General features: G+C 42.7%; 51 protein-coding genes and 1 pseudogene (1 of these 52 cut by a window edge). 30 read left to right on the top strand and 22 right to left on the bottom strand.

Features of this window, described 5'->3' with window-relative positions; translation table 11 throughout:
* The 8 genes from PPIS_RS20230 to PPIS_RS20195 form a co-directional block, all read right to left on the bottom strand.
* On the bottom strand, positions 1 to 738 hold the 5' end (the start) of the coding sequence (locus PPIS_RS20230; RefSeq protein ID WP_010375642.1) for a family 20 glycosylhydrolase. It extends 1,623 nt beyond the left edge of the window; only the first 738 of its 2,361 coding nucleotides appear in the window; its start codon is at positions 736 to 738; the stop codon falls past the left edge of the window.
* A gap of 13 nt (positions 739 to 751) precedes the next feature.
* Complete coding sequence (locus PPIS_RS20225) at positions 752 to 1,705, bottom strand: sugar kinase (RefSeq protein WP_010375640.1); 954 nt, start codon at positions 1,703 to 1,705, stop codon at positions 752 to 754.
* On the bottom strand, positions 1,702 to 3,132 hold the full coding sequence (locus PPIS_RS20220) for a sodium:solute symporter family protein (RefSeq protein ID WP_010375636.1): 1,431 nt from the start codon (positions 3,130 to 3,132) through the stop codon (positions 1,702 to 1,704). The genes PPIS_RS20225 and PPIS_RS20220 overlap by 4 nt, the downstream gene beginning before the upstream one ends.
* A gap of 37 nt (positions 3,133 to 3,169) precedes the next feature.
* Entirely contained in the window at positions 3,170 to 3,556 is a 387-nt protein-coding gene (locus PPIS_RS20215) for a RidA family protein (protein WP_010375634.1), read from the bottom strand.
* Positions 3,557 to 3,584: 28 nt separating this feature from the next.
* Complete coding sequence (locus tag PPIS_RS20210; protein ID WP_010375632.1) at positions 3,585 to 5,051, bottom strand: N-acyl-D-amino-acid deacylase family protein; 1,467 nt, start codon at positions 5,049 to 5,051, stop codon at positions 3,585 to 3,587.
* The gene (locus tag PPIS_RS20205) at positions 5,051 to 5,923 is read right to left on the bottom strand and encodes a MurR/RpiR family transcriptional regulator (RefSeq protein ID WP_010375630.1); all 873 of its coding nucleotides are present in this window, start codon (positions 5,921 to 5,923) and stop codon (positions 5,051 to 5,053) included. Before PPIS_RS20205 ends, PPIS_RS20210 begins: the two co-directional genes overlap by 1 nt.
* A 13-nt stretch (positions 5,924 to 5,936) precedes the next feature.
* Positions 5,937 to 7,163: an amino acid deaminase gene (locus PPIS_RS20200; RefSeq protein ID WP_010375628.1), complete on the bottom strand. Its 1,227-nt coding sequence runs from the start codon at positions 7,161 to 7,163 to the stop codon at positions 5,937 to 5,939.
* Positions 7,164 to 7,269: 106 nt separating this feature from the next.
* Positions 7,270 to 10,488 (bottom strand): TonB-dependent receptor, encoded by a 3,219-nt coding sequence (locus tag PPIS_RS20195; RefSeq protein WP_010375627.1) that lies wholly within the window; start codon positions 10,486 to 10,488, stop codon positions 7,270 to 7,272.
* Positions 10,489 to 10,907: 419 nt separating this feature from the next.
* Between PPIS_RS20195 and PPIS_RS20190 the strand changes: the two genes are divergently transcribed.
* Positions 10,908 to 11,291, top strand: a complete 384-nt coding sequence (locus PPIS_RS20190) for a hypothetical protein (RefSeq protein WP_010375625.1) — start codon at positions 10,908 to 10,910, stop codon at positions 11,289 to 11,291.
* Positions 11,292 to 11,629: 338 nt separating this feature from the next.
* Here the strand turns inward: PPIS_RS20190 and arfB are convergent, their stop codons facing one another.
* The 7 genes from arfB to PPIS_RS20160 form a co-directional block, all read right to left on the bottom strand.
* Complete coding sequence (gene arfB, locus PPIS_RS20185) at positions 11,630 to 12,043, bottom strand: alternative ribosome rescue aminoacyl-tRNA hydrolase ArfB (protein WP_010375624.1); 414 nt, start codon at positions 12,041 to 12,043, stop codon at positions 11,630 to 11,632.
* 80 nt (positions 12,044 to 12,123) lie between these two features.
* On the bottom strand, positions 12,124 to 13,332 hold the full coding sequence (locus tag PPIS_RS20180; protein WP_010375623.1) for an ABC transporter permease: 1,209 nt from the start codon (positions 13,330 to 13,332) through the stop codon (positions 12,124 to 12,126).
* 10 nt (positions 13,333 to 13,342) lie between these two features.
* The gene (locus PPIS_RS25510; RefSeq protein ID WP_019647485.1) at positions 13,343 to 13,777 is read right to left on the bottom strand and encodes an ABC transporter permease; all 435 of its coding nucleotides are present in this window, start codon (positions 13,775 to 13,777) and stop codon (positions 13,343 to 13,345) included.
* A 48-nt stretch (positions 13,778 to 13,825) separates the two neighbouring features.
* Positions 13,826 to 14,674 (bottom strand): ABC transporter permease, encoded by an 849-nt coding sequence (locus PPIS_RS25505; RefSeq protein WP_019647486.1) that lies wholly within the window; start codon positions 14,672 to 14,674, stop codon positions 13,826 to 13,828.
* Positions 14,675 to 14,683: 9 nt separating this feature from the next.
* Positions 14,684 to 15,373, bottom strand: coding sequence for an ABC transporter ATP-binding protein (locus PPIS_RS20170; protein WP_010375622.1), 690 nt, complete (start codon positions 15,371 to 15,373; stop codon positions 14,684 to 14,686).
* Between the two features lie 12 nt (positions 15,374 to 15,385).
* Positions 15,386 to 16,591 carry an efflux RND transporter periplasmic adaptor subunit gene (locus tag PPIS_RS20165; protein ID WP_010375621.1) on the bottom strand — a complete coding sequence of 402 codons (1,206 nt, stop codon included), beginning with the start codon at positions 16,589 to 16,591 and terminating at the stop codon, positions 15,386 to 15,388.
* A 310-nt stretch (positions 16,592 to 16,901) separates the two neighbouring features.
* Complete coding sequence (locus tag PPIS_RS20160) at positions 16,902 to 17,705, bottom strand: chromosome segregation ATPase (RefSeq protein WP_010375620.1); 804 nt, start codon at positions 17,703 to 17,705, stop codon at positions 16,902 to 16,904.
* Between the two features lie 92 nt (positions 17,706 to 17,797).
* Here PPIS_RS20160 and PPIS_RS20155 point away from each other — a divergent pair, with 92 nt between their 5' ends.
* On the top strand, positions 17,798 to 18,697 hold the full coding sequence (locus tag PPIS_RS20155) for a response regulator (protein ID WP_019647487.1): 900 nt from the start codon (positions 17,798 to 17,800) through the stop codon (positions 18,695 to 18,697).
* On the opposite strand, the gene PPIS_RS20150 is transcribed toward PPIS_RS20155, so the two are convergent.
* Together PPIS_RS20150 and PPIS_RS20145 are read right to left on the bottom strand one after the other, a co-directional pair.
* A complete protein-coding gene (locus PPIS_RS20150; RefSeq protein WP_010375616.1) occupies positions 18,689 to 19,114 on the bottom strand; it encodes a hypothetical protein in 426 nt (141 codons plus the stop codon). The two genes, PPIS_RS20155 and PPIS_RS20150, sit on opposite strands and share 9 nt — an antisense overlap.
* 125 nt (positions 19,115 to 19,239) lie before the next feature.
* Entirely contained in the window at positions 19,240 to 19,545 is a 306-nt protein-coding gene (locus PPIS_RS20145) for a hypothetical protein (RefSeq protein WP_248694190.1), read from the bottom strand.
* 738 nt (positions 19,546 to 20,283) lie between these two features.
* Between PPIS_RS20145 and nhaR the strand changes: the two genes are divergently transcribed.
* Entirely contained in the window at positions 20,284 to 21,174 is an 891-nt protein-coding gene (gene nhaR, locus PPIS_RS20140) for a transcriptional activator NhaR (protein ID WP_010375614.1), read from the top strand.
* A gap of 13 nt (positions 21,175 to 21,187) precedes the next feature.
* On the opposite strand, the gene PPIS_RS20135 is transcribed toward nhaR, so the two are convergent.
* Positions 21,188 to 21,898, bottom strand: coding sequence for a LytR/AlgR family response regulator transcription factor (locus tag PPIS_RS20135; protein WP_010375612.1), 711 nt, complete (start codon positions 21,896 to 21,898; stop codon positions 21,188 to 21,190).
* A 280-nt stretch (positions 21,899 to 22,178) separates the two neighbouring features.
* Here PPIS_RS20135 and PPIS_RS20130 point away from each other — a divergent pair, with 280 nt between their 5' ends.
* From PPIS_RS20130 to PPIS_RS20115, 4 genes are all read left to right on the top strand, one after another.
* Positions 22,179 to 25,022: a TonB-dependent receptor plug domain-containing protein gene (locus tag PPIS_RS20130; protein ID WP_010375611.1), complete on the top strand. Its 2,844-nt coding sequence runs from the start codon at positions 22,179 to 22,181 to the stop codon at positions 25,020 to 25,022.
* A gap of 225 nt (positions 25,023 to 25,247) precedes the next feature.
* Positions 25,248 to 27,047, top strand: coding sequence for a 2OG-Fe(II) oxygenase family protein (locus tag PPIS_RS20125; protein WP_019647489.1), 1,800 nt, complete (start codon positions 25,248 to 25,250; stop codon positions 27,045 to 27,047).
* Between the two features lie 17 nt (positions 27,048 to 27,064).
* Entirely contained in the window at positions 27,065 to 28,225 is a 1,161-nt protein-coding gene (locus tag PPIS_RS20120; RefSeq protein ID WP_010375608.1) for an aspartyl/asparaginyl beta-hydroxylase domain-containing protein, read from the top strand.
* Positions 28,226 to 28,428: 203 nt separating this feature from the next.
* Complete coding sequence (locus PPIS_RS20115) at positions 28,429 to 28,704, top strand: Rdx family protein (RefSeq protein ID WP_010375604.1); 276 nt, start codon at positions 28,429 to 28,431, stop codon at positions 28,702 to 28,704.
* A gap of 59 nt (positions 28,705 to 28,763) precedes the next feature.
* Here the strand turns inward: PPIS_RS20115 and PPIS_RS20110 are convergent, their stop codons facing one another.
* A complete protein-coding gene (locus PPIS_RS20110; RefSeq protein WP_010375603.1) occupies positions 28,764 to 29,240 on the bottom strand; it encodes a GNAT family N-acetyltransferase in 477 nt (158 codons plus the stop codon).
* A gap of 166 nt (positions 29,241 to 29,406) precedes the next feature.
* Here PPIS_RS20110 and PPIS_RS20105 point away from each other — a divergent pair, with 166 nt between their 5' ends.
* From PPIS_RS20105 to PPIS_RS20090, 4 genes are all read left to right on the top strand, one after another.
* Positions 29,407 to 29,910: a chalcone isomerase family protein gene (locus PPIS_RS20105; protein ID WP_249031268.1), complete on the top strand. Its 504-nt coding sequence runs from the start codon at positions 29,407 to 29,409 to the stop codon at positions 29,908 to 29,910.
* A gap of 95 nt (positions 29,911 to 30,005) precedes the next feature.
* The gene (locus PPIS_RS20100; protein ID WP_010375600.1) at positions 30,006 to 30,536 is read left to right on the top strand and encodes a DUF3833 domain-containing protein; all 531 of its coding nucleotides are present in this window, start codon (positions 30,006 to 30,008) and stop codon (positions 30,534 to 30,536) included.
* Between the two features lie 231 nt (positions 30,537 to 30,767).
* Entirely contained in the window at positions 30,768 to 32,909 is a 2,142-nt protein-coding gene (locus PPIS_RS20095) for a prolyl oligopeptidase family serine peptidase (RefSeq protein ID WP_019647491.1), read from the top strand.
* A 32-nt stretch (positions 32,910 to 32,941) separates the two neighbouring features.
* Positions 32,942 to 33,211 carry a Rho-binding antiterminator gene (locus tag PPIS_RS20090; protein WP_248694192.1) on the top strand — a complete coding sequence of 90 codons (270 nt, stop codon included), beginning with the start codon at positions 32,942 to 32,944 and terminating at the stop codon, positions 33,209 to 33,211.
* Here the strand turns inward: PPIS_RS20090 and PPIS_RS20085 are convergent.
* On the bottom strand, positions 33,197 to 33,613 hold the full coding sequence (locus tag PPIS_RS20085) for a GNAT family N-acetyltransferase (RefSeq protein WP_010375597.1): 417 nt from the start codon (positions 33,611 to 33,613) through the stop codon (positions 33,197 to 33,199). The two genes, PPIS_RS20090 and PPIS_RS20085, sit on opposite strands and share 15 nt — an antisense overlap.
* A gap of 741 nt (positions 33,614 to 34,354) precedes the next feature.
* On the bottom strand, positions 34,355 to 36,085 hold the full coding sequence (locus PPIS_RS20080) for an ABC transporter ATP-binding protein (RefSeq protein WP_010375596.1): 1,731 nt from the start codon (positions 36,083 to 36,085) through the stop codon (positions 34,355 to 34,357).
* A gap of 125 nt (positions 36,086 to 36,210) precedes the next feature.
* Between PPIS_RS20080 and PPIS_RS20075 the strand changes: the two genes are divergently transcribed.
* From PPIS_RS20075 to PPIS_RS20065, 3 genes are all read left to right on the top strand, one after another.
* On the top strand, positions 36,211 to 37,101 hold the full coding sequence (locus PPIS_RS20075; protein WP_010375592.1) for a TetR/AcrR family transcriptional regulator: 891 nt from the start codon (positions 36,211 to 36,213) through the stop codon (positions 37,099 to 37,101).
* A 244-nt stretch (positions 37,102 to 37,345) separates the two neighbouring features.
* On the top strand, positions 37,346 to 40,090 hold the full coding sequence (locus tag PPIS_RS20070) for an ATP-binding protein (RefSeq protein WP_010375591.1): 2,745 nt from the start codon (positions 37,346 to 37,348) through the stop codon (positions 40,088 to 40,090).
* On the top strand, positions 40,087 to 40,443 hold the full coding sequence (locus PPIS_RS20065; protein WP_010375589.1) for an Hpt domain-containing protein: 357 nt from the start codon (positions 40,087 to 40,089) through the stop codon (positions 40,441 to 40,443). Before PPIS_RS20070 ends, PPIS_RS20065 begins: the two co-directional genes overlap by 4 nt.
* Here PPIS_RS20065 and PPIS_RS20060 read toward each other — a convergent pair.
* Positions 40,440 to 41,222 (bottom strand): MBL fold metallo-hydrolase, encoded by a 783-nt coding sequence (locus PPIS_RS20060; RefSeq protein WP_019647493.1) that lies wholly within the window; start codon positions 41,220 to 41,222, stop codon positions 40,440 to 40,442. The genes PPIS_RS20065 and PPIS_RS20060 overlap by 4 nt on opposite strands.
* A gap of 232 nt (positions 41,223 to 41,454) precedes the next feature.
* Between PPIS_RS20060 and PPIS_RS20055 the strand changes: the two genes are divergently transcribed.
* From PPIS_RS20055 to PPIS_RS19975, 16 genes and pseudogenes are all read left to right on the top strand, one after another.
* The gene (locus tag PPIS_RS20055) at positions 41,455 to 42,423 is read left to right on the top strand and encodes a DUF4097 family beta strand repeat-containing protein (RefSeq protein WP_010375587.1); all 969 of its coding nucleotides are present in this window, start codon (positions 41,455 to 41,457) and stop codon (positions 42,421 to 42,423) included.
* A gap of 1,041 nt (positions 42,424 to 43,464) precedes the next feature.
* The gene (locus PPIS_RS25500; protein WP_169922907.1) at positions 43,465 to 46,644 is read left to right on the top strand and encodes a contractile injection system protein, VgrG/Pvc8 family; all 3,180 of its coding nucleotides are present in this window, start codon (positions 43,465 to 43,467) and stop codon (positions 46,642 to 46,644) included.
* A 257-nt stretch (positions 46,645 to 46,901) separates the two neighbouring features.
* Positions 46,902 to 47,330, top strand: a complete 429-nt coding sequence (locus tag PPIS_RS20035; protein WP_010379489.1) for a hypothetical protein — start codon at positions 46,902 to 46,904, stop codon at positions 47,328 to 47,330.
* A gap of 178 nt (positions 47,331 to 47,508) precedes the next feature.
* Positions 47,509 to 48,831, top strand: coding sequence for a hypothetical protein (locus PPIS_RS25840; protein WP_010379487.1), 1,323 nt, complete (start codon positions 47,509 to 47,511; stop codon positions 48,829 to 48,831).
* A gap of 11 nt (positions 48,832 to 48,842) precedes the next feature.
* Positions 48,843 to 49,589: a PoNe immunity protein domain-containing protein gene (locus PPIS_RS20025; RefSeq protein ID WP_010379486.1), complete on the top strand. Its 747-nt coding sequence runs from the start codon at positions 48,843 to 48,845 to the stop codon at positions 49,587 to 49,589.
* A 12-nt stretch (positions 49,590 to 49,601) separates the two neighbouring features.
* Positions 49,602 to 50,393, top strand: coding sequence for a PoNe immunity protein domain-containing protein (locus PPIS_RS20020; RefSeq protein ID WP_096040904.1), 792 nt, complete (start codon positions 49,602 to 49,604; stop codon positions 50,391 to 50,393).
* A gap of 457 nt (positions 50,394 to 50,850) precedes the next feature.
* Positions 50,851 to 51,111, top strand: a pseudogene (locus PPIS_RS25755) (hypothetical protein); the annotation flags it as partial.
* Between the two features lie 464 nt (positions 51,112 to 51,575).
* Positions 51,576 to 52,184 carry a hypothetical protein gene (locus tag PPIS_RS20010; protein ID WP_010379497.1) on the top strand — a complete coding sequence of 203 codons (609 nt, stop codon included), beginning with the start codon at positions 51,576 to 51,578 and terminating at the stop codon, positions 52,182 to 52,184.
* Between the two features lie 16 nt (positions 52,185 to 52,200).
* On the top strand, positions 52,201 to 52,950 hold the full coding sequence (locus PPIS_RS20005) for a PoNe immunity protein domain-containing protein (RefSeq protein ID WP_010379495.1): 750 nt from the start codon (positions 52,201 to 52,203) through the stop codon (positions 52,948 to 52,950).
* Between the two features lie 9 nt (positions 52,951 to 52,959).
* The gene (locus tag PPIS_RS20000) at positions 52,960 to 53,751 is read left to right on the top strand and encodes a PoNe immunity protein domain-containing protein (protein WP_096040903.1); all 792 of its coding nucleotides are present in this window, start codon (positions 52,960 to 52,962) and stop codon (positions 53,749 to 53,751) included.
* A gap of 443 nt (positions 53,752 to 54,194) precedes the next feature.
* Positions 54,195 to 55,010 (top strand): hypothetical protein, encoded by an 816-nt coding sequence (locus PPIS_RS19995; protein ID WP_036958030.1) that lies wholly within the window; start codon positions 54,195 to 54,197, stop codon positions 55,008 to 55,010.
* 8 nt (positions 55,011 to 55,018) lie between these two features.
* Complete coding sequence (locus PPIS_RS19990; protein WP_010375993.1) at positions 55,019 to 55,774, top strand: Imm49 family immunity protein; 756 nt, start codon at positions 55,019 to 55,021, stop codon at positions 55,772 to 55,774.
* A gap of 11 nt (positions 55,775 to 55,785) precedes the next feature.
* On the top strand, positions 55,786 to 56,283 hold the full coding sequence (locus PPIS_RS19985; protein WP_010375994.1) for a hypothetical protein: 498 nt from the start codon (positions 55,786 to 55,788) through the stop codon (positions 56,281 to 56,283).
* A gap of 149 nt (positions 56,284 to 56,432) precedes the next feature.
* The gene (locus tag PPIS_RS25750) at positions 56,433 to 56,531 is read left to right on the top strand and encodes a GAD-like domain-containing protein (RefSeq protein WP_081693778.1); all 99 of its coding nucleotides are present in this window, start codon (positions 56,433 to 56,435) and stop codon (positions 56,529 to 56,531) included.
* Positions 56,532 to 56,663: 132 nt separating this feature from the next.
* Positions 56,664 to 56,999 carry a DUF1851 domain-containing protein gene (locus PPIS_RS25480; protein ID WP_019647467.1) on the top strand — a complete coding sequence of 112 codons (336 nt, stop codon included), beginning with the start codon at positions 56,664 to 56,666 and terminating at the stop codon, positions 56,997 to 56,999.
* A gap of 91 nt (positions 57,000 to 57,090) precedes the next feature.
* Positions 57,091 to 57,555, top strand: a complete 465-nt coding sequence (locus tag PPIS_RS19975) for an SMI1/KNR4 family protein (protein ID WP_010375996.1) — start codon at positions 57,091 to 57,093, stop codon at positions 57,553 to 57,555.
* Positions 57,556 to 57,671 lie beyond the last annotated feature (116 nt).

Here is a 57,671-nt window from a genome sequence, read left to right as displayed (position 1 = left end):
TTCAGGCACCACGCGGATCCCTAAAAGGCTTGCATACTCAATCACTTCTTTCACTTCTGATTGACGATAATACAATCCGTCTGAGGCCAGTTGAGTCAGCTTAGGAAACACCTTACTTTCCATTCGCCAGCCTTGGTCATCAGTTAAGTGCCAGTGCAAAACGTTTAGCTTTGCCGCAGCCATACCATCGAGTTGGCGCTTTATTGTCGCGATTGGCATAAAATGGCGAACACTATCAATAAGTAGCCCACGCCAAGGGAAACGGGGACTATCGCTGATAGCCGTGTAAGGGAATGTTAACTGACCCAAGACTTTGCTCTGAGCTAGTTGTAACAGGCTAGCAAGACCATGCTGCGCGCCGAAAACGGAGGTTGCGCTAAGCACTATTCCACCCTTTTCAATTTGAAGCTGGTAGTCTTCTGGCATATTCAGCTGAGGAAACTGTAACTCGGTTTCGATATTTTCCACGCGAATGGTTAAGTCCGCTTTGCCATCTTTTACTACCCGTAAAGGGATAGGTTTTCCAGTAATGCGCTCAATGTATTGCTGCGTTCTGGCGAGCAGAAAAGCCTGCCTTTGCGCACTAAAGCCGTGCATCGAAACCTTGATTTCGTTATCAAACACCAGCGAGCCTTCGGTCATACTTACTTGTTGTGGCATAGGCATAAGCGACAGAGGCGTTGCCTTTGCAGTTAAAATCGGCAACAACACGATGAATAAAAAAAGACTAAAGTACATTCTCATAATGACACTATTCCTGAGTAACAAGCTTTGGCAGAAAGTCGGCGGATATCAGCGCGCCGTGATGCTGGATCACCTCGGCGGCAACTTGGTGTGCAAAGCACGCAGCCGTTTGCAAATCGCAACCTTTCAGCCAATGTGCTAAAAACCCTGCCGCAAATGCATCTCCTGCACCACAGGTATCTAAGATAAGCTGCGGCGCTATGTTTTGCGCCGCGATATAAATGGGTGAATAATTATCAGGTGACACGAGCACGCATGGCTGAGCGCCTTGGCGAATAACTAAAAGTTGTGAGCGGTGCTTTTGATGCTCTGCGATTATTTCGTCCACATTTGCGGTGCCATACACTGCATATTCGTCCTCGTCGGTTAAAAATGCGATATTCGCCAGCGCCATTACAGCCTGATAACTCAATTCGGGATTATCACTTCGCCAAAGAGCTTGACGATAGTTGTTATCAAAAAAGATGAGTCCACCTCGCTTTTTAAACGCGGCTAACGCCTCAAATAAGTGCTTTCTCTGCGACGCACATAGGATAGCAAGGCTTATTCCAGAGAGATAGATCGCATCAATAAGCTTGTTGTGAAGTGCCTGAGTTAAGGTTTCATCACGCTTAAAATACTGCCTTACGGGGCTGTGTTCACGAGCAAAGGTAAAGCGTCGCTCTCCTTTCTCATCGAGCGTAATCCAGTACTCGCCAAGTGCGCTATGTGGTTCAAGCACAATATAGTCTTGCCTGACGTTCGAGTTTGACAACATATCAAGCAAGTTTGTACTGGCCTTGTCCGTACCAATGGCGCTGGCAAAACTAACTGCTATGTGGTTATCGTTACTTTGCTTGAGTAACTGAGCCAAGTACCAAGCCGTGTTAAAGGTATCACCGCCAAACGAGCTAGTCCCGTCTGCTCTATGCTCCACCATGCATTCACCAAAGCACACCAACTGTTTTATTGCGCCTTTCATGATGCCACTTCCGTTTTTTCGGACGATGCGGTTTCATTGCACTTTGTCACCACACTCGTCAATACGCCAAACACCAAAGCACTGAGCAGCGCAGGAATAATCGGGTTACCAAAATAAGCCAGCCAATCGTCGTGCATACCAACGAGTAGGGCAGCAAAGGAACCTGCCATCAAGGTGACTAAACTGCCTTGCCAAGTATAACCTTGCCAAAAGCGCCCCAATAACCCCATAACACAAAGCCCCGCTAATACAACGGAAATCATTTTGGTGATATAGCTGATAATATCGCTCGACAACACCGCCATAAATAATGCCAGCGATACGGTAGTCAACATGGCAATACGAGAGACCAAAAGCGGATTGTGTGGCGCAATATTTCCCTTACACCAAGTCAGATAAATATCAGCAACCAACACACTCACTCCAGCAATGGCGTCGGAGCTGGCACTAGAAAGCGTTGCGGAAATACCCGCCAATAAAATAAAGCCGCCAATCAACACTGGCATCGCCGTTAACGTCAAATAGGGAAAAGCAAATGAAGGGTTGTCTAAACTCGAGTTAACTGCATAAGCACCGATACCAATCACCGCAGGAATACATGAAAACCCTAAATAAAGTAATCCCGAGATAATAAACGAAGTACGAATACTGCTTATGCTTTTGGCGGAGTAGATCCGCTGCCTAAAGGATGGTGTTGCCAATACACCCACCAGCACCGCCAGCGCCATTGAAATAGCAGGCAACAAACCAATATTATGATATGAAAAGAGCCCTGCTCCCGCTGCAACCGAAGCACTGGTTAGCGTTTGCCAACCACCAATCACCTCGACTACAAAGTAGGTCATCAACAAAAAACCCGAAAACAAAATAACGGCCTGAATTGCATCCGTCCAGACTACCGCCGAATATCCGCCTAAGGTCACGTATACCGCAAGCCCCAATCCAATAATCAGTTTTGCACTGGTCTCATCTAGACCAGTGAGCCAAGCTAAATACATGCCCCCGCCAATCAAATGTGCGCCTAGCCAGCCGACACTTGCCGCGTAAATCAATATCGCTAAAAGCTTTTTAACGACTTGATGATTGCCAACATAGCTCGCTAACTCTTCACTCATCGTCGCAAAGCGCTCAGCTCTAACCGGCGCAAACAACCAAGCCAGCAATAAAATACCTAGCGCGCCGCCGATACCATAAAGCGTGCCCGCCCAACCGTGTTGATAGGCGAAGCCTACCGCTCCCATCGACGAGCCGGTGCCAACCACAGTGGCAACGGTGGTGCCTAACGTCAGCATCAGCGGTACTTTTCGCCCAGCTAATAAATAGTCGCAATTAGACCGCTGCCACCGAGATGCCAGCCAACTCACGATTATCATGGCAGACAAATACAACAGAAAAATAAGCAAATACATTTGCTGACTATCCGTCATGCTTCTCCTCCTATGAACATTGTTGTTCGTATAACGTCTATTCGCCTTTGTAACAGGTGACATCAACCTCAACTTTACAGTCCACGACTAAGTCGGCCACCATACAAATTCGCGCAGGAGGATGCGCTGAAAAATACTCTGCAAAAACCTTATTAAAGGACTGAAAATATCTTGCGTCAGTTAATACCACAGAGACATGCATAACATGCTCAAGGCCATAACCCGCCTCGGTCATAATCGCGATGCAATTTTCGATGGCCAGACGCGACTGCTCAACAATGCCGCCCTCAACCACTTCACCATCTCGCATTGGCGTTTGCCCCGAGACCTTTAACCAACCGCCAGCTTCAACTGCTCGCGCAAAGGGTAAGTGTTGTCCACCAGTGCCCGTGCCGCCCTCAGCACCTATTCTTCTTATTGTCATGTTAACCTCTTGATGATTTTGATTTTTATTAGTTTTGACGCGTTAGAAATCGTCCTGCTCGGCCGAAATCGACAATAGTGTCTGCATTCGCGCCCTCAACATAGCTGAGCTTGCCATTCACCCAAACCTTGACAATGCCTGAGGCAAGTTGTTTTGGATTACTGTAACTTGCTTGGTCTAACACCCGGCTGGGGTCGAATAACACCAGATCGGCAAAGTAACCAATTTGAATATTGCCACGTTGCCGAAGCTTAAAGCGCGCTGCTGGCAACGCTGTCATTTTGTAGATAGCCAATGCCAACGGCAGCGATTGTTGTTCTCTACAGTAATGTCCAAGCACCCGCGGAAATGTCCCCCACAGTCTCGGATGCGGATGCGGATCGCACGGCAAACCATCAGACCCTACCATGCTGTGTTCATAACTTAAAAACCGCTGCACATCATCTTCCAGCATACAGTGATACACAGCACCAGCTGGCTGCAAGCGCTTTGCCGCTTCGAGCTGAGGCACTTGCCATTGCGTAGCAATGTCTGCCAAGCTTTGTTGTGCAAGTTCTGGATGAGACTCCGACCAAGTAATAAAAATATCCGTCTCCTCCGTCACTTGATTAAGATCTAAGGTGCTTGAACTCGCGGCGTAAGGGTAGCAATCGCAGCTCACTGGATGTGTTTGCCTATGCTGTTCAAAATGCGCTAATACCTCAGGCGCTCTGCCCCAATTCTCTCTACCTGCGCATTTTATATGTGAAATAACCAGCGGCAGTTTGGCATGCTCTGCCGTTGCAAAGGCTTCGTCCATGGCTCGGATGACTCCTTGAAATTCCGTGCGCAAATGCGTGGTATAGATACCATCAAATGGTGTAACAACCTCGGCCAACGCATTCACTTCAGCTTGATTTGCCCCCTTAGCATTGTAATAAGCAAGACCAGTACTAAATCCTATCGCCCCCTGCGCCATCGCTTGATGCAGCAAGGTTTTCATCTGTTCAAGTTCTTGCGCATTGGCGGCTTGAGATAAATCCGTCATGACCTGCGCTCTGAGCGTTGTATGACCAACTAACATGGCTAAATTCACACTCGGAGCGGCGTTACTAAAGGCATGTTGATAATCCTGTAGTTCACGATAGGCGAATTCTGATTGCTCCCCGAGTAAGTTAATGGGGTCGAGCGGCGCTTGATTTGTACAATAAGGCACTGCGCTAATGCCACAATTACCGGCAATGACGGTGGTGACACCTTGGCTCACTTTGCTCAGCATATGTGGGCCTCGCAGCACTTCAAGATCATCATGGGTGTGTACGTCAATAAAACCCGGTGCGAGCACTAAGCCCGTGGCATCGATGCATTGCTGTGCTTGCAAGTGGTTGCAGTTGCCAAGCGCAACAATTTTGTCTTTGCTAATCGCAACATCCACCACTTGCGCTTCAGAGCCTGGTTCAAAATACACCGTCGCGCCTTGAATGAGGGTATCAACATAAAGAGATGAGCTCAGCATTAATCCCCCAGCGGAAAGCGTTTATCGGCAGGTGGCATATTGCTGTTTTTATCTCGGTGCTGATCTAACTGGGTTTTAAGCCGTCTGAGCTTTTCTCTTGAGCGCTTTTGATTACGCATGGCGACTTCGCTCGACAAGATATCCACTGCAGCCATCATGGCATAGCGCGCAGCACTGGGCTTAAAGATGTAATCACTTTCTTGAGTTTTGATGGGTAAGTGGTGATCGGCAATGTCCGCCAAGTCGCTCACTGGGCAAATAGCAATAACCTCTGCACCATACTCTTTGGCGATAAGCGCCGCCGCTTTCACATCAGGAGAAACACCACTAAGCGAGAGACAAATCACCACATCCCCTTTATTCACCGTTGCGGCAACCATGCGCATCATCATGGGATCGGAGTGAGCATTACTAAGTACGTCCAAGCGAAATAAGCGATTTTGACATTCTTGTGCCATCAGGCTGCTACCACCACCAACCCCAAAAATTAAGCAATGACGTGTGGCACAAATCACTTCACTCGCCTGTTCCACAGCCGCTTCATCGATTAATCCCGCATTGAGCGTGAGGATCTCCTGAATAGAGGTATAAACATGAGAAATCTTTTCTTTTTCAATTGGCTCAGGATTTGTAAAACGCTCACCAATTGCGGCTGATTGTGTTAGCTGAAACTTAAGGTCACGTACATTGGTGCAGCCTAAGCTACGCGCTAACCGCGTAATGCTGGCGTGAATGACCTGTGCTTTTTCAGCTAGCTCGCTAATAGATGCGCTTGCAGCAAAGTTAAGCTCGGCCAAAATAAGCCGAGCGACTTTTTCTTCCGCTGGGCTAAAATGCCCCAAACCTTCCTTAATTTTGCTAATAATGTCCACAGCTTCGCCTCAATTAAAAATAGGTAGAAATGGTTTGGGTGATCACCCAATCTTGCTCGACAACACCAATTTGTCGCCACTTATCAAAGGTCAGGCAAGGATGAGAAGTCGAAAAGCAGATCATATCGCCAACCTGTACCTCGCACCCAGATGCAATACTTACCATAGCATGTTGATCCATGATTGTTTCGACCTTTACCGCGCTGCCTAATGAGCACAGCTGCTTTGACAGCGGAGAGTAAATCAGCTCTGGTGTGGGCATGCCAGCATCAAATGCGACATCCCTTTTACCCATACCAACTATCGCGACGCCCGGCTCTGGAGTCGAAAGCACGTAAGCCCATATGCTTAAGCTCGACACTAAGTTTTCCCCCAAATCGCATGCGAGGTTGCTCCGTGATAACACCGCTTGCTGCGCATCCTGATAGATCCCGGTATCGTGAATAAGGTAGCAGCCGGGACGGATCACAAAACGAAATTGCTGAGCCTGTTTACTTTTGTTTAGTTCCTTTGTCACAACATCGTACCAAGCGGAACCCGCCCCCGTGATAATAGGTAAGGTCTTTGAAAATGCGTCTTTTTGTAGTAAGTCTGCCGCGGTTTTTATTACTGAGCTAACAAATGTGGCGATCCTTTGCTCGGCATTATCAGCGTGGATCACGCCCTCATAAAATCCAATGCCTGCTACCTCTAAGCTAGCATACTGTTGGCATACATTGACTAGCTGCACTAACGTTGCAAGATTGCGCCAACCAGCGCGACCGCCTTCAACCCCCACCTCGAGAAAAATGGAAATACGCAGCGAATGCCGGGTAAAAAATGTGCCTAAAGCATGCGCATTTGCAATAGAGTCAACAAAACAATAGAGCTCAACGTCAGTATCAGTAAGCATGCTAGCAACTTGCTTCAGATGATATTCGCCAACAAGTTGATTCGCTAAGATCACGCGTTTTGCGCCCGCGAAAATGGCTACGGATACTTGTGGCACGGTCGCTACCGTGACGGCCCATGCGCCATGTTCAAGCTGTAGTTTAAATAGCGCTGGTGACATCGTCGTCTTGCCGTGGGGTGCCAATAACACTTGGCTTTCCTTTGCAAAATTCGCCATCCAATTCGCGTTGTGGCTGATGGCGTCTTGCTTTATCACTGCAACTGGCAAACTTACCTGCTCTGCGAGAATATCCCAGCCGCCATCTTCTAGTTGTTGTGGGTCGCCAGTGCCTTTCGCTAATATTGCCATCGTATATTCAAATCCTTGAGTTTAAACATTAATTCCCCACGTCAAAATAGCACATTGACTCACTGCGATTGGTATCAGGCCAAGCTGCACTTGGCCCTTGCTGACATTAAAAAGTCGCACGGACGCTCAATGCAAAACGCCTATCCGTGGTAAAGTTGAGTGCCTGCGTTTTTGTCCCAGCTTGGTCCATCTGATACTTGGTTTTGGTTTCCGTATCCAATAAATTGCTGGCTTCAAAACCCACTTTCCAATGGTCGTTGATGGTGTAATACAAGCTTGCATCCATCATACCTGAAGCCTCTGCATAGGCAGGGACATACTCTTCAGATTCCCTAAGTGTGAGCAAATACTCAGAGCGCCAAGTGTATGCAAGGCGAAAAGAAATATCCTCGTACTCATACATACCAATGACATTAAAGTTTTGGTCAGAGTAACCTTGTAGCGGCAAACCTCCAAATACTCGGAAGGTATTACGATTATCGCTCAGCGGGTTACCATTTTCATCGAAACCAAGCGTGCCTTTAGAGACTTCATTTGGATCTTCAAGTCCATCTTGATCGATATAGGTAAAGTTAAGTTGCAAACCTAAACCGCTCCATGCACCCGGTAACATGTCGTAGAATTGTGAGTAGGAAAACTCCATTCCACGAATGGTGCCAGAGCCCGTGTTAGCGGGGCCGTAAGCAGAGACATCATAATCTTCGCCGCCATAAGACACATCAAGATCAAAGGCGCGGCTACGGATTATATTATCTAACTTTTTGTGGAATAGCCCTACCGTCACATAACCTGCGGACGCGAAATACCATTCGGTAGTTAAATCGGTATTGATTGCTTCTTCAGGCTCTAAATAAGGATTCCCTGAAAGCGCCGTTAGACTGATATCGTCTAGCCCAACAACGGGGTTAGTTGCCTCGTCGTAATCAGCGCCGGGAGTTTGTAGCACGCGAGTGTAATCCAAGTTAAGAATACTGATATTTCTGGCATCAACTAAGCTTGGGTAATACAACGCTTTTGATGCACCAAATCGCACCACTACGTCTTCTGATACACCAAAACTCAAATTTAAGCTCGGAAGCAAAGTGCTATAATCTGTGCCATCAACGGTACTGAGTTCGGACTCTCCCCCTGCAATGTCGTAATATCGCTTATATTCTGCCTGCTGCATCACATTATTGAGTGATGTCCCCTCTTCACCACGTTTGATGAGAGCGGGTTGCACCAAAGCGCCCGTAGACTCAAGTTGATAGTTTACGTAGCGCAGACCAACGTTGCCCACCACAGGAATGTCTTGAAACTCGAAGTCAAAATCACCGCGAATGTAAAATTCAGTACGCTTCTCGTTAGTCGAACTTATATTGTGCGCAGCGAATGGGCCTTCAACGCGATTGGGTTTGTCTTCATAAGGTACATAAGTGCCAGAGCATGTGCCGTTGTTTGCCGCACTGTTGGTAGCATTGTGCCAACCATCACGACAACCTTGGCGCAAAGACTCGGCGTAGTTTTTCACCAATTCCATACTTGGGAACAAAAAGTTATTGACTGGCCCCTGTAATACCTGACCATTGTAATAATCTGAAAAATCAACGCGCTCAAATAATTCTGGACGATTTACCGCCGCGGCGGCATTCCGGTCATCTTGGATCCATGGGGTGCCAATTGCAGACCAACCCTCGTAAGCCGTATCTCGTACGGTTAGGTCTTTATCTGACATATAAAAACCGGAACTAACACTCGTGAAATGACCGTCTAGCTCATACTTAAAATCCAGTTTAACGCTGTCTGATTCTGCGGTATTGCGCTCAACCTGCTCCATACCGCTGCCCAAAAACAGGTTAGGCACAGGTCCATTCCAATCTTCATTGGGTGACCAACCTGCCGTTAGAATATTGTCACTGAGAAACTCTACTGTCGGCCTTGAGCCACGCATATCGAGGAAATAAGGCGAGACAACGTGGACATGGTTTCCCCGTGTTTGACCCGACATACCGTAGTTTTGCACTTCTTTGTCGGAGTCGATCCGCTGGTAATCAAAATCGACCGTCAATCTATCTATTGGTTTTAACGTTAGTTTAAATGAAGTGTCCTTCACGGTATTTTCGTTGTAATTCCAGCGGCTACGATAAAAGAATGGCGTTTCTGGGCTCACGCCAAGTGCAATACCGGAAGTCACAAAACCATCATCTGTAGTGAGTGGATGGCCACTTTCCGTACTTTCAGTCCAATTTTGTGAAGACCCCATAAAACCTTTAAAGCCTTGAGCTGCTTGTCCTATTTGGCGCTCGTTCCACTCAAGAGACGCTTCTGAGCGAATGTGCTCTAATGTCGCAACTATAGTCTCATCGGCATTTGCCCACTGCAGTGAAGAGGTTAAGCCGGTACGTTCACGGTCATTAGTTGCTGTGCTCATATGGATAGCAACAGGCACATGCCATACACTGCCAGCTGGTTGCCCTGGTAAAGCGGGGCCATCTACAGGCGACGACGGATCAACGCCTGTTATGCCACCCCATTGATCCAAGGTAGGAATAAAGGAATCGCCTCGAGAGTGGAAATTACCAAGGCCAACACCATCTCCTCGAGTCTGATATTCTGATGAAGAAGCCGCAATTAAAAATCCGAACTTACCTGCACTGGTTTGCCAACTGTCGGAAAACAGCGCTGAAAACGAAGGCGTCACTTCTTCTCTAAAGTCGCCATAATTGGCCTTTGCATTGAACGAGATAAGCCGCTCATCAGAGTCAAATGGTTTGCGGGTGATGAGGTTTACCGTGCCGGATATACCGCCTGAAATAAGATCCGCAGTTTGGTTTTTAACCACTTCCACTGCGCCTAGCAATTCAGCAGGAAAGTCTTCATAGCTCAAACCGCCTGACGGATTTGCACTAAAAGCGTCTCTGCCATTCACCTCAGAGCGAACCCTGTCTAGGCCGCGAACCAACACGCCTGTACCTTCATCAGCATAATGTTTAGGATCATCGGACGATGCAAATCGCTCAATCGTAACACCCGGTACACGCTGTAGCGCTTCAGTCACCGATTTGTCTGGTAATGCCCCGATATCTGACGCCGTGATCACGTCTTTGACCGTATCAGCGAAGCGCTTAATGTTTTGGGCGCTATTGATACTGCCTCGGATCCCACGAACTTCAATGACTTCAACTGCTTCATTCTGTTCTGAGGTTTTGACATCGCTGTCATTTTGACCCATAGTTTCAGCGGCAACCCAAAGTGGAGAAAGCCCAAGAAGTACTGACGAAACCGCAAGGCTCAGTTTGCTTCGTTTAGGGTTATGTTTACCAATATCGGTGACTAGTTTTGACATTTTGTTGTTCCTTTCTTCTTTTTAAAAACCAGTGAAAAAGCCAGCAATGCCATCATTAGCACCACAGCCCAAAAACCTACCACACAGCGACGTGCTCTAAACGCCCCCAACACATCACATGTTACTTACTAACAAAAAATCAAGATAACATTGTTACTTTTTAACATTGCAGACTAAAAAGCAAACACTTTTTTGTGAAAAATTTGGATTTGTAGACTATAACTTTGAAATATAAGGAATTAAAATTAGTTACAACCCACACTTAAAATAGGTTAAAAACGCAAATGCTTAACTAATTAGAGAAAATAAAATGATTTTTCGTGGTTCAGACTTGGAGCTTTATGAACAAAAAATACAGTAGATAACAGCCTCATGAACTATGCTACCTTTACAGGCTTTATCATTATTCGGAACCTACTATGTGCGACCTAAAACATGCATTTGAAGCAATAAATATTTACCAAATACAATATTCTCAAGTCGACAAACTTTGGGGCTACTTTAGCGTCGTAACGTTAGCGATGTGTGGATTCGCTATAGGTGGTAAAATACCATCGAGTTCAACACATGTAGAGGCTATCGCAATAGTTTTAGCATATCTCGTTTTCTGTATTGGAAATCATCAAGCGCTTGTTGCAGGTCAAAAGCAACTAGAACAATTCGCAGCGATTGCACGCTCATGTGCTCTTAAAGTGGAATTAGAGGTAAGTTCAATTACACCTATACCTCACGATAAAGTTAAAAAATTTCATCTCAGTGTAATCATAGCCGTAAGCTTAGGAGTTTTAGTTATAACATTATGATGAATTCTTCCTTAAACTTGCAGCTTTATTCATCGCCTCCAGCTTTGCCATTTAATCTGAGCTTCGGATAATTGATGCCTTTCTAGCAGCCAGCTTTAGCGTTAACTGCGTTGAATTCACATCCAATAGCCTGCTATCGCTGTGTAAATTCGTCTTACCTACCGAATGTAGGTACCAGAGCAGTAACAGTACACGAGAGCGGAGTTATCCCCAGCTAGATAGGGAAATAATTTAACGTGAGTTAAAAACAATGAGAGAACTCATTCCTTATCCAAACCTCAGGTTATTTAGGTACTTTGAATTGAAAAAAGAAGTAACATGAAATTTAATTAGGCACTTTACCAGTTCACTGACCCCCTCAGTGATTTGGTTTGGCCACGTTTGGTCTTTTGATTCAGACGTTTCTTTTGCGAGCTTTTTGTTGGCTTGGTTGCTCTGCGTGCTTTTTCAACTTTAGTGGCTTCTAGGATCAGTGTTTTTAGCCGCTCCAAGGCATCTTCCTTATTTTGCTCTTGAGTACGAAAGCTCTGTGCTTTAAGCACAATGACACCCTCTTTGGTCACTCTAGAGTCTTTAAGTGCAAGCAGGCGCGCTTTGTAAAAGTCAGGCAGTGTTGAGCGGTTGATATCAAACCTAAGATGAATGGCACTGGAGACTTTATTGACGTTTTGTCCACCCGCACCTTGGGCACGAATAGCGGAAATATCGATTTCCCACTCTGCTAGAGTGACATTATTTGAGATTTTAAGCATAGTAATTTCAAGCCTCCATCTACTATTTTAACAAAGTAACGGAAGGCTTGAAATAGCAGCGATCAGTGCGGAGCGTGTAGCTATGCTGTTCGAGTTGCGATAGCTGGAGGCACTCTTGCAGCAATTATAGCAGGGTAAGTAACCGCCAACTGACCTGCGAGCAACATTACTATCGCGCCTGCAATCAAATAATCACCGGGTACACTGGTAAGCCCAAAGTAATTAACCAAATAAATATTCGCAGTGATTGCGATGATTATGCCCAGTGTAATGCCAAATAAAGACACCACCGCATTTTCAATCATAAAGTAACGTAGAATGTCGGCCTGAGTCGCCCCAAGAGCACGGCGAGTACCAATTTGCTTACGACGTTTATAGACTGTATATCTTGCCTGACCAAAGATCCCCAGCATAGTTACACACGCCAGAGCTGCGATCACCGCTTTTAGCGTTTGGCTCACCGCATAATCCGCTTGTAAGTTTTCCGTTTTTATTTGCTCGAAGGATTTAAAGGCATCAAGTTGACGACCAGGCTTTGTAAGCATTAAGGCTTGAACTTCTTCCATTGCAACTTCTCTTTGGCCAGGTTTTGCTTTTACTACTATGATGCTTTCTTCATAATGTTCTCTAACCGAACTTATTACAGTCATATCGTAAGCGTACCAAAACCGCCAAGGTGACTTCATTGTCTCTACTATTCCCACCACTTTCTGCGGCACAAATGCAACGTAAATGGTTTCTCCAACAACGCTGCGCCAATCGTTAGGACGGATTTTATGAGCCAAATCCTGCGAAATTAACACGCTGGCTGATTCCATATGGCCGTCAAAATACGTATGCACCACATCGTTATGTTGTAAGTTTCTACCTGCAACCACCCTTAGTCCAAGCGTATCTACAATGGTGTCGTCAGAACCATAATAGCCAGCATGAGTAATCCGAGCTTCCTTTTCAGGCGTCAACGCGACATTGAGTGAACGCCCCCAATTAATGAGTGGCAAACTGGTTATCGTACTAGCACTTTCAACACTGGCTAGTGCACGGATATCGGCAAGGTCGGTATCAAGAGCTGCATTTTTTTCGTCATCGCTACCTTCAAAATTAGTTCTAAAACTGAACAACTGGTTCTCGGCCAACCCTGTAGGTTGCACCAATTCTTGTTCTTTAAGCACCATCATATAAATGGCATTAACCAAAATTGTAAATGTCAGCGCAATTTGCAATATCAGTAGTAGCGGAGAAGCCTTATTTTTGTTTAAGGTTTTTAAAATTGGCAACAAATCTCTCATGGTCATGCTCCTACAGGCTTTTTAGCTGACTAGATGGTTGTACTTTTGCCGCATGTAAAGTCGGTAGCAAACCAAAAGTTACAGCACTCGCCACGGCCAATGCAATCGTCATGATGACGATGCCTGTGGTCATTTCAAGCATCTCAGCATAAAGATGACTGTATAATTGCGCAGTGACACTCAAGCCAATTTGCGCAAGTAGCAGCCCAAGTATCCCGCCCAATAGCCCAATAATACAGGTCTCAACAGTAAACTGAGCGACAATATCTTGCTTATAAGCCCCAACCGCTCTACGAAGCCCAACCTCACCTGCTTTACCATGAAACTTTGCGACCATCATTGCCATACAGTTCAGCAGACAAACCGCAAGAAATGCAAATGCAAGCCACACTGCTACATTGCCATCATCTTTGATAATTTTTCTTTCAATTAATTGCTCCTTCACATTAAATAACTGATGTAAAGGCTCTCGTAAAAAGCGACCATACTCTCTTTATTCCATCGAGTAATTAACCAAAAAGTCCATGTAATTATCACGCTCTGAAGCGGAGCTTAATTCCACCCAATACGAAACCCACACACATTCAGATGCTAAAATTGCCGAAAATGAGTCATCAGCGGGTTCTTTCCAGCATTGATAAGACACGTCTGAGCCAGTCCACAACTCGTTATTGATTTGCGTTTGAAACGGGACAATAACGTCTCTAGGTTTGTTGAATGCACGAGTTCTGTAATCAAAAAACTTGGGGATGGGATACCAATCGTCGGTAACACCAACCACTCGGTACTGCAAGTCCCCTAAGAGCAATGACTTACCGACGGAGTTTTCTCCACCAAATAACTTATCATTCAGCTCGCTACTGATCACTGCAACTTGCAGCCCATCCTGATCGGCAATCTCATCCCATGCACCACCAAACTTGAACGGCACCTCAAACATGTTGAACATATCACGGTATGCACTTCTAATTGGGGTCATTTTCGCTTCAGTGATTGACTGCTCTGTGGTGCGAGTCATCATTTTGAAACTACCAAGAGGCGTTTGATTAACGCCCTGTTTCGCATCTTGTAGATTTACTGCATCTTGATAAGTAAGAATAAAAGGTGGAACTTCTTTCCCTTGGGAAATATTGAACGGCTTATCTGGGCCATAGCTATTCAATCGAACATTAAACAAGCGATCACTTTTTGTAGGGATCGGATCTTTTTGTAGCAGATAACTCACTGTATAAGTTGTCATTGCTGCGCCAATTCCAATCGCGATTGTCATAATCATTAACAACGATAAAAAAGGCGTTTTCCGTAATGAGATAAGCGCTAATTTGAGATAGTAACTAAGCATAACTTATCCTTAAGCAATGGCCTTATCGAAGTTCTTTCTCTCGCTCAACATACCATCACGGATTTCAATAATACGCTGAGCTTTTGCCGCCTGTTGAGCATCATGAGTCACCATCACAATGCTTGTTCCCTGCGCATTGATATCTTTGAGCAGTTCCATAATACCATCGGCCATTTTACTATCTAAGTTGCCCGTTGGCTCATCGGCGAGTAGAAAGGACGGTTTACCAGCTATCGCTCGAGCAATTGCTACCCGTTGCTGCTGACCTCCAGACAGTTGCGATGGGTAATGCGCTTTACGAGATGCAAGACCCACTTTATTCAACGCATCCATGATCCGCTCGTGGCGCTCTTTTGATGATAATTTGCGATAGCGTAAGGGCATATCAACATTATCGTAAAGGTTTAACTCAGGAATTAAATTAAAGCTTTGGAAAATAAAGCCGACTTTTTCATTACGCAGCTTTGACTTGGCTTTATCACTTAACTTTTCAACATTGACACCATCCAGCTCATAACTGCCATCGCAGAAGTCCTCTAATAAGCCGGTGATATTTAAAAAGGTTGTTTTGCCCGAGCCTGAAGGACCAATAACGGCGACAAATTCTCCTTGCTCTATACTCAAGTCAAATGGCTGCAAAGCTTGAGTTTTTATTGTGTCTGTATAGTAAGCTTTTGATAGGTGGCGCATGGATAGCATGTTGCAGCTCCTTTATTGAATTATTTTCACACTAGGGGCATCTTTAAAGATTCGTGCGTCAGAGGTGATAACCTGATCGCCGATATTAAGCCCCGATAGTACTTCTACTTGTCCAATACTTCTCAATCCAATCTTTATTGGCGTTTTGACAGCCGTGCCTTCTTTTACCACATAAGCAAACTGGCCATTGTATGCTTCCAAATATTGACCATGTGGTAGGTAGGCAATATTTTCTTTTTGTTCGAGTACAATTCGACTTGTTAACCTTTGGTTTTGCCTTAATCCCTGAATTGTGTCGTCTCTAAATCGGATTTTTCCGGCAACGCGGCCATTTTCAATTTCAGGCGAAATGGCAACGATTTCACCACTATAAACATCACCATTGAGGTTAACCTCGGCTAACATTCCTAAAGCTAAATCATCTGAATAGCTCTCAGGTATTTGTACCTCTATTTCGTATTTGGAGAGGTCGACTACGCTTAATAGTGGCTGATTTTTAGCCACAGAATTTTTTTGCTCGACTACTAAATTACCAACGAGCCCCCCTACTGGTGAGACAACTTTAAGCGCATCGACTTGCCTTTCAAGCTCAGCTACTTTGACTTTTTGTGCCTCAAGTTCAAGCTCTTTGGTCCGAATCTCAAACTTCTGACTTTCTTTTTGCAATTCAACTTCTTTAATTGCTAAGCGATATTCCCGCAGCGCATTTTCGAGATCATCTTTGGCTTTTTGATAATCAATATCGCTGACAACTTGAGTTTTTAAACCATCTTCAGAGCGACGCATTTCACGCTTAGCTGCATTCAATACAACGGTAGCCTTACCTAAATAGTTTTCCTGCGCTAAGTCTTGTTTTTTAGCCTGAATGATCTGTCGCTGAAGTTCAGTATCTAACTGATTTAGCTTAGCTTGATGCTGTGCAAACTCGCTCTTTAATTCCGGGCTATCTATTACGGCAAGGGTTTGGCCTTCAATAACGCTATCTCCCGATTCGACCAAATAGGTAACAGTCCCTTGAGCAGGGCTATATATTGTCGGACGCCGTGCTGCGACGACTTTTCCCTGAACAGAAATATCGCGAACAAAGTCACCTTGTTTAACAGCTGAAATATGAATTTTATCGCTTGAAACTGCTGTTTGACCGCTTGCCCATTGCTCAACAATTGGTGCAAAAAAGAAAACAGTAATTAATATGAGAATACTTGCTACCGCTATCAATATTTTATTTTTTTAGGTCTTTCAACCTCAGAATCTTGAGCACTTGTATCTGGAATATAGGCCATGAAATAATCCTTTTACCATTGCCTTTGTTATTGAGAAATATGCACTTTACAAGTACTTTTCACAGCTATTCACTCAACTAGCGCTTACGTCACTTGATAGAGTTTGAAATCGAGTGAGTGTATCTTTTTCGTCACTTTTCAAGTGAAGAAAATCTCAAAAGATAAAAAGCAAAACAGGTAATGTGAGTGCCTAAACCTTACACAAACTCAAGACTAATGTCACGAGAAATAAAACACTTTGTTAACTATTTGGTTTGATTCTTGACGACTTCCAAATATCGGCTTTCTATAAATTTCTTCTCTTTGGACAAGTGCTCAAGTGCTTCTCGGGTTTGCTCTAACTCTTTTTGAATAGCTTGCAACTTTGGACCATCTTCAACCTCTTGTTCTTGAACCATTAGCTGTTGCAGAGCCTGACTTTGTTCGGCAATTTGTCTTTTGTATTCATTGATAGTTTGAGACATATCTTGGCGCTCTTTTTCAAAGGTTGCGACCAGTTGCTCTAGCTCTTGCTCGGACGTACCTCCCACAGACTTAGAGGCTTCTAGCTGCTGCTTTAATGTGTCATTCTCTTTTTGTAGTTCCTCTGTAGACTCATATTGGTCATATAGTTTTCTTCTCGTTTGCTTAAGTCGCTCTAAACTTTTCGACAAATCTCCTCGAAGTTTTTTTATTAGCCGGTGCGATTTAAGTAACTTACTATTTAAATCATCCATGCGGGTTTGCTCTTCTGGCGAGATATGATCCTGTGTTGAGCGTTTAACCTCAGCTAATTGCTGCTCTAAGTGGATTTGTAAGTTAGCCAATTCTTGAATGGTGTGTTGGTTATCTTCGACAAACTTCATTGACTTGTTAATTGCATCACGACAATGCTGAAGCAGATACTGTTGCTCTGCGTTGGATGTCCCAGCTCCACCAGCAGCCTTTGCAAACAATCTAAATTCTCGAAGGATTAACAGCAAAATATAAAACCAAAAAGCTAATATCAGTAGCCCGATATTCACCGCCATATAGATAAATACATCAACTGGTAGTTTGCCTAGAAACATATTACGCACTCATTATTTTCTTACTTTCATTTTAGTATTGGTTAAAAATCGTGCCTATAATAAATCTATATTTTTCAATAAAGTGGTAATGTGTGAAGATATTGCTCGTGGATGACAGTGCAGCAACACTTGAGATTATTCGTCGCGGTTTAGTGCGTTTTAGATATCGCAAGCTGTTGATAAAGAAAGCACAAAGCGCAAAAGAAGCATTAAAGATTATCGGTTCTTGGCATCCAGATATTGTATTGACCGACTGGCATATGCCCGATATTTCAGGACTCGCTCTCGTCAAAGCAATTAAACAAAAACAGCTTGATGTCACTATGGCGATGGTAACGACTGTCGACGATCGTGAGCAAATTAAGCTCGCCCTTGACTATGGAGCGGCGTTTGTACTGTCAAAGCCGTTTGCTGACGACGACCTTCATAACAAAATCATGCCGCTGGTCAAAGCCGCGGAAGAAAGCAGCAAAACAAGAGAAATTCATACGCTACATAAAGGCGTGCCCTTGCCTCAAGTTGGTCAACTTGAAAAACTAATGAACAAACATATTGATACAGAGCTGAGACTCTATCAGGTACATCAAATGGAATATGATCCCGATAACCTTCCTTGTGTTATGGTCGCATACGAAGATCCTAGCAGCCAGAAAGTTCGCGCAATCGGAATATTTGATGTGTATTCGGTCTGTGTGCTTGCCGCATCCACAGGGAATCTAACTGATCAAGCAGGGTTTGAAGCGATTCATCAACATCAGATAACAGACAACATGTTAACCGCCTGCCACTCAGCACTAAACTCTACGTCTTATGCATTTCTAGATGGTATAACCAGAAGGAGCCTTAGAGTAAAAACCCTACAGTTGGTCACTAAGCCTTTTCCTAAGCTAAAACGCTTGTATAAGTCCGCAGCAAACATGCGCATCGATTTATGTTGCCAACGTCCAAATATGGCGCAAGGTAAAATATTGTTGGTTGGATTTTTAAGCTAACGCTTTAAGCAAAATGCCAGGAGCGGTTATCCCAGCTTCTTTTAAAGCTTTTTGGATATTTTTGGTTAGTTCAATAACTTGATTCTGCATACGTAAAATATATTCAAGCTTTTGTGTAACTAGCTCCGCTTTCATTTCATCTGAATAAGCGTCATTTGCTTTTAGCTCTTCGAGTAATTTTTGCGCTTCCTTTATTTTCTCTCTGAGTTCTTCTAGCTTTTCAACCATTTTTTGAATGTGGGGTGGTAGTGGAGCTTCTTCCTGCTCCTCTCTTACCTCTTCTCCAGATAACTTAGACATATCTTTTTCTGATAGTCTGAGTGGTTTAGATTCTGTCGCTTCTTCAACCTTGGTTTTCTGCTCCATCTTACTCGTGGTTGATTTAGCTTCTGAGTGAATTAAAAAGTTCACGTTCATTGTCTTTGGCCAATATGATTTCCTTTGACCTACATATCGGTAATTTATCGAGGATCGTTAAGAAAAATTGCGCGGCTTCCTTGCCGCTGCAAGTGCTTGGGAATGGAATCACTCGGTACTGAAAACTAACCGAGTTTAAAATAATTCTGTTTTAAGATTTGCTTGCAATTGCGTAATGCCCGATTTAATGCCTGCAGCAAAGTTTTACCTTTTGCCTTGACCTTTAATGTTGGTAATCCGGGTAATAAAAGCTCAATTTGGCATAAGGTAAACTTGCCAATCTGCTTGTCCACGTGTTTTTCAATTCGTACATTTATTTTTCGAATATTGTTTGCATAGCCGCACAACGCTTCATTTATTGCTTTAGAAAAAGTGACTTTACTAGACACCGCTATCGGCTCATTTACACCAACAAGGTTCAATTTCATCATTACCTCAGACAATCGCATCAAATATAACTTTGTTGAAACTGAGAATGACTCGAACTAAAAACGCTTACGCTATCCGGTACATTCTCTCAACTACTACTTGTTTGTGCCGTGAGATCAAATCTACTAATGTTCAAAAAAAGAAAAAAGCTGATTATATCTAACTTAAAGCAAGATTTTTACGAACTAAAATTCGCTTTAATTTTTATCCGATTGATAATATTTCTATATTTTTGGATGATTTTTACAGTAAGCTGAGTTGACATTGTTCAAAAAACAAACGAATCTAAGTTTGCTAACCAACTATTCGAAAGGAGTAAAAAGTGAAACTAAGTCTAAAATCCAAAAAACTAAAAGAATTAGATACTGACAAAATATTACCGCAGAATAAGACAAAGGACATAGCAGGTGGGATGCCGTCGTCGAACTGTAAAACGCTGTATATCACAAGCTGCCAAATTCACTAGACTAACTGGAAACCAAAGAGCATTATAGTACGATGCTCTTTACATCAAATATAAACCTTTCATATTTTTGTGGACGTCGAGCTGGTCCTTACAGTTAACGTTTAATAGCCTTCAATACCTACACCATCCACAAGTCAAGTTCTGTTTTTCTATTCACCTTCCGAAAGGCGATTACAAAAGAACTTATACTTGCTTAAAATGTTCGAATTAGCTACTGTTAAACGCAGAAAATTCCTGATTCTCCCCGGTTAAACCCAAGATTTTTACGAACAGTATGAACATAAACTTCAACCACCTTTACTATTTTTGGCAAGTAAGCAATGAAGGCAGCATCGCAGGTGCAAGCAAAGTCCTTCATTTGACGCCTCAAACCATCAGCGCGCAACTATCAAGCTTAGAAGATCGGCTAGGGAAACCTTTATTTATAAGAGAAGGAAGAGGACTCAGGTTGACTGACTTCGGCATTTTGACCAAGCAGTATGCGGACGATATGTTTTCGATTGCCAAAGAATGGTTAGAAACAACACAAGATGGTGCAACAGCCATACATCGCACATTAAAAGTAGGTATCTCAGATGCTATTCCAAAATCGTTAGTATCAAAGTGGCTTGCGCCTTTGATAGAAAATGAGCAAGTTGCCAACTTGCACTGTATCGATGGTCAGCAGTCGGAATTATTGGCTCAGATGGCGATGCATAAACTCGATATCGTACTTGCGGACAAACCACTTGATAGTAATATGCCATTTAAGGTATTTTGTCACGAGATAGGCAAAAGCCAGATTGGCTTTTATGGTTCAATTTCTAGTTGTGACGCACTTAGGGCAAACTACCCAAAGTCATTACAAGCGCAACCAATCATTCTTCCCGCGAAACACAGCCCAGTAACAAACTCGATTCAATTCTGGCTGCAAGAGCAAAATATAGAAATAAAAGTCGCAGGTCATGTGGATGACAGTGCCTTGATGAAGGCATTAGGTCAACAGGGGTTTGGCATTTTTCCTGCCCCTCTTTCGATAAAATCAGAATTGCAACGGCACTATGATGTCTGCCTCATTGGCACTATCGAAAGTACGTATCAAAACTATTACGCCTTCACACCTGACAGACTAATTAAAGACTCTATCTTTAGTGAATTCGTCCATTTTGCCAAAGGAGTAAGCTGACACTACAGTCAGCTTATGTTGGCTGCAAAAGAGAGGACAAGTTTTGTTTATAACGTCTCGAAAGGTGGAGTGAATCTCCGTTTTCTAGAATAACGTCGTAATCTCCATTATCTCTTGTCTTAAGTTCACTGATAGCATTTAAATTAACGAGTGAAGACTTATGGATCCTAGAAAAGCCAAAGGTTTTAAGACTTTTTTCCATTGATGACATCGTGTCCCTATGCAAGATTGAACGCTGCCGATTGATCATATGAAGTTCAACATAGTTTCCCGCACCACCAACCCAAGCTAAGTCTTCCACTTTTATCACATGAATATGCCCCGAGTCTTTTACAATCAATCTTTGATTCGGGACAAATTCCGATGAAGCTTCTTTAGAATCCAAGAATGCCAGCTGAAGAATATTGGTGATCAGAGCACCTTCTGTATCTTTCCCATCAACACTCATTGTTGTAGAAGCATTTAATTTAACATCTGTCGTTATTTTAATAGTTGGCACAGAGTCAAAATTTTTTATGATTGATTCTTGCTTTCCCAGGTCAATATCATGTGAAATATCAATTAACAAACAGTCGATTTCACCCGTCGAGATAGTTTCCAAAACATCAACAATAGATTGATAATAAACAAACTGGGAACAAACTGCGACTTCTTTTAATTTTGTACTTATTTCGACGCCAAGCTCAGACAAATAGCTAGGAATAGAGATCGTCACTCTTTTCATTCATCACCTTAAACACATCAACAGGTTAACAAGGATACTAATACTTTGTATCCTATTTCACAATAGTTAACATGTTATTGTTATAGATTGTCACTATGTAATCTGCAAATTAAATTTGATCTTTTTTTTCTCGCCTGTCGTCACTGATTCCCATCGCCTTACGTATCTCAACTGGCATATTCCAAGCTTCCGTCATAACTTCGTCGTGATACTAATAAGCCTTTGTGATGAGTTATTAAACTTGCCGAGGGTATCTAAAACAAACCTATCAGGGGATATCATGAAACAATTCAAGCGTTCTAAGTTAAGTATGCTTATCACTTCTGCGTGCCTAATCGGCGGAAGTTTAAGCATCCAAGCATCAGCCGAAGAAGCAGCTGATGGTGCTAATGAAGAAGTCGAAAGAATTTCTATTACAGGTTCTCGTATTCAACGTGTTGCTTTAACTGCTAAAACACCAGTTATCGAACTAGACGGTTCTGAATTTGCCATGTCGGGTAACTTAAACGTTGAGCAAAAGCTTGCCGAGCTACCATTGACAGTTCCTTCTTTTGGCCCAAGCTCAAATAACCCGGGTGATGGTACTGCTCGTGTTGACTTACGCGGTTTAAACGATGAGCGTACTCTTGTTCTTGTTAATGGTCGTCGCTGGGTCCCAGCAACACAAACAGGTGTTGTCGACTTAAACACTATCCCTGCGTCTCTTATTGAAGGCGTAGACATCATCACTGGTGGTGCAGGTGCGGTATACGGTTCTGATGCTCTGGCTGGTGTTGTAAACTTCCGTTTGAAAGATGACTTTGAAGGTGCAGAAATTTCTGCGTTATACGACATCACAGAAGAGGGCGATGGTGAAAAGTTCAACACTGACCTTACCTTAGGTGGAAACTTTGCCGACGGTAAAGGTAATGCAACTGTTTATATTGGTTACGCCAAACGTGAGTCAATCTTTCAGGGTGATAGAGACTTTACTAACGTAACGCTCACGGAAGGCGATACAGGTTTAGTGCCTGGTGGCTCATCAGGTATTCCTGGCACTCGTATATTTTCCGGCCCTACGCTTCCTAACGGTACAACTCTAGGCCGCTTTGGTCCTAATGGTGAAGGCTTACCGTATACATCAGCCGATGCATTTAACTATGCCCCTGATAACTACCTACAACTTCCACAAGAGCGCTTAACGCTTAACTCTTTTGCACACTATTACATCAATGATGAAACTCGCTTATATAGTGAATTATCATTTATTCGCAACGAAGTACCATCACAGCTAGCGCCAACTCCAGCGTTCGTAAATGGCTTGGTGGTTAACCCTGACAGCCCATTCTTTGGTGCAGATGTTCAAGCCGCAATGAAAGCGTTAGTACCTGAACTTGATGCTGAAGGTGAACCAACAGGTAACATGGTTAGTCAACTTGACGCTAATGGTAACTTTACATTCGCTACAATTGGTCGCCGTATGGTTGAAAACGGGCCACGTCAATCAATTGATACACGTAACGCTATGCGAGTGTTAGTAGGTGTTGATGGTTTTATTGGTGATTGGGCTTACAACGCATACTACAGCCGCTCTGAACTAGATCGCTCTAATCTACTTAATAATGACGTTTCTGAAACACGCTTCAGACAAGCAATTTTAGTTACTGATGACGGTAGCGCATGTCAAGATACATCTGGCGGTTGTGCACCATTGAACATATTCGGTGAAGGTAATATTTCACAAGCGGCGATTGATTTTATCAACGTTGGTGCATCTAACGTAACAAATATCAAACAAGAGATCTTCCACGTCGATTTTGCTGGTGAATTACCATTTACCGTGCCATCTGCTGATTTGCCGGTAGGTTTCGTAATTGGCTACGAAAGCCGCTTTGATGATTCGAGCTTCCGTCCTGATGAATTCTTAGCATCTGGTGATGTTTTGGGCTTTAACGCTGGTGAGCCAACCGTTGGTAGCTATAGTGTTGATGAAATCTTCACAGAAATCGACATTCCATTAGTGACAGATGCGGCATTTGCTGAAGACATTACACTATGGTTTGCAGGGCGTCTTTCTGACTATTCAAACATTGGTAACGTCTCTTCATTTGCAACAACGCTAAACTGGAAAGTGAATGAATACGTTTCGTTCCGCGCGGGTTATCAAGAATCTGTACGTGCACCTAACATCTCAGAACTATTCCAAGGCGCAGCAAATGGCTTCCCAAGCGCAACCGATCCATGTAGCGTTGATGGTTTCGTAGAAGGAAAAACAGATAGATCACTTTGTGAAGCTCACGGTGTTGCATCTTCTCAAGTCGGTGTATTCGAGCAAGCAAACGCGCAAATCGAGGGGAGCTTTGGCGGAAACCCAGAGCTGAAGGAAGAAACATCGGAAACGGTCACGCTAGGTCTTGTTATTACACCTACAGAAAACTTTGACGTGACTATCGATTACTTCGATATTCAAATTGATGATGCTATCGATGTACTAGGTGGTGGCGTAAACAATATTCTGGATGTTTGTTACAACCAGCTTAAAGATCCAAGCTCTGAGTTCTGTCAAGCGATTACTCGTCGTCCTGATGGCAACGTAGACCTTGTAACGGCACTCAATGCTAACATAGCTGAACTAGGTACTAAGGGTTATGATGTTAACTTCAATTGGAGAACTGAGCTTGACTTTGGTATCGGCGAAAATGGATCAACATTGAGTATTAATTCAAAGAACACCATTCTTGATGAGTACTTTAAAACAGCAAGTGTTGGCTTTACAGAAACTAATTACTGTGAAGGTAAATTCGGTAACACATGTCTTACCCCTCGACCAGAGTTTCAGAGTAATAACCGCTTCACTTGGACTTCAGGTGACTTAAGCGTGTCAGCACTAGTGCGATATATGAGCGAAGTTGATGATGACACTGGCGAAAACGAAATTGTGCCTACATCTAAAGCTGTATGGTACCTTGATCTTAGCGCAAGCTATCACTTCACAGACCATGTACAAGCAACATTTGGTGTTAAAAATGCGCTAGACACCGAACCAACAGCTCTAGGTGATGCTCAGCAACAAGCAAATACATTCCCAGAGTTGTATGACGTAATTGGCCCACGTTACTTCGTGAGTGCTGTGTACACGTTCTAATCAGTTGATACTGAAAGACTAGGGAGCTTCGGCTCCCTTTTCTGTTGTTGCTGTATAAGTCCCTTAATCTACAGTAAGTTACCAAGTTTTCCATCGCGTTTACTAAAAAATTAATCAAAACCAACAAAACTTAAAAATAACAACACCCTACTCGCAACTAAGTCGAGTTTGGCTAAAATAAAAAGTATGCAGCTCAGTCAAATTGACCGTTTAAGAAAAAATAATATGAAGCAAGCGCCCGAAATTACTATTGCAGTTCAAGATGCTTTTAAATTGATCCAACAAAAACAATATCAACTAGCGTTAACTAAGCTACAGCCTTTTATTGACTCGCCTCACCCCGATCTGCATTACCTTTTGGGAATTTGCTATAAATCACTAGCCGAGTGGCAAAGCGCAATAACTTCATTAAGTGATGCCGCGAAACTCGCCCCACTTAAAACTGAAATCTTAACTCATCTAGCCAAATGTTACTGGCTATCGGGTGATTTACACCAAGCTGAAGCCCATTACCTTGCGCTGTATGAAGCTGAGCCCAAAAATCTAGATTTACTTAAAAACTTGTCGCTGCTGTATCTTGAACAAAACCGGCTCGACATGGCAAGTCAATGGGCACTCAAAGGACAATCTCTAGATGATTCTGGACAACTCACCAAAATACTCGGGGACGTTGAAAAAACAAGAGGAAACCTTAGTGAGGCGATCAGTTACTATCAACAAGTTCCCCAACACTCTCCGGTTGTCTTTCGGGCAATACACAATTTAGGCCTTTGCTATAAGTTACAGGCTAAATTTGACCAAGCAATTCAATGCTTTAAATTTGTACATCAAAAAGCACCTGAGCACTATGAACCGCTTTACAACCTCGGTGACTGCTTTTTTGCTAATGGTCAATTTGAACAAGCACAACAAGCCTACAATCTGGCATTGAAGCAAGCCCCATACAATCCAATCATACATAAAGCAATTAACGAGCTTTATTGGCAAAGTGGGCAGCATCAGCTTTTTGCTACCAGTTTACTAACCGTGATGGAGTCAGCAAATAACCGCCTAGAACTCATAGAGTGCCTAGCTGAACTGTACTGGAATACCAATCAGTACAAGTTATGTGAGGAATGTATACAGGCGTCGGGTTACGCAGATACTTCAGCAACATTACTCGCGTTAAGAGGACGTCTAGCGGCCACAAACAATGAGCTAAATGCAGCCTTTGAGCATTTCGATAATGCCAATAAGATAGTCGTTAATTACGACAGGATATGTGAGCAAGCAAAATTTGCAATCCAGCTTGGAAAGTTCAGTACCGCACAATCCCTGCTCGAAAAAGTGTTGCAAGCACAGCCCAACTCACAACTTGCATTAGCTTGGCTAAGCGCAGTATATCAAGCTACCGATAAAAAAAAGCACCACGCTCTATGCAACCCTGATTTTATTCTGACCACAACCTTAGGTGCTCCGAGCGGCTATCAAGACACAGAAGACTTTCTTAAAGCGTTGGAGTCATGCTTACTAACACTTCATCAAGGCAAACAAGCACCAAGTGAACAAACCTTAGTAAATGGCTCACAAATTTCAGGAGGCTTGCTTAATAGAGATATCGAAATCATCTCCAAAGCTCGAACTCAACTGCTGCGAGATATAGATAAATGCCTTAATAAGTTAGATTTAGATCCAGAACATCCCTTTTTAGCTCATTTACGCAAAGAGAAATGTATTACAGGCTCATGGTCTGTCAAACTGACGGAGCAAGGTTTCCACGTAAGCCATATTCACCCCGCTGGTTGGATTAGTGTAGTTCTATATATCAACACGCCAAATGACGATAGCAACAATGGTGTCATTGAGTTTGGGCGGCCACCACTGGCACCACCCTACGATTTTCCACCATTCAAAACCGTAAAACCTCAACGAGGGCAAATCGTGATCTTCCCCTCTTATTTTTGGCATGGAACACAGCCATTTAACCCTACCGGTAATAACTATCGAATGACTTTGCCACTCGATATTGGCGTTCTTAATAAATAGAAAGAGAAACCACTTTAATGACAAACGAAGAGACACAACCACTAAATATAGACTCACTTTTACAGCCAATTCTCCAGTGCGAGCCACAAAATAGATGGTCATTACTGTTATCGAAGCTAATCGATAGTTATCCTCAAAGTGCTGAACTAAGCTATCGGGTTGCTGTAATTTTAGAGCAAATTGGCGCGTTACCTGAAAGTGAAAAGGCCTACTTTCACTGCCTTACTCTGGCACCTAAAAACTACTTAGTGTATCTCTACCTTGGACATTTATTAGAGAAGAAGGGAGAAGACAGTACAGCACTCGTATGTTACACCCTATGTGAAGCACTCACAGGTAGCTTTAAGCGCCTTCAACTCGCCAATAGCACCGCCCCTCAAACACTTGAGCGATTCCAAAAAGCTTGGCAGTGTATGGAAAAGAACCTTGGTACAGCATCAAGCATTGAGTCCGGTCGCTGGGTGCAATATAGTAGTAAACCCTTCGAAACAACCCAAGCACCACACCTTTTTTACGTTGCGAATCTAAGTGCTCACCCTATCTGGCCTGCGGAACAATTTGCATGGTATGAAAGCTTTAACGCTACGATCCCCGACATCATCAAAGAATTTCACACTACGTTTAATACCGCATCTTCACACCTTACGCCTTATTTGTCGGGTAAAGAGTATGAAAGCGCATTTCCAATGCTCGCAAACAGTAACAACTGGCAAGCGTTGTCCCTTTTTAAAGAGGGAGTGGAAAACGTTTCAGTGTCAAAGCACTTTCCCATACTTAAAAAAGCCTTAGAGAAAGTACCTTGTTATGGCTTAACAGCATCTCCATACGAAGTGTTTTACTCTAAATTAGCCAAAGGCCAAACCATCACTCCACATCACGGCCTTTCGAACCACAGCTTAACAGTGCATTTAGCCATAGATATTCCCCATGACTGTTACCTAGACGTCAATGGCGAGCGTGTTTCATGGCAACAGCATCAACTCACCATCTTCGATGACTCCTATTTGCATATGGCACATAATGGCAGCGACCGTGACCGAATTGTACTTATATTCTCAATTTGGCATCCTGATCTAACATCGACTCAACGCCAAGCAATCCAATCAGAATTTAAAAATAGACAACGCTGGATTGATAATTTGAACGCAGCTTTGGATCAATATAGAAACGATCACTAGAATCCTAATTTTCATCACGTCTCCCCCCCAACTTACCACAAAAGGGTTGTTACTATGTGAATAACCCGTAACTTAAAGTCTGACCTTATGATTGAGGTCTCCCTGGATAATTTCGGGGGGGTAACCCCCGTTTTTTTCATACTAGCCACATCATAAATCACAGTGCTAAAATCCAATCACAACCTTCAAGTTTATGTAAATTCATGCAAAAACCGATCATTACAATTCATTATTGCGTGCTTTGCCAATGGATGCTGCGAGCTTCTTGGCTTGCACAAGAGTTGCTTTCAACTTTCTCCGACGATTTAAAGCAAGTTGCACTTGCACCAGCAAGTAAAGGCGTATTCGAAATTTACTACAATGATACGTTAATTTGGTGCCGAAAAGTCGACGGTGGTTTTCCAGAAGCCAAGGTGCTCAAAAGAAGAGTGAGAGATTTATTAGATCCTGAGCGTGATTTAGGCCACGTAGATAAGTAACCATAACTTAAAAAAACATGAGATTGAGCGGGCTAAATAGCCCTCTCAATCCACTATACTTACTCAGCAAAATCGATGAGTTCTTGCCCTGATAAGCGATAAATAATCCACTCGTTTTGTGCTTTAGCACCGATACTTTCATAAAAATCGACTGATGGTTTGTTCCAGTCAAGCACCACCCACTCAAAGCGACCACAGTCCTTTTGTAGTGCAAGTCTTGCGAGGTACTTCATGATCCCTTTACCTGCACCAACACCGCGTTTGTCTTGTGACACATATAAGTCTTCAAGATACAGCCCGTGCTTGCCAAGCCAAGTAGAATAATTAAAGAAATATACTGCGAACCCAATTGCTTCACCATCTAATTCACAAATAACGCTGTGCGCTCTGGCTTCTTTACCAAACAATTTCTGTTCTATTTCTTCCACGGTATTGAGCACGGCATCTGGCTCTTTCTCATAAATTGCAAGTTCGTTGATAAAATGCAGTATTGTCGCGGCATCAGCTACTTCTGCTGGGCGAATTGAAAGGCTCATAATGGCTCCTGTATGTAGGTTTTAGTCAGCTTAACAAATTGTAAAGGGGGATGACAGCACCTTTCAGGCAGCAGCAAAGTGAACAAACTTTCCAGCTCGTTCGTATAAGAGACTAACCGTTTTTATATAGGAAGAGGTTAGTATGCAAAGGGCCATCTTTGCCTTTTTGATTTTGCTTTTCAGCACTCAGGGTTTCGCAAGCACCAGTGATCTTGTAAATCAATTTATCGAAAACCCGAAGCAGGTCGGCAAAACAAGTCGAATGACCTATTTGTTTTGGGATGTTTATGATGCCAGCCTTTATGCGCCACAAGGCGCGTACTCTCAAGACCAACCTTTTGTATTGGCACTACATTATTTACGCGCGCTTGACGGCAAAGAGATAGTAAAACGATCTCTTAAAGAGATGGAAAAACAAGGGTTTAATAATTCGAGTCAAGGTGAGCGATGGCTGGCAGAAATGAAAAAGATTTTCCCCAATGTCTCTAAAGGGACCGTGCTTTTTGGCGTGAGAACACCCGAAGGAGCTACACAGTTTTACCAAGATAAAAAGCTTATTGGCGAAGTGAAAGACTCAGAATTTACTACCCGTTTTTTCAACATTTGGCTCGGTGAAAAAACATCCGAGCCAACCATGCGAGCCGAGCTTCTGGGCCTCAAGCGGAAATAGCATATGGTTCTTTTTCGTTAATTTCATCTTCGCTATTTGGCTCACATATCAAAAGCAATAGCACTCAAAGTGGCCTCAAGCCTAAGGAGAAAACAATGCGCATCACTCTTGCAGTACTCACCTTATTTTTTTTGTCGGCATGCAGTTCGGGCATTGACGGTAAAAAATACTCGACACTTAAACCGCAATTTGACCCCTATGAGTTTTTTGTTGGTGACATAAAAGCATGGGGGATAGTCCAAGACAGAGATGGTAACTTAGTTCAACAGTTTACCGTCGATATCAAAGGCTCAATCAATAACCAGTCAGAGCTTGTCTTAGATGAGTCCTTTAACTATTTGCTCGGTGATGGCGTCAAAACGCGAGTTTGGACTATTACAAAAGCAGCTGGCAACCAGTATTTAGGCCGCGCCAACGATATCCTCAACTCAGCATCGGGCAAAACCTACGGCAATGCCATGAATTGGCAGTATAGAATGGACTTACCCGTTGACGACACCAGCTACGAAGTACACTTTGACGATTGGATGTGGTCTTTTGACCAAACCACTCTCATGAACCGCTCTTATATTGAAAAGTTCGGTATTGTAATGGCTGAAGTCACAATATTTATGCAAAGGCAATAATAATTACGCCAAATCAACTTCAATTTAACCTTCTTACTCGTGTATTTGTCTACAATTTGTAGACAAATACACCTGCTTCACTACAATCCACAGCAATTCTAGTAGCGTAATCATGTCCAACACTGATAAATGCTTAACAAAAAATGCCGTATCGAAAAGTTTTATTAATGAGTAAGATGCAAGAAACTACGGCGAGATAGTAGCTAATAAGAACCAATAGGAATCCCCACAATGATAAAGAAGATACTAGCTGGAGCCATTGCTCTTGCGCTTGTCGGATGTGTTAATACCGAAAATGAACAATCTAATAATGCGGCATTGACGCAATCTGTGAAATATCCAATGACTAAAACAGGCACCGTGGTAGACAACTACTTTGGTACGCAAGTGGCGGATCCATATCGCTGGTTAGAAGACGATAAAAGCGCAGAAACCGCTGCGTGGGTAAAAGCACAAAACGAGACTACTCAAGCATATTTATCGCAGATTCCATATCGTAAAGACATCGAAAAACGCCTCACTGAACTACTTGATTACGAGCGTGTTTCTCAACCGTTTAAACACGGCAACTATACCTATTTCTACAAAAATGATGGATTGCAAAACCAAAGTGTTTTGTACCGCCAAAAAGAAGGTAGTGAAGCTGAGGTATTTTTAGATCCAAACACCATGAGTGACGATGGCACAACATCGCTTGCAGGATTAAGTTTTAGTAAAGACGCTTCATTAGTAGCGTATCAAATTTCCGAAGGTGGGAGTGACTGGCGTAAAGTGATTGTACTAAACGCCGAGACTAAAGAGCAGGTTGGTGAAACGCTGGTCGACGTGAAGTTTAGTGGTATCTCTTGGTTTGGTAATGAAGGTTTTTACTACTCAAGCTATGACAAACCTAAAGGCAGTGAACTTTCTGCAAAAACTGACCAACATAAAGTGTATTACCACAAGATTGGCACACCTCAAGATCAAGATAAGGTCATTTTTGGTGCCACTGATGCGCAAAAGCACCGTTATGTTTATGGTGGTGTAACATACGATAAAAAATACTTGGTGATCTCTGCTGCGGTATCAACCTCAGGTAACAAGCTATTTATTCGTGACTTAAGCAAGCCAAATAGTGACTGGGTAACGATTTTAGATCATACCAACTCTGATACCAGCGTGATCCACAGTGAAGGCGACACATTGTTCTTAAGCACTAACTTAGATGCGCCAAATCGCCGTATCGTTAAAGTCAATGCGAAGCAGCCACAACCAGAAAACTGGCAAGATGTGATCCCAGAAACCGACAATGTACTATCGGTTTCAACAGGGTCAGGTTACCTATTTGCGACTTACATCAAAGATGCAATTTCATTGGTAAAACAGTATGACTTCACAGGTAAACTGATCCGTGACATTACGCTTCCAGGTGTAGGCACTGTAAGTGGCTTTAGCGGTGAGGAGGAAGACAAGGTACTTTATTACTCATTCACTAACTACAACACCCCGAGATCTATCTTTGCTTTCGATGCAGAATCAGGCCGTAGCGAGTTATATAGTTCGGATAAAGTAGATTTTGATTCAGATGCTTACGTGTCTAAGCAAGTTTTTTACACGTCAAAAGATGGTACCCGTGTACCGATGATCATCACCCATAAAAAAGGACTGAAATTGGATGGTAACAATCCAACGCTGTTGTACGGTTATGGTGGATTTAATGTCAGTCTTAAGCCTTACTTTAGCCCGACACGTGCAGCTTGGTTAGAGCTGGGTGGGGTTTATGCAGTAGCAAACTTACGTGGCGGCGGTGAGTATGGTAAAAAATGGCACAAAGCAGGTACTCAAATGCAAAAGCAAAACGTCTTTGATGACTTTATTGCTGCAGGCGAATACTTAGTATCTGAAAATTATACTTCAAGTGAAAAGCTTGCAATTAACGGCGGTTCGAACGGTGGTTTGTTAGTAGGTGCGACGATGTTGCAACGTCCAGACCTATTCAAAGTGGCTGTACCTGCGGTAGGGGTACTTGATATGCTGCGTTACCACACGTTTACTGCTGGTGCCGGCTGGGCTTACGATTACGGTACGGCGGAAGACAACAAAGAGATGTTTGAATACCTGAAAGGTTATTCACCTGTACATAACGTAAAGGCTGGCGTAGATTATCCAGCAACCATGATCACAACAGGTGACCATGACGACCGCGTAGTACCTGCACACTCTTACAAGTTTGCAGCTGAGCTACAAAGCAAACACACAGGTGCTAATCCGACGCTTATTCGTATCGAAACCAATGCAGGGCACGGCGCAGGCACACCGATAAGCAAGACGATTGAACAGTATGCCGATATTTATGGCTTTACGCTTTACAATATGGGAATTAAGTCTCTTTAAAGTTAAGTTCGAAAAGCCACCTGTGAGTAGAGGTGGCTTTATTCAATAAGGGCCTATCTATGCTCAGTTGCCAACAGTATGATTATATTGAACTGGCGTGTATAAAACGCCTAGCGGTTACTATTGAGATGAAAGATGGTGACGTTGTGCGTGGCAGGTGCGAAAACACGGCCATAGTCGGCAAACAGGAGTGTTTAGTTTTAGAGCGAGAAAATCAAACTGTCACTGTGGTGCTTGCAGAGATTGCCAGTATCTCTGCCGATACCGACAATCCCTATTTTACTAGGTTAAGATTTCAGTGATAACGCCATAAAGACACTTAACGGGTTGTCACGGTACATACCAAAGCGTTCACATCGCTCAAATCCCAAGCTCTCATAAAGACTTATCGCACTGGCTTGCTTAGAGCCGGTTTCAAGCCGAATAAGTGGGATCTGCGCTTCACCCGCGTAGTGAAGCAAAATTTGCATAATACGTTTAGAAAGCCCTTTACCTCGATAGCTAGGTTTTACGTACAAGCGTTTAATTTCACCGTATAAGGTTTTATCAAACTGCTTTACAATCGCACCGCACGCTACAATGCCCTCTTCATTTTGTAAGCCAACGGCATACACGTTAGGTTGGTTAATTTCTTCTATTGATAAAGACTGTGCACTTGCGATTGGATATAAGCTATTCATAAGCTTATCGATTTCAGAAAACACCGCGACTACTTATGGGTCATCTGACTTTAACTGAATTAATTGCATACCTGCCTCTGAGAAGTAAGGCCAATTTGTCCTGCGCCCATAAACCGAGCAATATTATTACTATTCTGGCCGACGTCAAACTATACCGAGTTAGAAATAATAAGCAAATTATCGAGGTGAGATGATAGGCTGAATGCCTGCAGAAACTTTATGGTGGTGCCAGCTCAAGATACTAACTATATGTTTTAAATAAATAAAATTTAGTAACCCTGAACTGTTACAAAGTGTAAAGTATTGGTGTGAGCTAGATACTTCAAGCTAGCCACAAGCAGCTAAGAATTTTTCATTCTTATTCTGTCGGGCGGACTTCATGCTTTATCGCGCCGCTCTTATGTATTGCGACTTTGGTTTCTACAGGCTGTTTGCTCTTACTTGGAAAGCTCAGTAAAGTCAGTAATAACAACACGCTTGTTAGCACTACAATCAGCGGGATAGAGGTATGCGAACTTGTGTGTGATGCTCTATGGGGCATAAACAAACCTACGAAAATTAATTTGTCTTCCCTAAAAACCAATCCTTTTTAACCAATAACAAAAATAGCACTTAGTTAAATATGATTACTTTCTATCACATCTAAACTTTTAGTGCTATATAATTTTAAAAAAACACCAAAAAGTATTAATACAACCATTTACCAATGACATTACTGTTCATTCACTTTCCACCTATCCAACTGACGGACCCCAACCAAAGTTATTAGCTTGCAGCTTGAAGGCTGAACTGTTTGTTCACTAGGCTTTGGTAAAGTGAAGAATGTTGCATCAGATACTGATGGTTTCCCTGTGATTCAATCTCACCTTTGTTAATGACGATAATATTATCAGCATCCATAACCGTACTGAGTCGATGCGCAGCGATAATTGTAGTGCGACCTTTTTTTGCATTTTTCAGGGCAATTTGAATAGCGGCTTCACTTTGTGAATCAAGGCTTGCCGTTGCTTCATCCAACAGCAGCAATGCTGGGTCTTTTAATAGTGCTCGCGCCAATGCAACTCGTTGCCTTTGTCCGCCAGACAGAGTAATGCCACACTCACCAATTTGAGTACTCAACCCATCAGGTAGTGTCGCGATAAACTCTGCTAAATCGGCCGTGGCAATGGCATGCTGTAATTGTTCATCATCTATTGTCTCATAAGTACCGTAGACCAAGTTTTCATATAAGGTGCCGCACAACAGCGGGCTCTCTTGCGCAACGTAGCCTATTTGCGCTCTTAAATTGGCTCGGTCTAGCTCTTCAACATTAAGCCCAGCAATTTCAATGTAACCACGCCTCGCCTGATAAAAGCCCTGCAACAAAGCGAAGAGTGTAGACTTACCAACCCCTGATGGCCCAACAATAGCGGTCGTTTTTCCACTTAAGAATTCACAGCTTAAGCTTTTAAATACCGGTTTGTCATCAGCATAACTAAAAGATAAGTTGCGAACATAAATTGACTTATCAGTCAGGTTAATCGTATGACCAGCTTCATTTGGTGGTGTCGTTGCTAAGATCTCATTAATACGAACGGCCGCTCCTTTTGCTTTATTAAACGCGGCTACCACCATGCTTAACTGCCCCATCGGCAACACGATGTTCAGTAAAAACATAATAAACGCAACAAAAGCACCTAGCGTCATCGCACCGTTGGCAACCCTTGATGCGCCAAATCCTAGTACTAACACTATCGAAGCCATGATCACTAAATTCACCAATGCGCCCATGGTCGCTAAAAGCGTATGTTCTGACATTGCGGTTTTATAGAGTGACTTCAATTCATTATTATTCTTTTTACCTTCTATTTTCTCTGCACCTTGCGCTCTTAGTAAGCGGATATTGGCAAACAGTTCGGTTAACCTTCCAAGCATAGAGGCTTCAGTATCTTGTAATGACTTAGACAGATCCGTTAGCCTCACGGAAAACGGTAAGATAATCAGAAAACTAGCCGTAACTGCACCAAGCATTACAAGTGTCATTTGCCAGTCTAAAAACCATAGAATAATAAAAGAGCCAAATAATGAAACCACACCAGATATAAAAGACACAGACTGTTCGCTCACAAGGTTTTCAATAATTTCAGTGTCTTTTACGATACGATTCGCGGGCTCCCCAGCTCTAGTATTATCAAAGAAGGAAACAGGCAAACGAATAAGGTGCTGAAAAAGGTCTCCGCGTAATTTAAGCTTTTGCTCATTGCCAATTTTACCCATGATGTAAGTCATCAACCCTGTTAGCACAGCGGAAAACACTAATACCATAATTAATATGACTACCTGTTCATTTGAAAAATGACCATTTTCTCCGAGTTCTTCCAGCAATTTTTTTGTTTGCAAAGGCACCAACAAACCTAAAACACTAGAGATAAGCGTAAACAAAACCAGAGTTGATAGTAATAGGCAACTTGGCCGCGTGCGCCTGACTAGTTGTATTAAAGATGATGTATTGCTCATAATTATTATGTTCCCGTTGAATAGACAATATAATAATTGACCAAACCTTAAGTTTAGTCAATTTAAAACTGACCTATTGGTCATTTTTAAATTGACTGTATACTGCAATGTGAACAGGAGGAGCTATGTCTGATAAGCGGAAATTAATACTGGCATGCGCGGAGCAGTTACTTTTAGCTGAGGCCGATTGTGCCTTTAGCATGCAAACCATCGCCAATAAAGTGGGCATTTCGAAAGGTGCTATCTACCTACACTTTAAGTCAAAAGACGAACTACTATTAGCCGTTTTTGAGCGTCAAACAGCGGATCTGCTGGATAAAATAAGAGCGATATTAGAAAGTGATAAATTGACTCCAATTGCCAAGCTAAAACAACAAATCCGCTTCCAGCACGAAGATTTACAGCAGTACCAAGCGATGTTTCAGCTCTTATTGCAGGAAGAGTCACTGAGTTTTTCAAATAATTTGATCATGTTCTATCAAGAGTTTCGCTTGACGTGGCTTACGCTACAGGAAGGTTTTTTACTTGAAAACTATGGCGAGCAAGTCCGGCCATGGAAAACTGATCTCGCGATGACGCTTGATGGCATTATAGCTAACTACCTTTCGCTTCCCGTGATCGAAGGTATTGATTTCGACACTGAAAAGCTGGTTAATTGGGTGGTGTCATGCATGGACTCAATTTGTACAGCGCTACCAAATCAAGCACTGTTGCCAGTGTTAACCGAGCAGGATTTTCCGTCCCAAAAAGAGATCGAAGTCAAAAAACGACAACTCCACGAACAAAAAGTCCAACAAGCTTTTTTACAGCTCCAAGAAAAATCTCAAAAGCTCAAGCTTGCACCACAAAAGCGTGAGATCGTAGACCATACAATCGCTCTGTTGGAAGCTCAACTACAATGTGAAAACCCTGACACAGTATTAATCAGGGCGCTTCTCGCAGGACTTCGAGACTACAGAGGATTAAATACTGAGCGCCAGCTACTCGCAGAAAGGCTCAATGTAGAGGCGGTGTAAACCGCCGCGTGATATGGTACTCGTACGGTTAGAGGAAAGCAAAATATTGCTTTACACTGCTGACTATTTTTCTTTTAAGAATAAGAGTCTTTTCATCAATCCATCGACGACTTCATAGGTCGCGATGGCTTTCTACAATTTACAACCTTTACCCTTCCACCTAAACATCAATAGATCGACCATAAATCCAGCAAGTTAATCATGAACTGCTATATTGTTTTATGAGGATATTATGGGGGATACGATGCTAACAGCGCTAAAAGACAGTATGCCAATTTTGATTGTTACATCTGAATGGTATGTCAGTCATACAACCGCCGTTGCGGAAAAACTGTTCGCACCTGTCGATAACGTCATCAATAAGCACCTTGAAGACTTATTTATCTTTCCTTTATGCGTAGAAGAACAGCAAAAAACAATTGCTGATGGCTCTTTGGTACAAGTGTCGTTGCGCACATCGCCAAATGTACAATTTTTACTGTCATTTTATGATGTTCGCAGCAACGAAATATTTGTACATATTGCCGAGCTCTCTACGTATTATTGTCAAAACCCTTTGGAAGACGAACAGACTCGAATTTTGCGCCACGCCGTCAACAGCGCAAACCTAGGAGTTTGGTGCTACGATCTCCTTAATAAGACAGCGTATTTTTCTCCTAAATTTAAATCACTGATAGGCCTCCCAGCGTCAGCAGAACTTGACTGGGACACCTTAAAAAGCATGATTTACCACGAAGATCAGCCGCTATTTGCCGAGCTACTCGCTCACCATATTGAACAAGGGCTTATGCTGCATTTTGAGTTCAGGCTTGAGGTAAGGGGAACAATTCATTGGTTTGAGTTCAAGGGAGAGCAAGTTAAGTATTGTATTCGCACACACAGTGTTTATGGGATTTTAGCTGACTGTACTCACGAAAAAGACATGCTAGTCGCATTACATGATGCAGAAGAAAGCAAAGAACTTGCCATGCAAGCGGGGAAAATAGGCACTTGGCGAGCAATACGAGTGGCGAATCAATGGATCTGGAATTGGGATCATCAAGCGAATGAAATCTTCAAGCTTTCGGAAGACGATATCGGCAATTTGCATCTTTGGGAAGCTAGCCTTCACCCCGACGATAAAGCACGTGTTACTCAAGCGCTAGAAGCGTCGCTAAACTCAGGTGAAACCTTTGAGCAGCGTTATCGCGGCCTGCTCAACGATAAAGACATTGTTGTAGTGTATGCCAAAGGTGTTGTGGGGCTTGATGAACAGGGTCGGCCAGCACGTATTGACGGCGTTGTTATCGATCAAACCGATGTATATATTGCCCAGAAAAAACTCCAGCACATTAATCAAGAATTAGAGCAGCGCGTCGCAGAACGCACCGCAGATCTTGAAGCTGCGATAATTAAAGCTGAGCAGGCCAATCGTACTAAATCAGATTTTTTGTCCATGATGAGCCATGAACTCAGAACTCCCATGAATGGCATTATCGGCTCCTTAGATCTCATGGCACTATCAGAGCTTGATGAAGACAACCAAGAACTCTTAGAAACTGCGTCTATTTCAGCCAATAATTTAGTCTCAATATTGAAAGACATTTTAGACCTAGCCAAAGTTGAACAAGGAAAAATGGAGCTTGAGAGCTACCCGTTTTCCCCTTCTAAAATGCTCAATAACATCATCAAAACCTTTGAAGCCCACGCGCGAGACAAATCAGTAAAATTAACGGTGCATGAGGACATAAAACTACCGCTAGAAGTGATTGGCGATGAAAATAGAGTACGGCAAATTATCTTTAACGTTGTCAGCAATGCCATCAAATTTAGCGTTGCAGATAGAGAAGGCGGTGCAAAAGTCACCATCAATGTGCACTGGGCATGTGAAGGCGTGGCCTTATCTCACTTGATATTTAAGATAGAAGACAATGGCATTGGCATTGCACCAGAAGTACAGAAGAAACTGTTTACCCCCTTTACACAAGCCGAACGCTCTATCACGAGAAAATACGGTGGTACGGGGTTAGGGCTTGCAATATGTGGCAAGCTTATTGACTTAATGGGCGGCAAGGTCGTCTTAAAAAGTAAATCCGGTGAAGGCTCAACTTTTACCATTACCATTCCTATTTGGCGCCCAAGAACACAACAGCAGCCCAATATTCTATTTAATACGCTCTACTGGTTAAGTGATACGCCTTGGCAAAGTTCGTTGGCGCTGACTCAGTTGTACAATGCCTGCACGCATTTTTGCAATGAGCTCAAAGTCATCGAGTCACCCAATGAAATCAAAGAGACAGACGATACCGCACTTATTCGTGTTGTCACAACGCAAGCAGGAGCCTGTGCAGAGCAAATACGCTCACCTATTCCAGAGTTAGTATTTCTGGATGAAAAAGCGTTTGCTAACTTGAACAGTACAGCGTTAACCACACAAAAACCAAAACCAATTGCACCGCAGACTCAATACGCTATCGGTCAATTACTGAGTAAACTTAAAGTAAGTCAGCAAAATGACGAGGCTGATTTAGGTGAATTAAACGATCTCAGTGAACTAGATGCGCTACTTTCACTAGACGATAAAGTATCTAGCCCTACCGATGATGAATCGGATACGAGTGGTAAGCAACATATACTCCTTGCCGAGGATAACCCCTTTAACCAAAAACTCATCGTCAAACAGCTTTCTAGACTTGGAGTTTCCTGTGATATTGCCAATAACGGCAAAGAAGCCTTGGCGATGTATAAAAGCCAGCAATATCAGCTTTTGTTGACGGATTGCCATATGCCAGAGATAGATGGCTATGAATTAACTAAGTTAATTCGCGCATTTGAGTCCACAGAAGAGCGCAAAGCCATTCCTATTGTTGCCGTCACAGGCGCTGCTATGAAAGGGGATAAAGAGCTTTGTTTAGATAGTGGCATGAATGACTATGTTAGCAAACCGGTGCGATTACAAGAGCTTAAAAACACCTTAGATAAATGGTTAGATATGGACCTTACACAATGAGCAAAACCCTCAACCCTCAGGTGCTTATCGATTTAATCGGTGATGATTTTGCTACGGCGAAAAAGTTTTACACCGACTTTCTAGTGCAATCAAAATCTAGCTGCGCAAAAATTAAAACTGCATACCAAACTCGTGCTTTTCAAGCGTTAAAAGACGAAGCTCATTACCTCAAAACCTCCGCCAAAGCAGTGGGTGCAGAGGTACTAGCTGAACATCTACAGGCGTTAGAATATTCGGCACTTGATAACAACACCATTGAGTGCGCCGAAAAAATAAAAGCGATACACCATGAGATCGGCAGCGAGTTTGTTCGAGAACTAAAAGCCTATTTAACCTCTCAGTCGCAAAATTAAAGCGCAATCGGCTGCTCAGCGATAGCCACTTTGAGTTCTGCGCGTTCGAACTTCACAACATCTTCTTGATGCTGGTAATGATAGACCCAAATATTTTTAATGATGTCTTCACGATAGCTCATCAACAACTCATTAAGGGAGCAGTGACTGGGATTGTTTGCAAGACCGCAGTCATGAAAAATAACCTCGCCGTTACTGACGTGGTGATGGAGCAGCTCAGGAATCGCCTTAGTATCACCACTGTAAAACAGGTGACCTGGGAGATGTAACGAAAAAGCACTGTTGGGCTCATGATGACGAACGGCATAACTATGTATACGCTGCCCACGATGAAGAAAGCTTTCAGTGATTGGAAATAAACGAAAAACCTGCCATACACCGCAATTCCCTTCGCTTAGCCCGGTGTACGCGAGCATATTACACAACCCAACAACTAGCTCTGCTGGGGCGTATAAAGTGACTTGGTGCTGACTCAATGCAGCCTGAAAGTAAAGCTGCTCCAATCCACCGATATGGTCATAATGAAGGTGGGTGATAAACACAGCATCGGGTAATGACGAAAAATGCTTTTTATAACGCGACACCGTATCAAAGCCACAATCTATCAATAACCAAGGTAGGCCTTTATGGGTCAATACACAGGCAGAGCACCCTAGAGTTGCAGCGCTGGCGGCACTTCCCACTCCCAAAAAAACAGCAGCGTCTGGTTTACAGTGACTGTCAACGAATGATTTCGGATTGACAGCGTGTAGTTCGGTTGTCTTGGTTATGTCTTTCATTGCACTGCCAGAAAAATCAACAAACAATAGCGCCAGACTACATTGTCGGATTTACAGCCATATGACAGTCACATCTGCAAACTTTTGGTTCAGCTCACTATTTGATTTCGCTATTTTGACCACCCTAAGGTTCGCTACCTGCTTAATCTATTGATTTTTTTATAACTTCATTCTGGTATAACTATTGCTGAATGGTAACCTTATGTCATCACCACTATGGAAAATAACAACAATGAAAAAGCTCTTCACCTGTTTAGCTGCACTTAGCCTTTTATCTGGCTGTGTCGTACATATCTCTCCAAGCGCAAGCGCAACCAAAACACTCCATAAATCTCTGCAACTCAACGCTGCAGACTTAAGCAAACTTGATGCAAATACCACCTCGGGTAATATCCAGATCATTGGATACGATAACCAACAAGAGATCCAAGTGGAAGCTTCAGTGTTAACCACAGAAGCAGAGAACTACCAACTTACACTAGAAAAATCCGGTGACACCGCCATGTTGGTGGCCGATTCAGATACAAGTTCTGGTGTACAATGGTATCGCAATAATAGCCCTAGAATTGACTTAACCATCACCATGCCAAGTCAACTTGCGCTAACGCTTGATGACAGCTCGGGCGATATAGCCATCAAAAATATCAAAGGTTTTATCAAACTAGATGATGGCTCTGGCAATATAACGTTGGAAGATATTCAAGGTGCTGAAATTGATGATGGCAGTGGCAATATCCATATCACTAACGTCCAGCAACTTGTTATCGACGATGGTTCTGGCGACATAACCATAAAGGGGTTGATCGATACACTCGAGTTGGAGGATGGCTCGGGTAATATTGATGTGACTGGCGGCACGGATATCAAAATAGAAGATGAGTCTGGCGATCTAACCCTTCGCGGTTTTAGCGGCAACGCTGATATCATCGATGGCTCTGGCTCACTGATTGTTGAAGGTGGACGCAATATTAAAATCGATGATGAGTCTGGTAATATTCAAGTTCGTCACGCCCAAGGCGATGTCACTATCGTTGATGGTTCGGGCAATACGGATATCGAAGCAGTTAAGGGCCATGTTCAAATAGAAGACGGTGCTGGAAATATTCGTGTTGTAAATGCTGGCTCCTTGACCATTACCGAATCAGGTTCAGGCTCAGTGAAAATAGATAAGATAGCTGGAGCCGTAAAACTAGATGACTAGCTGAATAACTTTGGTGTGGAGCAATATACGATTGCTCCACAGTCAGAAAAGTTCAACATTAACTCGAGACTATGAGTAAAGGATGTCGGCCAAGTCTTGTCTGGTACAGGGAGGTGCCTTACAAGACGGTTGCACTATGTCGGCTTAGGATTTGAGGATTAAGTGTGATGTTGGGGCGACGTTTTCTTGGTTCGTTCTTTTTCGTCGTTTAAAAAGAATGAACGAGAAGCGCATGGATGCGCTTTGATACGGGCCATGGAGGGTAAGGCTAATATGTCCTCCTGACGGATTTCGACGCCCATCCATGGGCTACGACTTACTTTTCTTTGATGCCCAAAGAACAAGTAAGCAAAAGAAAAGGCACTCCCAACATCACACTGACTCCTCAAGTAAATTGCCAATATGAACGTCACCGCGGTGTAAGGGCCATCCTTGGCCCTGTCACCGCTTTTCACGCATCCATGCGTTGAAATGACTCATTGGCAATTTACTTTCAGGTGTGATGAGGGAGACACAAGGCGCTGATAAATTCTTGTGGTGCTTGTAAGCTAATTAGCTACTTTACTGGATAAAACCAGAACTAACAGACAGCGCGATTCCCCCCTTCATCACACCCGAAAATCATAAGTCGATATGCAATGTGCCGACAGGATGTCGGCTAAGTCTTGTCTGGCACATGGAAGTGCCTTACAAGACGGTTGCACTATAGTGGCTTAGGGTTTGAGGATTAAGTGTGATGCTGGGGCGACGTTTTCTTGGTTCGTTCTTTTTCGTCGTTTAAAAAGAATGAACGAGAAGCGCATGGATGCGCTTTGATATCTGCCAAGGAGGGCAAGCTGACACCGTTTTCATTTGGCTTGAGATTTAAAAACCACCCGTTATGCCAAAAGATAAGCATTCTAATGCTGAATAAAAAAATGAGTTAAAAATGCTTGCCTTTTATGTAACAATAGCGCGCAAATAAAAACCAATCGCAGCACACTAGGAAGTAGTACCGCGTATTGGTGGAACGGCTTTAACCAACAACAGTGGACATAAAAAATGCAAACAAGGATTGTGGTGTATGGTACTAACCATCCTGTACATGTCGTCGATTTTGAACTCACGACCTGTATCAATCGCGGCTTTTTACTCAAAGCGAACCTAGAATCCCAATTTGACCTGGCTGATGAGTTACTTGTCGGCAATATGCTCACGTTTGAAATTGAGTCACCAGATGCAATATCGACGTATTTCACTGGGACTTTGTTTGATATCCAATCTGGTTTTGTGTCTGAGCACACTTGTGGTGCAGAGGTGGTCTTAAAGCCTCGCCTTGAGTTACTTAAGCAAACTGAAAAAAGCCAAATCTTTGTACAAGCCAATGTTCAGTCTGTCCTCAATAAGCTGATACAAAAAGCCGGCTATTCACAAGACCGGATAAAATGGCGAGTCACTAAAGATTTACCCACGCTACCGCAGTGCGTACAAGCGCTAGAAAACGACTACACCTTTTTCACCCGACTCTTAGCAAAGTACGGCTTAATTTATTGGTTTGAATGCCATGATTTTATTGAGTCGATAGTGATTGCCGAGGGGAATCTTGCAAGCCCCTATATTGAGCGAGGCTTACTGTCGGTGACGGATAAAGATGGCCTGGTTCACGAACATGAAACCGGCTTTGTTGGGTTTACGCAGTGCCAAAGCCGCCATCGTTTTAGAATGGGTGGCTCACAAGTGCATGTGAATGCCCATCCGCCAACCTCGGTCAGCTCGGCGCAGCGTAGCTATTTTGAGCCTGCTGCACAAAATCCCGCTGAGCAATTTGAGCGTACCGGCAATCTCGAGCTTGCCTATCAACAAGGTAAAAATGAAGTCACGCTGGTAGGAAACGTAGCCGAAGCCAATGCCGGTTATTCGTTTTCGTTAAATGGTAAATTGGGCACAGCGAAAGGTGGCGATTATACCTGTATTCGCAGTAAACAGATTTATAAGCAAGGCAGTGCCAATGACCCTAAGCAAGTTGCATATCATAGCGAGTCGGTTTGTGTACCACGGGGTGAGCCAATACGTATCGCGCCCCCAGAGCATAGCCCAAAACCGATGGTGTTTACCGCCACGGTACGTTCGCTGTCAGGGTCAAAGGCCAATCCTCATGTCGATACACAAGGGCAATATGCCACGCAAGTACATTTTGATAGTCAGGTGACCGAGTCGGTCAAGCGCCTCACACAATATGCCTGTCGCGGCCAAAAGCAGCCGACGGGGTTACATTTTCCACTGCTGCCAGACAGTAATGTGCTCATCGGTTGCATGAACAACGACCCAGACCAAAGTTACCTGTTAGGCTTTGCCCTTAACGACACCCAACCGTCGGTTGTTACCAGCGCCAATAACGCCCAAAACGTGTTGTGCTCTCGCGGCCAAAACCTGTTGATGTTTGATGACACCCCAAATACCCCGCATATTGTGTTGCAAACCTTAGCGGGCAACCAGCACTTGGTGTTACATGGGGATAAAAAGCAGCCTTATATTCACTGGCTTGCACAACTTGGTGCGATGAACATTTTTGCAGCCAAAGACATACAACTTGGCAGTGTTAAAAGCGCAATTCGACTACTCACCAATAAAACCTTTATTGCCAGCGCCAAACAACAACTGGCACTGGAGAGTAAAAAGTCGGTGATTATTGATGCAGCAACCAACCTAGACGTCACCGCCAATCAAATTGACGTCAGCGCCAAACAAAATATCACCCTTAAGGCGGGTCGCAGCCATCGCAGTGTTATCCAAAGTGATATCAACCTCAAGGCAGACAACAACCTCACCATCACCGCCCCGGCGGGAAGTCAAATCATTCAAAGCCAAGGCAATATCACGATTAAAGGCAGTGGCTCTGGCAACCTCACTCTTGCCAATGGCGGCAGTGAAATCAGCATTGACTCAAGTGGTAACGTCAACATCTTTGCAGACAAGTTACTGACCTTAAAAGGCAAAGCCATGACCGTGTTTGACGGCAGCATGGAGCAAGATATTGGTGGTAAACAAAGCGCCACTATGCCGAGTGTACCGCAAATAGCGCAGATAGCAGCAAATCAACGCTTGTCGTTAACCGCTGATGGTACGGCATCACTTGCTGATAAAACCATTGACCTTTCGTATTTTTATAGCGACGGCACACCAGTAGAAGACATTGATTACGAAGTCGTGATGGATAACGGCAAAAAATACACCGGCCAGCTTAGTGGCGGTACCGCAGAAATCATTGATGTGCCTGCTGGGAATTATACCGTGAGTTACATCGGCGAAGACGAAGAGAAGATTGTCTCGTTACGCCAAGAGCTTCGCACGGCCCTTGACCAAATGGTTGCAGAAATCCGCAAGCAAGCTGACATTCAAGAGCGCCTGATTGATGACGAAAATCTTGGGATGCAAGGACTTATCTATAGCGGTGCTTTCTTATACGGGCTTTATCAGCAAGGAGAAAGCATTGTAACGGGAGTTGCAGATTTAGTCGAAGGCACAGCAGGGGCAATTTATGATGTTGGCGCAGCAACTTTCCGTATTTTGGGCCACCTCGCAACTGGCGATGTGGAAGCTATGCGGGCAGAGTTACAGCAAATTATGTCAACTGCCTCAGAGTCCATTAATGGCATCGTTGAAGCGTTTGAAACATTAGTTATAATTGCAGAAGATGAAGAAGCGCGTACTTTACTTGCAAACTTTCCAGCACGTTACTTTAATGCCCATTCCAGTGTTGAACGTACCAGAATGGCAGGTCGCTTGTCGTTTGAAATACTGCTTGCCCTTGCCACCTTTGGTAGTGGTGCAGTGGTTTCTGCTATCGCTAAATCCAATTACTTTGTTAAAGCAACCCGCGCATTGGAAAAGCTCACTCAAGCCACCAAGTTAAAACTCTTAAATTACACTCGCTCGGGTACAACTGAAAAGGTACAACTAGACCGGATTAGAAAACTAGACACTACATTTTCGTCCTCATCAACTAAAAAAGTAAGCCATTTTAACCTAACTATACGTCGAGAGTTTGAACAAGATCTTATATTTAAGATATCCAACGACATTAAGGTTCACCCACTTAGAATCGAGTATGAATCAAAAGTTGAAGCGCTTGCAAAGTATAAAACTGAATATGAGATGATGATGAGAAGTTATAATGAAAATATCATTGATCATATTACTAAACTGGAAGATGGCTCTAGCATCCAAAGCTCACTTAGCTAGAAGGGAGCTAGGCGCTGAATATAAAAATATTACACCAAAAGCTTTGCGAGAATACATTTATGAGGTAAATATGGGACGGTATGGCGATCCCTTGGGACCTAGTGTTGACTTGCTAATAGAAAGAGGTAAAACATACAAAGAAATAATTTGGAGCTCTTCAAAGCCGAACCCAGATGTAAATAAGTTACTATCAGGGTTTAAGAAGTGGTTAGAGAGTAAACCCGATAGCTATATAAAAACACTTATGGATGAATAAAATGAACAATATCTATATTAGAAATAGGGATGAATTTAGAAGAATTTTGAAATTCGACCTCAAAAAAGGACCTCTAGATGAAATGTATTTGCATGAAGCTTTTAACGTAGATATCGAAAAAAAAGCTAGTTACGTAAACTTATCTGGAGATTTTTGGGGGGTATTTGCCTCAGAAGAAGGCCCGATATTATTTAACAATAATTCATTATATAAACTATCAGATAAAAATCTAAAACTTCAACACGAACCTAGCTTGGATAGCTATTTTTTTAGAGTTTACTACGAAGGTTTGTTAGTTTGTGAAAAGAAGTATAATAGATGGCAAGACTTAGATGTTGATCCGTGGTCAGACGAAAGCTTCGTAGATATTTTTATATGGATATCTGAAAGATATAATAACAAGGACTTCATAACATTATGGACTATTTAAATGTGATTACTAAAATAGTGAAATTTACGCGTGGAGTCGATAAATGCTTTCAGTAAATTAAGACATGCATGGTCTTAACCTTGAAAACAACCTTTCCTCAGCGTAAACTATTGATTTTGAATAGATATAAGACAGCAGTAAAGCAAAAATTGAGAATGTCCCGCCCGGTCAATACACCGTGCAATATGGTAAGGATAAACGCGATTACCTGCCAGAAGATAATCGCCCTAAAAACCCACTGTATGGACAAATCACCCCAGCGCAAGCGGCTGAAATGGTACGCAGCGGCAATACCGCACCACTGATAGAAGCCAATGGCATAGCAACCCAAGCTGGTGATTGGTTGTGGGGCACACTACAAGGCGACTTTAATCAAAACCCCTCCACATCACAAATCGTGGTAGGTACCTTGATTTCCATGATACCGATTATTGACCAAGTCATGGATTTACGAGATATCACCGCCAATGTCATGTTACTGACTGACGATGATGAAGCCAACGACACCGACGCTTGGCTTGCCTTTACCCTTACGGGTATTGGTTTGGTGCCAGTTGTGGGCTCAGCAGTCAAAGGCGTGGGCAAGGTTATCTTAAAAAATACTGGAGAATCGCTCTCTGCTGCGCTTGCCGTACTGCGCAAGCTCGGCAAAGGCGACCCAGTTAAATACCTAAGAGACATCAACTGGCAAGACCTAGGAAAACAATCCGCCACGGAAGTTAAAAACATCGTCAAAGGCCTGCGCGATTCACTTGATGACATGTCTACCAGTTGGCACTACGACCTACTACTTCCAGACGCCGCCATCGAAGGCATGCAAGCCACGGTAAAACGCCTAGACGACGTCACCCCCAAAATCGACCAGCATATGCAACAAGCCGCCCAAGAAATCGGACAGCGAGTTAATAAAGCACTGGATGAGTATCAAGGGGAGTTACCACAGGTTGGCGTTACCAATGTGCCGAAGAAATCTAAAGCACCGGAGCTTGCAGCTCCAGAAGGAAACGATCTCAAAGGTGCCCCAGTTAACAAAGTTAATCCGCCATCACGTAAGACGCCTAGTGACTTTACGCAGCATAAATCACTAAATCATAGAAAAGGTGCTACTGGTGAGTACAATGCACACCAATTAATGCTGGAAAATGGTTTTACACCGCTAGGTAAAACCGACGGTAATTATAAACCAGGACAATCCGGTATTGACGGAATATATCTGCACCCAAATCCACCACCGGACTATGTGATTACAGAAGCCAAATATAACACCTCTCCATTAGGTATGACTAAAGATGGTAGACAAATGGGTGATGACTGGATCACAGCCGAACGGCTAGAAAAAGCAGGTATAAGTAGAAGAGATAGAAAAAAAATACTTGATGCTTTAGCTGATGATGATGGCTCGGTACTAAAGCTATTAATTAGAAATGAAATAGATGGAAACTTAGCTGTTGAAGTACTTGGTAAAGATGCTAAAACGATTGATAATCAATTTAAATTTTAAGAGATATTAATATGTTAAGAGATACTTTAAGAGATAAAGCTTACTTTGACGAAGCAGTTGAGTTTTATAGCGATGCAATAACTGAAGATGTTGAGAAAATCACTTCTAGTAATCGTCCTAATTTGGTGAGGATGAAACGCACCTTTAACTTAATAAACGAAGTTTTAAGTTACCTCCAAGTAAAATACTCTCGAGGGGATGACCTTATTGAGTTTAGAGCTTTTATTCAGGACCTGCTTACTTATCGCAAATGGCAAAAGGACTTTGCAGATGCTCTATCAGACGTAGAACAAGTTGAGCGTATTCCTATAGAAGAGTTGCACCAAAGCGATTTACGGAACTATTTAAAGTTATTTAGCTTCGCCTACTGCTTAAACATGGGAAAAGATTACTACTTACAATTATTAGAGCTTATTGGAAATCAAGGACAAGATGCACTATTTGATAAAATTGCGATTGCGCTAGGTGACACTGATCGTGAAATAGCAGCGGATACTCTGTTCAAAAAACGTTTCGATAAGCTTTACAAAGTAGTTGAAGGAAGTCCAGAGCAACGTCCAGCACTTGCGAAATCTTATATGGAGGCTTGGTACGTTTTGGAGGAAAGTCCTGATATTCATTTACTGGACAATGATGCTTACGATGGCTATTGGTGCTGGGAAATTGCGCTCGTTGTTAAATTATTCAATATTGATGATAGCAGCTTTATTGACCACCCATACTACCCCAAAGACCTCGTACATTGGCAAGAGAATTAGTAGGAGATAAAGGTGCGCGATACACGGAGAAGTAACGATTATTTCGAAGAGTTCTTAGTCGACATTGAAGTTGGCATTAAAGAAACACAGGAAGCCCTCGACGCAGGTAATTTTACCACACCTAGCGAGCGAGTTAATGTTGCCCAGCGTATATATCAGCTCGCTATTATGCGAGCGGTAGCGCACTACTCATACGGTGCTCACCTTGGGGATATTAAGCGCTATACCGAAGCGATTTTGCCGTATCGCAAACAACTGACACACTACTGTGATAAGTTACCTGCAAATCATCAAATATACCGTCACGCTTTTGAAAAGTTGGGCGGGCAAATCGATGCTGTCGGCTCCCCTAATATCAATCGTTATATCTACACTTTGTGGTGGCTGGCACTTTTACAAGCCAGTGATGTCGCTCCAGCTCATATTCAAGAAGTGCTAGACGTTATTGGCGAACGCGGTAAAGACACCTTACTTGATAATATAGCCATTGCACTTGGTGATATCGATAGGCCTGTTTCGCCCACACTCTACTACCCTGAAATTTATCAAAACCTTTCACTCGCTTTTACAGTACCCAATGAACAAAAGCCTGATTTACTCAACCAATTTGCACAAAGTTGGTACATCAAGTTAGAGGGTTTGGCGGACTGGCATGATAATCACAACTGTGAATGCGAATTCGAGTACACGGATTATTACATTGGCTATTGGTGCTTTGAATTAGCTTTAGTCGCTAATATTCTAGAAATACCAAGAGAATCCTTAGAAGATAGTGTTTATGTTCCGGTTGATTTAATCAGATAAACTTCTGCGCATGATTTTTAAGAAAGGATAGGCTGAACCACTTGGGTGTTGCAGGGCTAGGCAGCTAACCTCCACCGACAGTAGTCGCCCCTCGATTTCCATGATACCGATTATCGACCAAGTCATGGATTTACGAGATATCACCGCCAATGTCATGTTACTAACCGACGATGATGAAGCCAACGACACCGACGCTTGGCTTGCCTTTACCCTAACGGGTATTGGTTTAGTGCCAGTTGTGGGCTCAGCAGTCAAAGGCGTGGGTAAGGTTATCTTAAAAAATACTGGAGAGTCTCTCTGTGCTGCGCTTGCCGTACTGCGGCTTTTTACCCAAAGAAAAGTCGGTAAAGGCGACCCTGTTAAATACCTAAGAGACATCAACTGGCAAGACTTAGGAAAACAATCCGCCACGGAAGTAAAAAACATCGTCAAAGGCCTGCGCGATTCACTTGATGACATGTCTACCAGTTGGCACTACGACCTACTACTTCCAGACGCCGCCATCGAAGGCATGCAAGCCACGGTAAAACGCCTAGACGACGTCACCCCCAAAATCGACCAGCATATGCAACAAGCCGCCCAAGAAATCGGACAGCGAGTTAATAAAGCACAGGATGAGTATCAAGGCCAATCACCAATTCGAGGCGTTACCGATAAGCCCACCAAAGCCAAAGCCGATGAATTGGAGCCGCCAAAAGGGAATGAGCTGCCGGGGGCTAATAAAACACTAATCGTGGATGAACTTTTAATTAATGGAAAAGTGCCTTCAACTAGGAGAGGTGAATTCAATAAGTGGTTCGACTCATTAACGCCTGAGCAGTTTGAAATATTATGGGAAAATAAAGATATACGGGATACAATCGAAGCGAGAATTCGTAGGCCTGGGGGTTACCATGAGTGGTATATGGTAGCAAGAACACCAAAGTTTAAAGCGTGGGGAATAAACATGGATGAAATAAAACGGTTTAGGAGTGAAATTAATGAGCTTAAATGGGTGTCTCCAATAGATGGACGTTCCGGTATGCACGGTAAGAGTGGTTCAGGCACTTTCCATAAAGAGTTACTTGAATTAATTGATAATAGTAAAAACCTCAGCACTTTTAACACTCGACTTGATGTATTAATCAAGCGATGGAAAATCGACCCGACAATAATTCCGCATAAATTAACTAAGGAGATAAAATGAACTCTCTACTAAAAGATTGGTGTGATTTCTGTGAGAATAAAAAAAACTTTGATAAGTCTCATTTCATGACTTTATTCCATGAAAAGGAAGCGAGAAACTGCTTGGATAAAGTCTTTGCATACTTTACAAGCTTCGAAAAGTTGATAGTAAATGCAACCTTAGCTATAGAACAAAAGTATAATCCAAAAGCTACTTCGCCTCCTCTCGAAGATGAATATATATTAAATCTCATAAGACGTTTTTTTTTAACACAGACCAAATATGTTTGTGACTTTGACCAACCGATTATAGATACAATAACTAGAGGAGAGATTTGCTTCGTTTCAGAAGACATATTTTCGCAACATGAGAATGAAGATTGTCCCCATTATTGGCTGTATGACGACTTTGGAGATGTTGTAAGAGCCTCTAGAGTAGAAAATGATGAAAAAACAATAGCTCTTTTTGAAGCGCTTTATAATTTGGATGCGGATTACTATTTAGCCTGGTTTATTGCATCGCCACTTATAAAACTTGATCTCGACCTTGATAGCTATTTTGAACTTTGGAAATATAAAGTAAAGTTCTTGCTTTTAGAGGAAAAAATCATTTGTATTAAACCCTAAACGCTTAGACCACAAGATGTTAAGAGATACTTTAAAAAATAAAGAATATTATGATGATAGGGTTTCCTTTAGACTTGAATGTATTGAAGAAGATGTTGAAGAAATCAAATTTGATGATGATCCTGTCGATGTAAAGATGAAAGGTTCATTTAGGCTAGTTAGTGACTCATTGTATCTTCTCCATCAGAAATACTCTCGCGGCGATGATCTCTCAGAATTTAAGCCACTTTTATTAAATATGTTGACCTACCGCCAATGGCAAAAGGATTATGCTGACGCCTTGCCAGATAAAGAGCAAGTAGAGCGAATTGGCTGGGAAGAAATAAGAGAAGATTACCTCGAAGATCATCTTAAATGGTTGAGTTTCGCTTTCTGTTTAAATATGGATAAAGAATACTACCTAAAAGTGCTGAGTCTTATTGGTAATCAAGGTCAAGACGCGCTATTTGATAAAATTGCGATAGCGCTAGGTGACACTAATCGTGAAATAGCAGCGGATACTCTGTTCAAAAAACGTTTCGGTAAGCTTTACAAAGTAGTTGAAGGAAGTCCAGAGCAACGTCCAGCACTTGCAAAAGCCTATCTAGAGGCTTGGTATGTATTGGAGGGTAGCCCAGATTATCATTTAATGGATACAGATGCATACATTGGCTATTGGTGCTGGGAAATTGCGCTCGTTGTTAAATTATTCAATATTGATGATAGCAGCTTTATTGACCACCCATACTACCCCAAAGACCTCGTACATTGGCAAGATAATCAGTAGGAGATAAAAGTGCGCGATACACGGAGAAGTAACGATTATTTCGAAGAGTTCTTAGTCGACATTGAAGTTGGCATTAAAGAAACACAGGAAGCCCTCGACGCAGGTAATTTTACCACACCTAGCGAGCGAGTTAATGTTGCCCAGCGTATATATCAGCTCGCTATTATGCGAGCGGTAGCGCACTACTCATACGGTGCTCACCTTGGGGATATTAAGCGCTATACCGAAGCGATTTTGCCGTATCGCAAACAACTGACACACTACTGTGATAAGTTACCTGCAAATCATCAAATATACCGTCACGCTTTTGAAAAGTTGGGCGGGCAAATCGATGCTGTCGGCTCCCCTAATATCAATCGTTATATCTACACTTTGTGGTGGCTGGCACTTTTACAAGCCTGTGATGTCGCTCCAGCTCATATTCAAGAAGTGCTAGACGTTATTGGCGAACGCGGTAAAGACACCTTACTTGATAATATAGCCATTGCACTTGGTGATATCGATAGGCCTGTTTCGCCCACACTCTACTACCCTGAAATTTATCAAAACCTTTCACTCGCTTTTACAGTACCCAATGAACAAAAGCCTGATTTACTCAACCAATTTGCACAAAGTTGGTACAGCAAGTTAGAGGGCTTGGCGGACTGGCACGATAATCACAACTGTGAATGCGAATTCGAGTACACGGATTATTATATTGGTTATTGGTGCCTTGAATTGGCTTTAGTCGCCAATGTTCTAGAAATACCAAGAGAATCCTTAGAAGATAGTGTTTATGTTCCGGTTGATTTAATCAGATAAACTTCTGCGCATGATTTTTAAAAAAGGATAGGCTGAACCACTTGGGTGCTGCAGGGCTAAGCCGCTAACCTTCACTGACAGTAGTCAGCCCCTCGATTTCCATGATACCGATTATCGACCAAGTCATGGATTTACGAGATATCACCGCCAATGTCATGTTACTGACCGACGATGATGAAGCCAACGACACTGACGCTTGGCTTGCCTTTACCCTTACGGGTATTGGTTTGGTGCCAGTTGTGGGCTCAGCAGTCAAAGGTGTGGGCAAGGTTATCTTAAAAAATACTGGAGAATCCCTCTCTGCTGCGCTTGCCGTTTTACGCAAACTAGGCAAAGGCGACCCAGTTAAATACCTAAGAGACATCAACTGGCAAGACCTAGGAAAACAATCCGCCACGGAAGTTAAAAACATCGTCAAAGGCCTGCACGATTCACTTGATGACATATCTAGCAGTTGGCACTACGACCTACTACTCCCTGACGCCGCTATCGAAGGCATGCAAGCCACGGTAAAACGCCTAGACGACGTCACCCCCAAAATCGACCAGCATATGCAACAAGCCGCCCAAGAAATCGGACAGCGAGTTAATAAAGCACTGGATGAGTATCAAGGCCAATCACCAATTCGAGGCGTCACCGATAAGCCCACCAAAGCCAAAGCCGATGAATTGGAGCCGCCAAAAGGGAATGAGCTGCCGGGGGCTAAAGTTAGCAAATTAACAGATCCGAGACTTCAGAAACATTATAAAGATGTTTCAGCTTATATGGCTCACTATAAATCACGTATGGATCAAGCTATTAGAAATGGTGATTCTTCCAGAAAAATCGGTGCTTTTAAGGCTAAGATTACCGAAGGAAAAGGTGAGTTAGCAGCTGCAATGCATATGGAAAAACACTTTTCTAAACCACCTCCACCAGCGCAAATGGAGATGGGTTTTGGGCCTGGACCAGGAGTTGACCAGATTTGGGTTAAGAGAGATGGTACAGGAAATATTATCGAATATTTCGCTGTAGAAGCTAAAGGACCTGGAGCAACGCTGAAAAAAACAAAAACCATGCAAACCCAGATGTCTCTATTTTGGCTCAGAGCTAACGCAAAAAAGATGAAAAAATCGAAGAAGTACAAATCTAAAAACCAACTCGGAAGTGACTTACTCAGAGCTATGAAAAGTGGAACTCCGCCTGTTCGTCGTTTAGTTATAGAGGCGGTTGAAAAGAATGGTTCTGTTGTATCATCAAAAATTCAACCTTTACCTTAGGAATTACAATGTTAAAGATCAACCAATATGAAGAAGATTTTGAAGAGCTTATTGCTGACTCACCTATTATTATTGAAAATAGGAAGGCACAAATAGATGATAAAACATTATCATTGGAGCAGCGTAAAGAAGCATTATTTACTGTCGCAGAAGAATACCTTGATTTAGGTTATGCGTATTATATGCTTGAAGAAAACAATAAGAGCATCGTACACTTTCAAAAAGCTATGCCGTACAAGTTTAAGTTAGCATTCGAAGCTTTATGGAAAGAGCCAGAAAACTGCTGGAGCATACAGGAAACTTTGAATTGTATTTTACTTTTCGGCACGAAAGAGTTGAAATCCGAACTTATTGACTCTAATTGGAAATTAGAGAACGAGGACATTATTAACGAGTCATCCTATTTATATGACCGCCTACTTATTCAAATTGGTACCACATTCAAAGTTGATGATGTAGCATTAATTAATGCTCTAAACGTTTCTGAATTAGAAAAAGACAGAGATGTTCAACAATTTATCGTGCCTTTACTACGCTCAATTAAAGGGCTAATTACTAGTGATAAATCTCAATGGCAAATTGGCATTGACAAAGCTTTGCAATGGCACACTGACGAAGCAAAATTGGGTGAATATAGAGACATCCGGCAAGGTGTTATTTGTTTGAATGCCTTAACTCTTGCAAAGCTTGGTCGTGACATGCATGGATGGGAATGTACCAGTGAATCAATCTATTTACCGTTAAACCTCTTGAATTTAATTTAGTAAGGAAAAAAATGAGTGGCCTAATTCATTTGTATCTCATTGATGAAGCTGCTTTTCCAAAAACACTAACAGGAAGCAGCCAGAAAAAATACCAGCAACTTATTGATATTACTTTAAGTAATGGAATTCGCTGGCAAACGGTTGAATTAAATATGCGTGGCTTTATTCCTGCAATTTCCATGTGGGACAAAGTTGCTGGTAATAGCCAATTGATTGAGGCGTGTTCATTTCATTACTTTCCCAATCACCTAATTGCTCCTGATGCCGAGATAAATGGTTCTTTTGGCTTTTTTCCTTCAGAAATGGTTACTGATTTAGGTGATGTCATGGAAGAAAATCTAGACTTCGATATTAACTCTTATGATGGTAAACAGCTAGTTAAATATGTTGAGCAAAACGAAGGCGTTCTAGACCCAGACGCTTATGAGATTGTTCGAAATGCTTATTACCGAACTTTCCGAGATGCCAAAGAGCAAGACAAATCTATTGTGATCTTGATGGAGGAGTGACCTTAATAGCCTTCCATATTATTTTGTATAAAAATAATGAACAAATTTTTTGACAATTTTTATAATTATAAGGGCTTTGGAACAGCAATTAAACCAGTAATGCCAACTGAAGAAATATTACGTGAATATAAAACCAGCTACCTGAAAGGTTGCTGGAATATTGGCAAAAGTATGGCTTTTGTGGTTGGGGGAACGGCATTTTCTGGACGGTAAACCCATCCGAATATAGTGATGTACTGAAAGCATGATTATAAAATATAAATTTTGATAAGAAAGAAAAGATTGAAAACTACAGTGTTATAGGCTTAAGCGCATTTGGAGAGATTATTGTTTGGGGAAAAGAATCAGGAAATAGTATATATATCAACTCAGCTTACGGAATGATTTTTCCGTCAGATAACACTGATAAATTAATTGAGCGTGGAGAAGAAAGAATGATTGACCTTTTTTACGCTGTGCTCAGTAAAGAAAGCTTGGATTTAGACGATATCAATGATCTGCCTCTTTTTGAACGAGCTGTCGAAAAGTTAGGCCTTCTTGAAAATGGAGAAATCTATGGCTTTGTACCTGCTCTTGCCCTTGGTGGCGAACCTAAGCTTGAGAATCTCCAAAAGGTAAAAGCCACAGAACATTTGGCTTTCCTAGCTGACCTTGGAGAGAAACGCGTTATGGCGGATATCGTCGCATTGGCTAAAAAATTACCCCATAACCAGTAACATCTTTTTAAGTCTTTTCAAGACTCAGATGCCGCAAGGCCTAGCTCAATCATCCTAGCCAATATTTTCCAGCAAAAGGCATAGACTATATATGATCACTAAACGTAATGACTCTTATGAGTTAAATAACTCAAGCATCTTTGAATTAGAAAACTTTTGCAGAATTAAACTTCCGTATTCGTTTATCGAGTTTTTCCGCAACAATAATGGTGTTGCTTTTGAAGGGCTCACTTACGCCATAGACAATAAGGAGCGATTGATTGAACGAGCACTTCTTATCACAAACGATTCAAAGTTGTCAGACGATATTATGCAGTACGAAATAAAAGTGGTACTCGCCCAGATTGAAGAACGCCTAACCGACAATGAAGATTTAATGGGTGTTGAGTTACTTCCTTTTGCTTATGTCTTTGGTGGAGACTTTTTATGTTTAAACTTCAAAGATAGCAATATTGAACCGTCAGTTGTACTCTGGGATCATAATGAATCAGATGAATTAAGTCCTGTTTTTGTACTAGTTTCAGATAGTTTTGAAGCTTTTGTTGAGCGTCTCTGATAGGCTGAATATAGGTAAAATAAATGATTAGTTTGCGCCCCCTTATCAGCATTGGATATTGGATGTCGTAATTAAGAAAGGTGCTTGTCAGTCACGTGAACCAATTTCGGCGGAAA

The sequence above is a fragment of the Pseudoalteromonas piscicida genome (genome assembly GCF_000238315.3).
GTDB lineage: Bacteria > Pseudomonadota > Gammaproteobacteria > Enterobacterales > Alteromonadaceae > Pseudoalteromonas > Pseudoalteromonas piscicida.
This window is presented reverse-complemented; position numbering and strand designations above follow the sequence as displayed.

Excerpts from the sequence above, each read along its gene's own strand:
- PPIS_RS20225 (WP_010375640.1), bottom strand. The coding sequence starts at position 1,705 with ATGAAAGGCGCAATAAAACAGTTGGTGTGCTTTGGTGAATGCATGGTG.
- PPIS_RS20220 (WP_010375636.1), bottom strand. The coding sequence starts at position 3,132 with ATGACGGATAGTCAGCAAATGTATTTGCTTATTTTTCTGTTGTATTTG.
- PPIS_RS20215 (WP_010375634.1), bottom strand. The coding sequence starts at position 3,556 with ATGACAATAAGAAGAATAGGTGCTGAGGGCGGCACGGGCACTGGTGGA.
- PPIS_RS20210 (WP_010375632.1), bottom strand. The coding sequence starts at position 5,051 with ATGCTGAGCTCATCTCTTTATGTTGATACCCTCATTCAAGGCGCGACG.
- PPIS_RS20200 (WP_010375628.1), bottom strand. The coding sequence starts at position 7,163 with ATGGCAATATTAGCGAAAGGCACTGGCGACCCACAACAACTAGAAGAT.
- PPIS_RS20195 (WP_010375627.1), bottom strand. The coding sequence starts at position 10,488 with ATGTCAAAACTAGTCACCGATATTGGTAAACATAACCCTAAACGAAGC.
- PPIS_RS20190 (WP_010375625.1), top strand. The coding sequence starts at position 10,908 with ATGTGCGACCTAAAACATGCATTTGAAGCAATAAATATTTACCAAATA.
- arfB (WP_010375624.1), bottom strand. The coding sequence starts at position 12,043 with ATGCTTAAAATCTCAAATAATGTCACTCTAGCAGAGTGGGAAATCGAT.
- PPIS_RS20180 (WP_010375623.1), bottom strand. The coding sequence starts at position 13,332 with ATGAGAGATTTGTTGCCAATTTTAAAAACCTTAAACAAAAATAAGGCT.
- PPIS_RS25505 (WP_019647486.1), bottom strand. The coding sequence starts at position 14,674 with ATGCTTAGTTACTATCTCAAATTAGCGCTTATCTCATTACGGAAAACG.
- PPIS_RS20170 (WP_010375622.1), bottom strand. The coding sequence starts at position 15,373 with ATGCTATCCATGCGCCACCTATCAAAAGCTTACTATACAGACACAATA.
- PPIS_RS20160 (WP_010375620.1), bottom strand. The coding sequence starts at position 17,705 with ATGTTTCTAGGCAAACTACCAGTTGATGTATTTATCTATATGGCGGTG.
- PPIS_RS20150 (WP_010375616.1), bottom strand. The coding sequence starts at position 19,114 with ATGAACGTGAACTTTTTAATTCACTCAGAAGCTAAATCAACCACGAGT.
- PPIS_RS20145 (WP_248694190.1), bottom strand. The coding sequence starts at position 19,545 with ATGATGAAATTGAACCTTGTTGGTGTAAATGAGCCGATAGCGGTGTCT.
- nhaR (WP_010375614.1), top strand. The coding sequence starts at position 20,284 with ATGAACATAAACTTCAACCACCTTTACTATTTTTGGCAAGTAAGCAAT.
- PPIS_RS20135 (WP_010375612.1), bottom strand. The coding sequence starts at position 21,898 with ATGAAAAGAGTGACGATCTCTATTCCTAGCTATTTGTCTGAGCTTGGC.
- PPIS_RS20130 (WP_010375611.1), top strand. The coding sequence starts at position 22,179 with ATGAAACAATTCAAGCGTTCTAAGTTAAGTATGCTTATCACTTCTGCG.
- PPIS_RS20125 (WP_019647489.1), top strand. The coding sequence starts at position 25,248 with ATGAAGCAAGCGCCCGAAATTACTATTGCAGTTCAAGATGCTTTTAAA.
- PPIS_RS20120 (WP_010375608.1), top strand. The coding sequence starts at position 27,065 with ATGACAAACGAAGAGACACAACCACTAAATATAGACTCACTTTTACAG.
- PPIS_RS20115 (WP_010375604.1), top strand. The coding sequence starts at position 28,429 with ATGCAAAAACCGATCATTACAATTCATTATTGCGTGCTTTGCCAATGG.
- PPIS_RS20110 (WP_010375603.1), bottom strand. The coding sequence starts at position 29,240 with ATGAGCCTTTCAATTCGCCCAGCAGAAGTAGCTGATGCCGCGACAATA.
- PPIS_RS20100 (WP_010375600.1), top strand. The coding sequence starts at position 30,006 with ATGCGCATCACTCTTGCAGTACTCACCTTATTTTTTTTGTCGGCATGC.
- PPIS_RS20095 (WP_019647491.1), top strand. The coding sequence starts at position 30,768 with ATGATAAAGAAGATACTAGCTGGAGCCATTGCTCTTGCGCTTGTCGGA.
- PPIS_RS20080 (WP_010375596.1), bottom strand. The coding sequence starts at position 36,085 with ATGAGCAATACATCATCTTTAATACAACTAGTCAGGCGCACGCGGCCA.
- PPIS_RS20075 (WP_010375592.1), top strand. The coding sequence starts at position 36,211 with ATGTCTGATAAGCGGAAATTAATACTGGCATGCGCGGAGCAGTTACTT.
- PPIS_RS20070 (WP_010375591.1), top strand. The coding sequence starts at position 37,346 with ATGCTAACAGCGCTAAAAGACAGTATGCCAATTTTGATTGTTACATCT.
- PPIS_RS20065 (WP_010375589.1), top strand. The coding sequence starts at position 40,087 with ATGAGCAAAACCCTCAACCCTCAGGTGCTTATCGATTTAATCGGTGAT.
- PPIS_RS20060 (WP_019647493.1), bottom strand. The coding sequence starts at position 41,222 with ATGAAAGACATAACCAAGACAACCGAACTACACGCTGTCAATCCGAAA.
- PPIS_RS20055 (WP_010375587.1), top strand. The coding sequence starts at position 41,455 with ATGAAAAAGCTCTTCACCTGTTTAGCTGCACTTAGCCTTTTATCTGGC.
- PPIS_RS25500 (WP_169922907.1), top strand. The coding sequence starts at position 43,465 with ATGCAAACAAGGATTGTGGTGTATGGTACTAACCATCCTGTACATGTC.
- PPIS_RS20035 (WP_010379489.1), top strand. The coding sequence starts at position 46,902 with ATGAACAATATCTATATTAGAAATAGGGATGAATTTAGAAGAATTTTG.
- PPIS_RS20025 (WP_010379486.1), top strand. The coding sequence starts at position 48,843 with ATGTTAAGAGATACTTTAAGAGATAAAGCTTACTTTGACGAAGCAGTT.
- PPIS_RS20010 (WP_010379497.1), top strand. The coding sequence starts at position 51,576 with ATGAACTCTCTACTAAAAGATTGGTGTGATTTCTGTGAGAATAAAAAA.
- PPIS_RS20005 (WP_010379495.1), top strand. The coding sequence starts at position 52,201 with ATGTTAAGAGATACTTTAAAAAATAAAGAATATTATGATGATAGGGTT.
- PPIS_RS19990 (WP_010375993.1), top strand. The coding sequence starts at position 55,019 with ATGTTAAAGATCAACCAATATGAAGAAGATTTTGAAGAGCTTATTGCT.
- PPIS_RS19985 (WP_010375994.1), top strand. The coding sequence starts at position 55,786 with ATGAGTGGCCTAATTCATTTGTATCTCATTGATGAAGCTGCTTTTCCA.
- PPIS_RS25480 (WP_019647467.1), top strand. The coding sequence starts at position 56,664 with ATGATTTTTCCGTCAGATAACACTGATAAATTAATTGAGCGTGGAGAA.
- PPIS_RS19975 (WP_010375996.1), top strand. The coding sequence starts at position 57,091 with ATGATCACTAAACGTAATGACTCTTATGAGTTAAATAACTCAAGCATC.